Source organism: Flavobacterium sp. B183 (assembly GCF_023539155.1).
GTDB classification, from domain to species: Bacteria; Bacteroidota; Bacteroidia; order Flavobacteriales; family Flavobacteriaceae; genus Flavobacterium; species Flavobacterium tructae.
This window is the reverse complement of sequence record NZ_CP097434.1, coordinates 1,440,498-1,498,168: the sequence shown is the minus strand read 5'-3', so window position 1 is coordinate 1,498,168 and position 57,671 is coordinate 1,440,498. Positions and strand designations below refer to the sequence as shown.

The 57,671-nt window shown below is 35.7% G+C and carries 52 protein-coding genes, 1 tRNA gene and 9 pseudogenes (2 of these 62 cut by a window edge); 32 read left to right on the top strand and 30 right to left on the bottom strand.

What is annotated here, in order from left to right; genetic code table 11:
* Window positions 1-1,347, bottom strand: the beginning of a protein-coding gene (locus M4I44_RS06840; protein WP_017494773.1) for a TonB-dependent receptor. The gene continues 1,629 nt to the left of window position 1, outside the view; 1,347 of the gene's 2,976 nt are visible here — the first part of the coding sequence; the start codon lies at window positions 1,345-1,347; its stop codon lies beyond the left edge, outside the window.
* A 237-nt stretch (window positions 1,348-1,584) separates the two neighbouring features.
* On the opposite strand from M4I44_RS06840, the gene M4I44_RS06835 reads away from it, so the two are divergent.
* From M4I44_RS06835 to M4I44_RS06790, 10 genes are all read left to right on the top strand, one after another.
* A complete protein-coding gene (locus M4I44_RS06835; RefSeq protein ID WP_017494772.1) occupies window positions 1,585-2,616 on the top strand; it encodes a LacI family DNA-binding transcriptional regulator in 1,032 nt (343 codons plus the stop codon).
* A gap of 181 nt (window positions 2,617-2,797) precedes the next feature.
* Entirely contained in the window at window positions 2,798-4,318 is a 1,521-nt protein-coding gene (locus M4I44_RS06830; RefSeq protein ID WP_249966880.1) for an MFS transporter, read from the top strand.
* The gene (pgmB, locus tag M4I44_RS06825) at window positions 4,311-4,970 is read left to right on the top strand and encodes a beta-phosphoglucomutase (protein WP_249966879.1); all 660 of its coding nucleotides are present in this window, start codon (window positions 4,311-4,313) and stop codon (window positions 4,968-4,970) included. Before M4I44_RS06830 ends, pgmB begins: the two co-directional genes overlap by 8 nt.
* A gap of 17 nt (window positions 4,971-4,987) precedes the next feature.
* Complete coding sequence (locus M4I44_RS06820) at window positions 4,988-7,291, top strand: glycoside hydrolase family 65 protein (protein ID WP_249966878.1); 2,304 nt, start codon at window positions 4,988-4,990, stop codon at window positions 7,289-7,291.
* Between the two features lie 26 nt (window positions 7,292-7,317).
* A complete protein-coding gene (locus M4I44_RS06815) occupies window positions 7,318-9,432 on the top strand; it encodes a glycoside hydrolase family 97 protein (RefSeq protein ID WP_249966877.1) in 2,115 nt (704 codons plus the stop codon).
* Window positions 9,433-9,789: 357 nt separating this feature from the next.
* Window positions 9,790-11,649: a glycoside hydrolase family 13 protein gene (locus M4I44_RS06810; RefSeq protein ID WP_249966876.1), complete on the top strand. Its 1,860-nt coding sequence runs from the start codon at window positions 9,790-9,792 to the stop codon at window positions 11,647-11,649.
* Window positions 11,650-11,776: 127 nt separating this feature from the next.
* Window positions 11,777-13,441 (top strand): alpha-amylase family glycosyl hydrolase, encoded by a 1,665-nt coding sequence (locus M4I44_RS06805; protein WP_249966875.1) that lies wholly within the window; start codon window positions 11,777-11,779, stop codon window positions 13,439-13,441.
* Window positions 13,442-13,757: 316 nt separating this feature from the next.
* Window positions 13,758-14,444, top strand: coding sequence for a glycerophosphodiester phosphodiesterase family protein (locus tag M4I44_RS06800; RefSeq protein ID WP_249966874.1), 687 nt, complete (start codon window positions 13,758-13,760; stop codon window positions 14,442-14,444).
* 83 nt (window positions 14,445-14,527) lie between these two features.
* On the top strand, window positions 14,528-15,736 hold the full coding sequence (locus M4I44_RS06795) for an NAD(P)/FAD-dependent oxidoreductase (protein WP_249966873.1): 1,209 nt from the start codon (window positions 14,528-14,530) through the stop codon (window positions 15,734-15,736).
* 343 nt (window positions 15,737-16,079) lie between these two features.
* The gene (locus tag M4I44_RS06790) at window positions 16,080-16,625 is read left to right on the top strand and encodes a hypothetical protein (protein ID WP_249966872.1); all 546 of its coding nucleotides are present in this window, start codon (window positions 16,080-16,082) and stop codon (window positions 16,623-16,625) included.
* An 82-nt stretch (window positions 16,626-16,707) separates the two neighbouring features.
* Here M4I44_RS06790 and M4I44_RS06785 read toward each other — a convergent pair whose 3' ends face one another.
* The gene (locus M4I44_RS06785) at window positions 16,708-17,181 is read right to left on the bottom strand and encodes a TspO/MBR family protein (RefSeq protein WP_249966871.1); all 474 of its coding nucleotides are present in this window, start codon (window positions 17,179-17,181) and stop codon (window positions 16,708-16,710) included.
* A gap of 156 nt (window positions 17,182-17,337) precedes the next feature.
* Between M4I44_RS06785 and M4I44_RS06780 the strand changes: the two genes are divergently transcribed.
* The 6 genes from M4I44_RS06780 to M4I44_RS06755 all read left to right on the top strand — a co-directional run bounded on the left by M4I44_RS06780 (window position 17,338) and on the right by M4I44_RS06755 (window position 22,213).
* Window positions 17,338-18,432, top strand: coding sequence for a diphosphomevalonate/mevalonate 3,5-bisphosphate decarboxylase family protein (locus tag M4I44_RS06780; RefSeq protein WP_249966870.1), 1,095 nt, complete (start codon window positions 17,338-17,340; stop codon window positions 18,430-18,432).
* A gap of 28 nt (window positions 18,433-18,460) precedes the next feature.
* On the top strand, window positions 18,461-18,811 hold the full coding sequence (locus tag M4I44_RS06775; protein WP_017494761.1) for a four helix bundle protein: 351 nt from the start codon (window positions 18,461-18,463) through the stop codon (window positions 18,809-18,811).
* Between the two features lie 30 nt (window positions 18,812-18,841).
* A complete protein-coding gene (locus M4I44_RS06770) occupies window positions 18,842-19,780 on the top strand; it encodes a mevalonate kinase (RefSeq protein WP_249966869.1) in 939 nt (312 codons plus the stop codon).
* 53 nt (window positions 19,781-19,833) lie between these two features.
* A complete protein-coding gene (locus M4I44_RS06765) occupies window positions 19,834-20,061 on the top strand; it encodes a hypothetical protein (RefSeq protein ID WP_249966868.1) in 228 nt (75 codons plus the stop codon).
* Between the two features lie 91 nt (window positions 20,062-20,152).
* Window positions 20,153-21,109, top strand: coding sequence for a geranylgeranylglycerol-phosphate geranylgeranyltransferase (locus tag M4I44_RS06760; protein WP_249966867.1), 957 nt, complete (start codon window positions 20,153-20,155; stop codon window positions 21,107-21,109).
* Between the two features lie 195 nt (window positions 21,110-21,304).
* Window positions 21,305-22,213, top strand: a complete 909-nt coding sequence (locus M4I44_RS06755) for a pseudouridine synthase (RefSeq protein ID WP_017494756.1) — start codon at window positions 21,305-21,307, stop codon at window positions 22,211-22,213.
* Window positions 22,214-22,274: 61 nt separating this feature from the next.
* Here the strand turns inward: M4I44_RS06755 and M4I44_RS06750 are convergent, their stop codons facing one another.
* Window positions 22,275-22,877, bottom strand: a complete 603-nt coding sequence (locus tag M4I44_RS06750; protein WP_249966866.1) for a DUF937 domain-containing protein — start codon at window positions 22,875-22,877, stop codon at window positions 22,275-22,277.
* A gap of 279 nt (window positions 22,878-23,156) precedes the next feature.
* On the bottom strand, window positions 23,157-23,657 hold the full coding sequence (locus M4I44_RS06745) for a DUF456 domain-containing protein (RefSeq protein ID WP_026109795.1): 501 nt from the start codon (window positions 23,655-23,657) through the stop codon (window positions 23,157-23,159).
* 50 nt (window positions 23,658-23,707) lie between these two features.
* Between M4I44_RS06745 and M4I44_RS06740 the strand changes: the two genes are divergently transcribed.
* A complete protein-coding gene (locus M4I44_RS06740; RefSeq protein WP_017494753.1) occupies window positions 23,708-24,091 on the top strand; it encodes a hypothetical protein in 384 nt (127 codons plus the stop codon).
* 47 nt (window positions 24,092-24,138) lie between these two features.
* Window positions 24,139-24,624 carry a hypothetical protein gene (locus M4I44_RS06735; protein ID WP_017494752.1) on the top strand — a complete coding sequence of 162 codons (486 nt, stop codon included), beginning with the start codon at window positions 24,139-24,141 and terminating at the stop codon, window positions 24,622-24,624.
* 28 nt (window positions 24,625-24,652) lie between these two features.
* Here the strand turns inward: M4I44_RS06735 and M4I44_RS06730 are convergent, their stop codons facing one another.
* Together M4I44_RS06730 and M4I44_RS06725 are read right to left on the bottom strand one after the other, a co-directional pair.
* On the bottom strand, window positions 24,653-25,756 hold the full coding sequence (locus M4I44_RS06730) for a glycosyltransferase (protein WP_249966865.1): 1,104 nt from the start codon (window positions 25,754-25,756) through the stop codon (window positions 24,653-24,655).
* A complete protein-coding gene (locus M4I44_RS06725) occupies window positions 25,753-26,697 on the bottom strand; it encodes a hypothetical protein (RefSeq protein WP_249966864.1) in 945 nt (314 codons plus the stop codon). The genes M4I44_RS06730 and M4I44_RS06725 overlap by 4 nt, the downstream gene beginning before the upstream one ends.
* 144 nt (window positions 26,698-26,841) lie before the next feature.
* On the opposite strand from M4I44_RS06725, the pseudogene ruvC reads away from it, so the two are divergent.
* From ruvC to M4I44_RS06680, 10 genes and pseudogenes are all read left to right on the top strand, one after another.
* Window positions 26,842-27,395 (top strand): annotated as a pseudogene (gene ruvC, locus M4I44_RS06720) (crossover junction endodeoxyribonuclease RuvC).
* Window positions 27,396-27,471: 76 nt separating this feature from the next.
* Window positions 27,472-28,627, top strand: a pseudogene (gene hemW, locus M4I44_RS06715) (radical SAM family heme chaperone HemW).
* A gap of 90 nt (window positions 28,628-28,717) precedes the next feature.
* A pseudogene (locus tag M4I44_RS06710) lies at window positions 28,718-29,538 on the top strand (cyclase family protein).
* Between the two features lie 29 nt (window positions 29,539-29,567).
* On the top strand, window positions 29,568-29,825 hold the full coding sequence (locus tag M4I44_RS22605; RefSeq protein ID WP_371922995.1) for a hypothetical protein: 258 nt from the start codon (window positions 29,568-29,570) through the stop codon (window positions 29,823-29,825).
* The gene (locus tag M4I44_RS22600) at window positions 29,822-29,968 is read left to right on the top strand and encodes a hypothetical protein (protein WP_371922994.1); all 147 of its coding nucleotides are present in this window, start codon (window positions 29,822-29,824) and stop codon (window positions 29,966-29,968) included. Before M4I44_RS22605 ends, M4I44_RS22600 begins: the two co-directional genes overlap by 4 nt.
* Window positions 29,965-30,315, top strand: a complete 351-nt coding sequence (locus tag M4I44_RS06700; protein WP_249966863.1) for a DUF4260 domain-containing protein — start codon at window positions 29,965-29,967, stop codon at window positions 30,313-30,315. Before M4I44_RS22600 ends, M4I44_RS06700 begins: the two co-directional genes overlap by 4 nt.
* 8 nt (window positions 30,316-30,323) lie before the next feature.
* The gene (locus M4I44_RS06695) at window positions 30,324-30,695 is read left to right on the top strand and encodes an MmcQ/YjbR family DNA-binding protein (RefSeq protein ID WP_017494743.1); all 372 of its coding nucleotides are present in this window, start codon (window positions 30,324-30,326) and stop codon (window positions 30,693-30,695) included.
* 71 nt (window positions 30,696-30,766) lie between these two features.
* Window positions 30,767-31,474, top strand: coding sequence for a PH domain-containing protein (locus M4I44_RS06690; RefSeq protein WP_017494742.1), 708 nt, complete (start codon window positions 30,767-30,769; stop codon window positions 31,472-31,474).
* Between the two features lie 263 nt (window positions 31,475-31,737).
* The gene (locus tag M4I44_RS06685) at window positions 31,738-32,268 is read left to right on the top strand and encodes a hypothetical protein (RefSeq protein ID WP_249966862.1); all 531 of its coding nucleotides are present in this window, start codon (window positions 31,738-31,740) and stop codon (window positions 32,266-32,268) included.
* A gap of 134 nt (window positions 32,269-32,402) precedes the next feature.
* Window positions 32,403-32,840 (top strand): hypothetical protein, encoded by a 438-nt coding sequence (locus M4I44_RS06680; protein WP_249966861.1) that lies wholly within the window; start codon window positions 32,403-32,405, stop codon window positions 32,838-32,840.
* Window positions 32,841-32,957: 117 nt separating this feature from the next.
* Here M4I44_RS06680 and M4I44_RS06670 read toward each other — a convergent pair.
* Window positions 32,958-34,055 (bottom strand): annotated as a pseudogene (locus M4I44_RS06670) (DUF4407 domain-containing protein).
* Between the two features lie 267 nt (window positions 34,056-34,322).
* Here M4I44_RS06670 and M4I44_RS06665 point away from each other — a divergent pair.
* A complete protein-coding gene (locus M4I44_RS06665; protein ID WP_017494741.1) occupies window positions 34,323-37,133 on the top strand; it encodes a TonB-dependent receptor in 2,811 nt (936 codons plus the stop codon).
* Between the two features lie 76 nt (window positions 37,134-37,209).
* Window positions 37,210-38,268 (top strand): phytase, encoded by a 1,059-nt coding sequence (locus M4I44_RS06660; RefSeq protein ID WP_035745995.1) that lies wholly within the window; start codon window positions 37,210-37,212, stop codon window positions 38,266-38,268.
* A 146-nt stretch (window positions 38,269-38,414) separates the two neighbouring features.
* On the opposite strand, the pseudogene pckA reads toward M4I44_RS06660, so the two are convergent.
* A pseudogene (pckA, locus tag M4I44_RS06655) lies at window positions 38,415-40,016 on the bottom strand (phosphoenolpyruvate carboxykinase (ATP)).
* A gap of 301 nt (window positions 40,017-40,317) precedes the next feature.
* Window positions 40,318-40,702 (bottom strand): annotated as a pseudogene (locus M4I44_RS06650) (DUF423 domain-containing protein).
* A 191-nt stretch (window positions 40,703-40,893) separates the two neighbouring features.
* Between M4I44_RS06650 and M4I44_RS06645 the strand changes: the two are divergent.
* Entirely contained in the window at window positions 40,894-42,258 is a 1,365-nt protein-coding gene (locus M4I44_RS06645) for a saccharopine dehydrogenase family protein (RefSeq protein ID WP_017494737.1), read from the top strand.
* Between the two features lie 184 nt (window positions 42,259-42,442).
* Here M4I44_RS06645 and M4I44_RS06640 read toward each other — a convergent pair whose 3' ends face one another.
* The 4 genes and pseudogenes from M4I44_RS06640 to M4I44_RS06625 form a co-directional block, all read right to left on the bottom strand.
* A complete protein-coding gene (locus M4I44_RS06640; RefSeq protein ID WP_249966859.1) occupies window positions 42,443-43,666 on the bottom strand; it encodes a M56 family metallopeptidase in 1,224 nt (407 codons plus the stop codon).
* A pseudogene (locus tag M4I44_RS06635) lies at window positions 43,608-44,032 on the bottom strand (BlaI/MecI/CopY family transcriptional regulator). Before M4I44_RS06635 ends, M4I44_RS06640 begins: the two are co-directional and overlap by 59 nt.
* A gap of 148 nt (window positions 44,033-44,180) precedes the next feature.
* A complete protein-coding gene (locus M4I44_RS06630; protein ID WP_249966858.1) occupies window positions 44,181-44,603 on the bottom strand; it encodes a hypothetical protein in 423 nt (140 codons plus the stop codon).
* 458 nt (window positions 44,604-45,061) lie between these two features.
* Window positions 45,062-46,448: pseudogene (locus M4I44_RS06625) on the bottom strand (dipeptidase).
* A gap of 119 nt (window positions 46,449-46,567) precedes the next feature.
* Between M4I44_RS06625 and M4I44_RS06620 the strand changes: the two are divergent.
* Window positions 46,568-46,649: transfer RNA gene (locus M4I44_RS06620), tRNA-Leu, on the top strand.
* A 1,267-nt stretch (window positions 46,650-47,916) separates the two neighbouring features.
* On the opposite strand, the gene M4I44_RS06610 is transcribed toward M4I44_RS06620, so the two are convergent.
* The 17 genes and pseudogenes from M4I44_RS06610 to M4I44_RS06530 all read right to left on the bottom strand — a co-directional run.
* Window positions 47,917-48,084 carry a hypothetical protein gene (locus M4I44_RS06610; protein ID WP_249966857.1) on the bottom strand — a complete coding sequence of 56 codons (168 nt, stop codon included), beginning with the start codon at window positions 48,082-48,084 and terminating at the stop codon, window positions 47,917-47,919.
* A 38-nt stretch (window positions 48,085-48,122) separates the two neighbouring features.
* Window positions 48,123-48,788 (bottom strand): hypothetical protein, encoded by a 666-nt coding sequence (locus M4I44_RS06605; RefSeq protein WP_249966856.1) that lies wholly within the window; start codon window positions 48,786-48,788, stop codon window positions 48,123-48,125.
* Window positions 48,761-49,459 carry a hypothetical protein gene (locus tag M4I44_RS06600; RefSeq protein ID WP_249966855.1) on the bottom strand — a complete coding sequence of 233 codons (699 nt, stop codon included), beginning with the start codon at window positions 49,457-49,459 and terminating at the stop codon, window positions 48,761-48,763. Before M4I44_RS06600 ends, M4I44_RS06605 begins: the two co-directional genes overlap by 28 nt.
* Window positions 49,460-49,498: 39 nt before the next feature.
* On the bottom strand, window positions 49,499-50,548 hold the full coding sequence (locus M4I44_RS06595; protein ID WP_249966854.1) for an HlyD family secretion protein: 1,050 nt from the start codon (window positions 50,546-50,548) through the stop codon (window positions 49,499-49,501).
* Window positions 50,549-50,612: 64 nt separating this feature from the next.
* Window positions 50,613-51,011: pseudogene (locus M4I44_RS06590) on the bottom strand (TolC family protein); the annotation flags it as partial.
* Window positions 50,987-51,205 carry a TolC family protein gene (locus tag M4I44_RS06585; RefSeq protein WP_249966853.1) on the bottom strand — a complete coding sequence of 73 codons (219 nt, stop codon included), beginning with the start codon at window positions 51,203-51,205 and terminating at the stop codon, window positions 50,987-50,989. The gene M4I44_RS06585 and the pseudogene M4I44_RS06590, both read right to left, overlap by 25 nt.
* 253 nt (window positions 51,206-51,458) lie before the next feature.
* Window positions 51,459-51,959: a TolC family protein gene (locus M4I44_RS06580; RefSeq protein ID WP_249966852.1), complete on the bottom strand. Its 501-nt coding sequence runs from the start codon at window positions 51,957-51,959 to the stop codon at window positions 51,459-51,461.
* A gap of 413 nt (window positions 51,960-52,372) precedes the next feature.
* On the bottom strand, window positions 52,373-53,200 hold the full coding sequence (locus M4I44_RS06575; protein ID WP_249966779.1) for a DNA adenine methylase: 828 nt from the start codon (window positions 53,198-53,200) through the stop codon (window positions 52,373-52,375).
* A gap of 146 nt (window positions 53,201-53,346) precedes the next feature.
* Window positions 53,347-53,943 (bottom strand): hypothetical protein, encoded by a 597-nt coding sequence (locus tag M4I44_RS06570; RefSeq protein WP_249966780.1) that lies wholly within the window; start codon window positions 53,941-53,943, stop codon window positions 53,347-53,349.
* 1 nt (window position 53,944) lies between these two features.
* Entirely contained in the window at window positions 53,945-54,448 is a 504-nt protein-coding gene (locus M4I44_RS06565) for a glycoside hydrolase family 73 protein (protein ID WP_249966781.1), read from the bottom strand.
* Entirely contained in the window at window positions 54,438-54,638 is a 201-nt protein-coding gene (locus M4I44_RS06560) for a hypothetical protein (RefSeq protein WP_249966782.1), read from the bottom strand. The genes M4I44_RS06565 and M4I44_RS06560 overlap by 11 nt, the downstream gene beginning before the upstream one ends.
* 22 nt (window positions 54,639-54,660) lie before the next feature.
* The gene (locus tag M4I44_RS06555; RefSeq protein ID WP_249966851.1) at window positions 54,661-55,368 is read right to left on the bottom strand and encodes a hypothetical protein; all 708 of its coding nucleotides are present in this window, start codon (window positions 55,366-55,368) and stop codon (window positions 54,661-54,663) included.
* Between the two features lie 83 nt (window positions 55,369-55,451).
* Entirely contained in the window at window positions 55,452-55,772 is a 321-nt protein-coding gene (locus tag M4I44_RS06550; RefSeq protein ID WP_249966850.1) for a hypothetical protein, read from the bottom strand.
* A 30-nt stretch (window positions 55,773-55,802) separates the two neighbouring features.
* Window positions 55,803-56,210: a hypothetical protein gene (locus M4I44_RS06545; RefSeq protein WP_249966784.1), complete on the bottom strand. Its 408-nt coding sequence runs from the start codon at window positions 56,208-56,210 to the stop codon at window positions 55,803-55,805.
* A 2-nt stretch (window positions 56,211-56,212) separates the two neighbouring features.
* Window positions 56,213-57,025 carry a hypothetical protein gene (locus M4I44_RS06540; RefSeq protein ID WP_249966785.1) on the bottom strand — a complete coding sequence of 271 codons (813 nt, stop codon included), beginning with the start codon at window positions 57,023-57,025 and terminating at the stop codon, window positions 56,213-56,215.
* The gene (locus M4I44_RS06535; protein ID WP_249966786.1) at window positions 57,018-57,503 is read right to left on the bottom strand and encodes a hypothetical protein; all 486 of its coding nucleotides are present in this window, start codon (window positions 57,501-57,503) and stop codon (window positions 57,018-57,020) included. The genes M4I44_RS06540 and M4I44_RS06535 overlap by 8 nt, the downstream gene beginning before the upstream one ends.
* Window positions 57,493-57,671, bottom strand: partial view of a nucleotidyltransferase gene (locus M4I44_RS06530; protein WP_249966787.1) — the end only. Its footprint extends 667 nt past the window's final position; 179 of the gene's 846 nt are visible here — the last part of the coding sequence; its start codon lies off the right edge, out of view; its stop codon occupies window positions 57,493-57,495. The genes M4I44_RS06535 and M4I44_RS06530 overlap by 11 nt, the downstream gene beginning before the upstream one ends.

Below are 57,671 nucleotides of genomic sequence, written 5' to 3'. Positions count from 1 at the left end.
TCTTAAATCTTCAAAAAAGTGAAGTTTATAATCTACTCTAACATTCCCCCATTTTCTGGTTGAAGTTGCTCTTCTGTTATCCTGATTTAATCTTGCTACAGGATTTCTTGCTGGTAATAACGGTAAATTTCCGTTTGGCTCCAACCATTCAAAGTATCCTCCATAACGAGAACCTGTCTTATAAACTGGTTGCGTAGGATCAAATCCGATAGCGCTTCCGATAACTCCACCCTCATCCTGAAATTGATTTTTACCGAAAGCTAAATTTCCACTAATATCGATTTTTAAATGATTGTCAAACAATACCGGATTTAACGATATCGATGTCGTAGTTCTTTCAAAAGAAGTGTTTCTTAAGATTCCAGGATTATCAATATTACCAACAGATAAACGTACTGGCAATTTATCAAATAAAGAACCGCTTACAGAAATATTATTGTTGGTTGTCAAGGCTGTATGAAAAATTTCATCCTGCCAGTTTGTATTTGCATTCCCTAGTAAAGCCTGTTGTGCAGGAGTACCTTTGGTTTTTACTAATTCTCTGTATTGATCAGCACTCATTACATCCACTGTATTGGCTACTGTATTGATCCCAACCTGAGAACTGAAGTTCACTTTAACCCCACCTTTTGATCCTTTTTTAGTTGTAATTACGATTACACCATTTGCAGCTCTTGATCCGTAGATTGCAGCAGCAGATGCATCTTTAAGTACTGTAAAAGATTCAATATCATTAGGGTCAATGGTAGATAAAATACTGGTAGAACCGCTTGGTACCGCATTGCTTAACGGAAGTCCGTCTAAAACAATTAATGGCTCGTTTGAAGCATTTAAAGAAGATCCTCCACGAATTCTGATATCGGCTTTAGCTCCCGGAGCACCACCTCCTGTTACATTCACACCTGAGATACGACCGCTAATTAAACTCTCCGGAGTCACGTTAATTCCTTTGTTGAAGTCTTTTGCAGCGATTTGAGATACAGAACCTGTTGCATCCTTTTTCTTAACCGTACCGTAACCTACTTGCACGACAACTTCTTTAAGCTGATTGGTATCTTCTTCCAAAGAAACGTTTAGTGTTTTTTGACCATTATAAGCTACAGTTGACGTTTTATATCCAATAAATGAAACCAAAATTTTGTCCCCATTTTTTACATTAGATAACTGAAATTTACCGTCAAAATCTGTTGATGCTCCACCGGGAGCACCCTGTACATTTACATTTACTCCCGGGATCGGTTGTCCCGTTGCCAAATCGACAACTGTTCCGGTTAAAGTGCTTTGAGCTAACACAGTAAACGGCAACAAGAGGAATAAAAATAACAACTTTTTGTAAATTGTTTTCATACTTTTTGTTTAAATTTAGTTTGAGTTTTTGATTGTTAGTTAAGTTTTTAATTTTACTTCGAATTTCAAAATTAGGAATTAATTAACATGACCAACCGGTTGGCTTTTTTATTGGTTTACGAAAACGTGGTAGTGTTGAAAACTTTCTTTTTTTTGTAATCTTTTAAGTCAAAAATTGTCGATTTTAGAAATAAAAGATACCTTTATTAACAATTAGATTTTTTTCAAATAACAACTATGAAACGTAAAATAACCCTAAAGCAGATCGCAAAGGAACTTGACGTCTCTATTTCAACAGTCTCAAAATCACTAAGAGACAGTCAGGAAATAGGAGAAGAAACGCGCGCAAAAGTGCAGGCATTTGCAAAGTTTTACAACTACAAGCCCAACAATATTGCCCTTAGTTTAAAAAATCGAAAAACCAAAAGTATTGGTATTATCATTCCGGAAATTGTACATCATTTTTTCTCTACTGTGATCAACGGAATTGAACAGGTTGCCAATGAAAATGGCTACAGCGTTGTGATCTGTTTGTCTGACGATTCTTTCGATAAAGAAGTTCTGAATATGGAAATGTTAGCCAACGGAAGTATCGATGGTTTTATCATGTCACTCTCTAAAGAAACACAATACAAAGGTGATTTTCACCACATTACCGAGGTTATCAATCAGGGAATGCCGGTGGTCATGTTCGACCGCGTCACCAATGATATTTTATGCGACAAAGTCATTATTGATGACAAAGCAGCTGCTTATGAAGCCGTTCAGAGTCTGATTGACAACGGCCGTAAAAAAATCGCGCTTGTCACTACCGTAGATTATGTAAGTGTGGGAAAACTCAGAACCGACGGTTACGAAAAAGCACTTCTCGATAATGGATTGCCTTTTAATGAAGATTTAATCATAAAAATCGAAGATGTAGACACTTGCGAAATCACCATCAGTCAGTTATTGCATGACCGTGCGTTTGATGCTGTTTTCGCCGTAAATGAGCTTTTTGCCGTAACCATTATCAAAACTGCAAGCAAAATGGGCCTCAAAGTTCCCGAAGATATTGCTGTAATCGCCTTTACTGACGGGATTATTTCTAAATACTCTACTCCAAGCATCACCACCGTAAGCCAGAGTGGTGAAAAAATGGGGAATAAAGCCGCTAAAATGCTGATCGAAAGACTCGAAGCGGAACATGAAGACGATGAAGAAGAGAACGAAAATTACACCACAGAAGTTATTGAAACCCATCTGATAAAAAGAGAATCTACTGACTAAAAACCTAAAAATCAATATTTTCTAAAGTCACAAACAACATTTATGACTTTTTTGTTAGCGTATTTAAAAAAATAATTAATACTTTTACGCCTGCTCAAAGCTTTTACTTTTACTTCGAAAATAATAAGTAAGTTTTGATAAGCAAAGCGCTTATCGTCTAATTAATTCTTTAATTACGATAATGGAAAAGCGTAAATTAAGTTTCTGGGAAATTTGGAACATGAGTTTCGGTTTCTTGGGAATACAGTTTGGTTTTGCACTGCAAAATGCAAATACTTCAAGAATTTTTGAAACTCTGGGTGCCAAAATTGACGAAATTCCAATTTTATGGATTGCGGCTCCGGTTTCAGGATTAATTATCCAACCCGTAATTGGTTATTTTAGCGATAGAACCTGGACTCGTCTAGGCAGACGCCGCCCCTATTTTTTAATTGGAGCTATCTTGTCTTCTGTTGCCTTATTCATCATGCCCAACTCTCCAACTTTATGGATAGCTGCCGGTACTCTATGGATTATGGACGCGTCGATAAATGTTTCAATGGAGCCTTTTCGTGCTTTTGTTGGAGACAATTTACCTGAAAAGCAGCGTACTTTAGGTTTTGCCATGCAAAGCTTCTTTATCGGAACCGGTGCAGTAGTAGGTTCGGTTTTACCCTATCTTTTTACTAATGTTTTTGACGTAAGTAATACAGCTCCGGAAGGAATTATACCGGATTCTGTTAAATGGTCCTTCTATATTGGCGGAATTGTTTTCCTGCTTTCTGTTTTATGGACTGTTTTTAAAACAACAGAATACACTCCTGAAGAACTTCATGCTTTTGAACTTCAAAGCAAAAAAGACAAGGAAGATCTTATCCTCAATCCGGAAACAGAATCTCAAGGTAACATCAAAAGACAATTCTTTTTAGGATTACTATTGGCGGTAGTTGGAGCTCTGGTTTCCTTTTTAATTTTCGAGAACAGTCTGGCTAAAGAACTATACATTCTGTTTATCGGATTGGTTTTCATGGGTGTTCTATTCATGATTGCTTCACAATTAAGAACTTCAAAGGTTCACAATGGCTTTACGATCATCATGACCGATCTTTTGAACATGCCTGTCACGATGAAAAAACTGGCCTGGGTGCAGTTTTTCTCCTGGTTTGCCTTATTCTCGATGTGGATTTATACGACACAAGCCGTTACACAACATATTTTTAGTACTACAGACACTACTTCTAAAATTTACAATGATGCCGCCGACTGGGTTTCGGTTTTGTTCACAGTTTACAACGGAGTAGCTGCAGCAGTTGCTTTTTTATTGCCTGTTATTGCAAAAAAAGTAGGCGTTAGAGCAACACATTTATTGGCCTTATGTGCAGGAGGTGTTGGTTTAATCTCCATTTATTTTATTGGCGACAAACAAATGCTGATCCTACCAATGTTGGGAGTGGGTATCGCTTGGGCAAGTATACTGTCGATGCCTTATGCCATGTTATCCGGAGCTTTACCGGCAGCAAAAATGGGTTATTATATGGGAGTTTTCAACTTCTTTGTAGTAATACCGCAAATTGTAGCTGCCACAATCTTAGGATTTGTCATTAAACAATTCTTTCACAACGAACCTATCTACGCCTTAATTATCGGAGGTGTATCTATGATATTTGCCGGATTACTTACCCTTAGAGTAAATAGCAGAACTAAAATTGAAATTCATGAATAATAAAAAAGCATTCATCTTCGATCTTGATGGAGTGATCGTTGATACCGCTAAATACCACTTTTTAGCCTGGCAGAAAATTGCAAAGGCCTTAAATATAAATTTTACACACGAACACAACGAATTACTTAAAGGAGTAAGCCGTGTGCGTTCGTTAGACATAATTCTCGAGCTGGGAAATGTTCCCGCTTCACAGGAAGACAAAGACAAATGGCTCATTCAAAAAAACGAAGACTACTTGTCTTATTTGGTTGACATGGATGAAAGCGAAATTCTTCCCGGAGTTTTTAAAATTCTTCAATTTTTAAAAGAACAAAATCAGGGAATTGCATTGGGTTCTGCCAGTAAAAATGCACGCCCGATTCTGGAGAAAACCGGAATACTTTCGTACTTCGATGTTATTGTTGACGGAAACGACGTTACCAATGCCAAACCGGACCCTGAAGTTTTCCTAAAAGCGGCCCAATTGTTACAGATTAGCCCTGAAAACTCTTTTGTTTTTGAAGATTCAGTTGCCGGAGTTCAGGCCGCCAATATTGGAAAAATGACCAGTATCGGAATCGGTTCCAAAACAATTCTACACGAAGCACACTATGTCTTTGAGGATTTTACCTCAATGGATATTCAATTCATCAAATCATTAATCGCAAAATAAATCAATCAATCGCAAAAATGAATCAAGATTACATTAAACCAGACAATTGGTCCATCATCGAAGAAGGCTTTGACGCTGAGAGAGTAAAATCATCAGAAAGTCTTTTTAGCATCGGAAATGGTGCTATGGGACAACGTGCCAATTTTGAAGAAACCTATTCGGGTGAAACTTTTCAGGGAAGCTACATCGCGGGAATCTATTATCCGGACAAAACAAAAGTAGGCTGGTGGAAAAACGGATACCCTAAATACTTCGCCAAAGTATTAAACGCTCCAAACTGGATTGGAATTGACATTCAGATCAACGAAGAGAACCTGGATTTGCACCATTGTACTGCTGTGAAAAATTTTCGCAGAGAATTAAATATGAAAGAAGGCTGGTACAATCGTTCTTTTGAAGCTACTTTAAAAAACGGAACCGAAATTGCCGTAAACATTCGTCGTTTTCTTTCTTTAGATCTGGATGAAACCGGAATCATTAAGTACGAAATCACTCCTTTGAACAAGGATGCCAAAATTGTTTACAAACCTTATATTGATGCAGGAGTTACCAATGAAGATGCCAACTGGGACGAAAAATTCTGGGAGCCTCTTGAAGTTAAAAAAGCAGCAAATGAAGCTTTTGTAACGGCGCAGACTTTTAAAACGCATTTTAAAGTAACCACTTTTATGCACAATACGATTTTTGCAAACGGAGAAAATGTAAACATTTCGCCTTCAACAATCGATTCAACTGCAGATAAAATTCAGTTTACTTACGGTACCATTATCGCAAAAGGGCAAACCTCATCGATCCAAAAAATTGGAGGATATACAGTTTCTTTAAATCATGAGAATACTTTAACTGCAGCCGAAAAATGCATTAAAACAGCCGTTGCTCTTGGTTATGAAACTTTACTTCAGAATCAAATCAATGCCTGGAGTAAAATCTGGGAAATGTCAGACATTACCATTGACGGAGACGTAAAAGCACAACAGGGAATCCGTTTTAATATTTTTCAGTTAAATCAGACTTACCTAGGAAAAGACAGCCGTTTGAATATCGGACCTAAAGGTTTCACCGGAGAAAAATATGGCGGATCTACCTATTGGGATACTGAGGCTTATTGCATTCCGTTTTACATGGCCACTAAAGATCAGCAGGTTGCCCGCAATTTGTTGACCTACCGTTTCAATCAATTGGACAAGGCAATTGAAAACGCCAAAGACAATTTAGGCTTTAAAAACGGTGCTGCTTTGTATCCAATGGTAACCATGAATGGCGAAGAATGCCACAACGAATGGGAAATCACACACGAAGAAATCCACCGAAACGGAGCTATCGCTTTTGCGATTTACAACTACCACCGTTTTACCGGAGACTACTCTTATATACCTGAAAAAGGTTTAGAAGTACTTATCGGGATTGCACGTTTCTGGCACCAAAGGGCTTCTTTCTCTAAAGCCAAAAATCAATATGTGATTCTGGGCGTTACAGGTCCGAATGAATACGAAAACAATATCAACAATAATTTCTACACCAATTATACTGCAAAATGGTGTATTGATTATGCCGAAGAACAAATTAACAAAGTGGCTGCCGAATATCCTGCAGATCATCAGCGAATTATGGAAAAAGTAGCTCTTTCTCCTACTGAAATTCTGGAATGGAAAAAAGTCGCTGATAATATGTATTTCCCAACTTCAGAAGAATTAGGCATCTACCTGCAGCAAGACGGGTTCTTAGACAAAGAATTAATTCCTGTAAAAGACTTAGACCGTTCTCAGCGTCCTATCAATCAAAAGTGGTCCTGGGATCGTGTATTGCGTTCCCCTTACATCAAACAAGCCGATGTTTTACAGTGTTTTTATTTCTTTGAAGATCATTTTTCTAAAGAAGAATTAAAACGTAATTTTGAGTTTTACGAATCTTTTACGGTTCACGAAAGCTCGCTGTCGCCTTGTGTTCACTCTATTCAGGCTGCTGTTTTAGATAAAATGGACATGGCTTATACCTTCTATTTAAGAACCTCTCGTTTGGATCTCGATGATTACAACAAAGAAGTTGAAGAAGGCTGTCATATTACCTCAATGGCCGGAACTTGGATGAGTATCGTAGAAGGTTTTGGAGGAATGCGTGTGAAAAACGATCAGCTTCATTTTTCGCCAAAAATTCCAAAAGAATGGAACGGTTATTCTTTTAAAATTAATTTCAGAAATCAAATTTTAAAAGTAGCTGTAAATCATAACGAAACAACTTTTACAGTAGACGGTGATCAGGATTTAACCCTTGTGGTGAATGGAAATCCGGTAACCGCAGAAAAATTGTTTCAAACCAATTAATACAACACACTTAAAAACTTAACAACATGAAAAACTTATTTTTCGCAAGTTTAATCCTGTTTGCTTTCAGCTCCATAGCAAAAGCACAACAATTAAAATCACCCGAAGGAAAGTTCGTAATGGAGTTTTCGCTTCAAAACGACGGAACTCCGGTTTACAATCTGAAATACAAAAATAAAGACGTTGTAAAAACCAGTAAATTAGGTCTTGAACTTAAAGATGATAAAAAATCTTTACTGAATGACTTTACAGTTGTTGACAGCAAAACAAGCACTTTTGACGAAAACTGGAAACCGGTTTGGGGAGAAGTAGATCAGATCAGAAACCATTACAATGAACTGGCTGTAACTTTAAACCAAAAAGGAACGGATCGTCAAATTGTAATTCGTTTCCGTTTATTTGATGACGGATTAGGATTCCGATATGAATTCCCAACACAAAAAAATCTTACCTATTTTGTAATCAAAGAAGAGAGAACACAATTTGCAATGGCGGGTGACCACACTGCATTCTGGATTCCGGGAGATTATGACACTCAGGAATACGATTACACCAAATCGAAATTATCTGAAATCAGAGGTTTATCTCAAAAAGCATATACTGCCAACGTATCTCAGAAATCTTTTTCTCCAACAGGAGTTCAGACGTCTTTGATGCTAAAAACTGCTGATGGAATTTACATCAATTTACACGAAGCAGCTTTGATCAACTATTCTTGTATGCACCTGAATTTAGACGATAAAAACATGATTTTTGAGTCTTGGTTAACTCCAGATGCAAAAGGCGATAAAGGATACATGCAAGCCCCAAGTCATTCTCCTTGGAGAACCATTATGGTAAGCGATGATGCGAGAGAAATCTTGGCTTCAAAAATGACTTTAAACTTAAACGATCCATCAAAAATTGATGATACTTCCTGGATTAAACCTGTAAAATATATTGGGGTTTGGTGGGAAATGATCACAGGAAAAAGTTCTTGGTCGTACACCAACGACTTTCCAACTGTACAATTAGGTGTTTCTGATTTCTCCAAAGCAAAACCAAACGGAACACACGGAGCGAATAATGCCAATGTAAAAAAATACATTGATTTTGCTGCTGCAAATGGTTTTGACGCTGTTTTGGTTGAAGGATGGAACGAAGGCTGGGAAGACTGGTTTGGACACTCTAAAGATTATGTATTTGATTTTGTAACGCCTTACCCGGATTTTGACGTGAAAGGTTTACATGAATATGCAAAATCTAAAGGTGTAAAAATTATCATGCACCATGAAACGTCAGGATCAGTTCGTAACTACGAGCGCCATATCGACAAAGCGTATCAGTTCATGAAAGACAACGGATATGATGCCGTAAAAAGCGGTTATGTTGGAGACATTTTACCTCGTGGTGAAAATCATTACGATCAGTGGATTGTAAACCACTATCAATACGCTATCGAAAAAGCAGCCGATTATAAAATTATGGTGAACGCTCACGAAGCCGTTCGTCCAACCGGAATTTGCAGAACGTATCCGAACTTAATTGGAAACGAAGCAGCGAGAGGAACCGAATACCAGGCTTTTGGAGGTTCTAAACCAAACCACGTAACCGTTTTACCTTTCACCCGTTTGATTGGAGGCCCGATGGATTACACTCCGGGAATCTTCGAAATGGATATCAGCAAAATGAATCCGGACAACAAATCACACGTAAACAGCACATTGGCAAACCAACTGGCATTATACGTTACGATGTACAGCCCATTACAAATGGCGGCTGATACTCCTGAAAACTACAACCGTTTTCCGGATGCTTTTCAATTCATTAAAGATGTTGCTGTAGACTGGTCTGAAAGTAAATACATCGAGGCTGAGCCAGGCGATTTTATCACTGTTGCCCGTAAAGCAAAAGGAACCAACAACTGGTTCGTTGGAAACGTAAACGGAGAAACTGCCCGTACCTCAAACATTGATTTCAGTTTCCTTGAAAAAGGCAAAAAATACACGGCTACCATCTACGCTGATGCAAAAGATGCCCATTACAAAACCAATCCGCAAGCTTACATCATCAAAAAAATAGCGGTGACCAATAAATCAAAATTATCTCAGTTGTCTGCTCCTGGCGGCGGTTATGCGATCAGCATTATCGAAACGAAGTAATTTTTAAAGACAAGTGATTTCCCCCAGAATTACTTGTCTTTTTTTAATTAACATCTTTTTGTTACATCGAATGAATTGTCTCATCGAACGAATTGTCTCATCGAACCAATCGTCACATGAAGCGAATTGTCTCACCGAGCGAATTGTCTCATCGAACGAATTGTCTCATCGAACGAATCGTCACATCAAGCTAGTTGTCTCACCGAGCGAATTGTCACATCGAGCGGAGTCGAGATGTGACCGAAGTTCTCGACTCCGCTCGAACGGACACTGAAAATCACTTGAACTGACACCGAAAATCACCCGAACTGACATTGAAAATTGTTCGACTAACACTGAGAATAACTACCTATTACTATGAAAAACAAAAAAACATCACTTATCTATAAATTACTTCTAATAATTTTGCTGTTTTCCGCTTCCGCGAAAGCGCAAATCCAAAAAACAGAGCCGCCATTTTGGTATGCAGGAATGAAAAATCCGGAATTGCAGATTATGTTCTACGGAAAAAACATTTCACAATACGAGGCTTCTGTATCTAATAATGTGGTGATTAAAAGCGTCGAAAAAACCGAAAACCCAAACTACCTTTTTGTGACCATCGACACTAAAGATGTAAAAGCTGCTGAATTGGTTTTCTCCTTCAAAATCAAAAACAAAGTCGCTTTTACTCAAAAATACACACTTAAAGAAAGAAGAGCCAACTCGGCAGATCGAAAAAGCTATGACGCATCAGATGTAATGTACCTCATCATGCCGGATCGTTTTGCAAACGGAAACCCGAAAAACGACAGTAATGCTGCATTAACTGAAAAAGGGAATCGTCAGGATCCAAGTGGCCGCCATGGTGGAGACATCGAAGGAATCATTAAAAATCTGGATTATATTTCATCTCTTGGTGCAACCACTATTTGGAATACGCCCCTTTGTGAAGACAACGACAAACAGCACTCGTACCATACTTATGCACAATCAGACGTGTACAAAATAGATCCGCGTTACGGAACGAATGAAGATTATGTTCGTCTGTCTGCAGAAATGCATAAAAAAAACATGAAACTTGTTATGGATTATGTGACCAATCACTGGGGAATTACCCATTGGATGATGAAAGATATTCCGACCAAAACATGGTTCAATCAATTTGAAACTTTTACACAAACGCACCACCGTCGTGAAGTAATTACCGATATTCACGCTTCAAAAATAGATCAGGAAGTTTGTGTTGACGGCTGGTTTGTGCCTTCAATGCCGGACTTGAACTTAAGAAATCCTCTTGTTGCCAAATACCTGACTCAAAATGCGATCTGGTGGATTGAATATGCCAATCTTGACGGATTTAGAGTTGACACTTACAATTACTCTGATCAAACGGCTATGGCCAATTGGGCAAAAGCAGTTACGAACGAATATCCAAATTTCAATATCGTTGGAGAAATATGGATGCACAATCAGGCAAATTTAGCCTATTGGCAAAAAGACAGTAAAATTGGTGCGATCAAAAATTACAATTCCAATCTGCCTAGTGTGATGGATTTTACACTTCAAAGCCAGATTAGTTCAGCTTTCAACGAAAATGAGCCAAGCTGGGATAATGGATTGATTAAATTCTACAACAATTTTGCAATGGATTATTTGTATCCCAACACCAATAATATTTTAGTTTTTGCCGAAAATCATGACACTGACCGTATCAATCATAATTTTAAATATGATTTAGCAAAATACAAACTAACAATGACTTTATTGGCTACAATACGTGGAATTCCACAATTGTATTACGGTTCAGAAATTGGAATGGGCGGTGATAAAAGCAAAGGCGATGCCGACATTCGTCAGGATTTCCCGGGCGGATGGACCGGTGATAAAAACAATGCTTTCACTAAAGAAGGCAGAACAGCTGAGCAGGCTTCTTACTTTGATTTTACCTCTAAACTATTCAACTGGAGAAAATCAAACGAAGCTGTTCATTTCGGAAAGATGACACATTACATTCCGGAAAACAACACTTATGTTTATTTTAGATATACGGATGCTAAAACTGTAATGGTTGTTTTCAATAACAATGCAAAAGAGCAAGTTGTAAAAACAAATCGTTTTAAAGAAAACATCAAAAGCTTTAAAACAGGTAAAGATGTGATCACCGGAAAAACATTCGATTTAACTTCCGAAATTACTTTAGAACCTAAGTCAGCACTGGTTTTAGAATTGGAATAAAAGCTTAACCGCAAAGTTAATCCGCCACGAATTCACGAATTATTTTTTGACAATCTTTGAAAATAAAAATTCGTGAATTCGTGGCTATTTTTTTCAACATAATCGATGTCTAAAAAAATCCTAAATAATGAAAAAATACATTTTCCTTTTTTTACCTTTAGTATTCTTAATCATGAGTTGTTCTGGCTCTAAATCAGTTACAATGAATAACGATACTTCAAAAATACCCTTCATTTGGGAAGGAGCCAACGTTTATTTCTTACTTACCGATCGCTTTTATAACGGAGACACTTCTAATGACGTTAACTTCAACCGAACTAAGACTCCCGGAAAATTACGTGGTTTTGAAGGCGGTGATATCATCGGAATTACCAAAAAAATCGAAAGCGGTTATTTCACTCAATTAGGAATCAATGCGATCTGGTTAACTCCAATCGTCGAGCAAATACATGGTGGAGTTGACGAAGGAACGGGACTTAGTTATGGCTTTCATGGCTATTGGGCAAAAGACTGGACGGCACTGGATCCAAATTTTGGAACGAAAGAGGACTTAGCCAATTTAGTCAAAAAAGCACATGCAAAAGGCATCCGGATTATTCTGGACGGCGTTATCAACCACACAGGTCCTGTAACTCCGGAAGATCCCGTTTGGCCTTCGGACTGGGTGCGAACGGGAATGGTTTGTGATTACAAATCATTTGAAAATACAACCATGTGTACCTTAGTAGACAACCTTCCGGATATAAAAACAGAAAGTACGCAAAATGTCGAATTACCCCTTCTTTTAATCGAAAAGTGGAAAAAAGAAGGTCGTTATGAAAAAGAAATCGCCTCACTGGATGAATTCTTCAAAAGAACAGGATATCCAAGAAGTCCAAAATACTATATCATAAAATGGCTGACAGATTATATTTCAGAATTTGGCATTGACGGTTACAGAGGTGATACCGTAAAACATACCGAAGAAAGTGTCTGGGCCGATTTTAAAAAAGAATGTGATTATGCTTTCGAAAACTGGAAAAAAAACCACCCAAAGGAAGTCTTAGACCTAAACCCTTTTTACACGATTGCCGAAGTTTACGGATATGGAATTAGCGGAGGACAAGACTATGATTTCGGAGACCGAAAGGTAAATTATTTCCAAAACGGCTTCAATGGTATGATTAATTTCGAATTCAAATGGAATGCCGCTCAAAACAATTATGAAAGTTTATTTTCGAAGTATTCCAATCATCTTCAAAATGACTTAAAAGGATATTCCGTTTTGAATTATATGTCTTCCCATGACGATGGTCAGCCTTTTGATGCCTATCGTATAAAAGGTATTGAAGCGGGAACCAAACTGCTCCTTTCTCCTGGAATGTCTCAGGTTTATTATGGTGACGAGTCCAATCGCTCTCTGGTGATTGAAGGCACTCAGGGTGATGCCACTTTGCGTTCTAACATGAATTGGGACGATATTCAAAACAGTCCAGAAACACAAAAAACACTTTTACACTGGCAAAAATTAGGTCAGTTTAGAAGAAATCATCCCGCTGTTGGCGCAGGAATCCACCATCAGATTAATGCACAGCCTTATGTTTTTTCAAGAACTTTCACAAAAGATACCTATAATGATAAAGTTGTAATTGGGTTAGATTTACCAAAAGGAAAAAAAGAGCTAACTGTTGGCGAAATCTTCCTAAACGGAACAAAACTGAGAGACTTTTATTCAAATCAGGAAATTGAAGTACTAGATGGAAAGATCACTATTGAAAGTGATTTTAATATTGTTTTACTGGAAGAAGAATAACAATTTTACCGCAGAGAAACGCAAAGATTTTTCTTTAGCCACGAATTCACGAATTATTTTTTGATAATCTTTGAAAATATAAATTCGTGAATTCGTGGCTATTTAATTTTTAATAAATTCCTTGCTAACCTTGCGTAAAACTTTGCGACCTTTGCGGTTAGAAAAAATACTGCATTTACCGCAAAGATTCACAAAGTTATTTAGCCACAGATTAAAGGATTATCATAGATTTTTTAAAATCATTCTAATCCTTTAATCTGTGGCTATTATTTTTCCTTTGCACCTTTGTACCTTTGCACCTCTGAACCTTCACGAAATGAACAAAATGCTAAAAATAGCTCATAGAGGCGCAAAAGCTTACGAACCCGAAAATACACTGCAAGCATTTCAGAAAGCGTTAGATCTCAATGCTGACGGAATTGAACTTGATGTTCACTTAAGTGCTGATGGACATATAATTGTAATGCACGATGAAACCATTGACAAAATGACCAACGGGAAAGGCGAGATCACTCAATACACCTTAGCCGAACTAAAATCATTTTTGATTGCCGGGCAATATGAAATTCCAACTTTAAACGAAGTTTTTGATCTGGTTGACAAAAAATGTTTCATTAACGTCGAACTAAAAAATGCCGATACTTCCTCACAGGTAGTTGCTTTAATCGAAACTTATATCAAAGAGAAAGGCTGGACTTATGAACATTTTATTATCTCAAGCTTTGACTGGAATGCCTTAAAAGAAGTTCAGAATTTAAATCCTAATATTCCTGTTGGTGTTTTAACAGAAGAAGATCTTGATAGTGCTCTGGCTTTCGCCGAAACCATAAAAACAAAAGCCATTCATCCTGATTATCATCTTTTAAATGCAGAAAATGTTAGTAAAATAAAGCAAAAAGGATTTCTGGTTTTTCCCTGGACCGTTAATACGGAGGAAGACATTCAAAAAGTAAAAAGTTATAAAGTAGATGGAATAATCTCTGATTTTCCGGATAAAATATAGGTTAAAAAACAGCCACGAATTCATGAATTTTTATTCTTTGAGATTAAAAAAATAATTCACGAATTCGTGGCAAATAAAAAAATATGACTCAAAATTTCGACATAATCATCGTTGGCGGAGGTGCTGCAGGTTTTTTCACAGCGATTAATATTGCAGAGAAAAATCCTAAACTAAAAATTGCCATTTTAGAACGAGGAAAAGAAGTGCTTTCTAAAGTTCGTGTTTCAGGCGGCGGAAGATGTAACGTAACGCATGCCTGCTTTGAACCTAATGAATTGGTTAAATTTTATCCGCGTGGCGAAAAAGAACTTCGCGGTCCTTTTCATCAGTTTTGCTCAGGCGATACGATCGAATGGTTCGAAAAACATGGTGTTGAGTTAAAAATCGAAGAAGATGGCAGAATGTTTCCTGTTTCCAATTCTTCACAAACCATTATCGATTGTTTCTTAAAAGCAACTGAAAAACTAGGCATAAAGGTACTCACCGGGCAAAGCGTACAATCGATTTTTAAAAAAGAAGATTGTTGGAAAATTGATACTCAAAATGAAAATTTCGCTGCCGAAAAATTAGTAATGGCCACTGGAAGCAATCCTAAAATATGGGAAATGCTGCAAACACAAGGACATGCAATTGTAAGTCCGGTTCCCTCCTTATTTACTTTCAACATCAAAGATCCCCGAATAAAAGAATTACCTGGTGTTGCAGCACAAGTCACTGTAACCGTAAAAGATACCAAACTCGAGTCGACGGGACCTTTGTTAATCACACATTGGGGAATGAGCGGTCCCGCAGTTCTGAAACTGTCTGCCTGGGGCGCCAGAATCCTGCACGATAAAAATTATCAGTTTACTATTTTCGTTAATTGGCTGAATGATATTGATAGCGAAGATGCCGAAAAAATACTGAAAGAGCTAAAACAGGAACACGCCAAAAAAGCCGTCTCGAAAAAATCTCCTTTCGATTTTCCAAATCGTTTGTGGGAAAGTTTAGTTCTGGCTTCGAGCATTGACACCGAAACCAAATGGGCCGATTTGTCTAAAAATCAATTGCAACAGCTCGCTTCACAACTTACAAAAGCAAAATTTCAGGTCAACGGAAAAAGCACTTTTAAAGAAGAATTTGTAACTGCCGGAGGGATTGATTTAAAAGAAATCAACTTTAAAACCATGGAAAGCAAACTACATGAAAATCTCTATTTTGCTGGTGAAATTATAAATATTGACGCCATTACAGGAGGATTTAATTTTCAGAATGCCTGGACAAGCGGGTTTATTTTGGCGAATGCAATTTAATTAGGATACAGTCGCAGTTTTCAGTCTCGGATTAACTGTGACTGAAAACTGCGATTTATCAATTAACAAGACTTTACATCTTCACTAAGATTTCATTAAGACTATTCTAATAATTTTACTTTCAGCTAAGCACTCTAAATATGAAAGTAAAATTACTCACTACAATTTCTTTTTCACCTATCAGCTGTCTGTTTCACAATCAGAAAAATTACTTCACGGAAAAGTTACCTCCAATTATACCCCACTTAACAAAGTCGAAGTCATAAATAAAACGGCCAAAACAAGCACGACAACTAATAATTTGGGAGAATTTTCTATTCTTGTTAAAAGTAAGGACAGCTTATTGTTTTTTTCAAAAGACTACTTTTTTACCAGACTAAAAATAACGCAGGAAAACATCGATCAGAACAACATCGTAGTTAATATGGTTATAAAACCGGAAGAATTAAACGAAGTAGTAATTACCAATATCAAATTTGATCCGATAAAAATCTCTCAACAAGAAATAGATGATATAAAATTAGCAAAAGATGCTGGCTCTTTACAAAAATACACCGGTGTTTACAACGGAACTATTACCAATGGTATCGATTTTGCAAGACTTGGAAAAGGTTTAATTGGTTTATTTAAAACAGAAGATGATAAACCTGCCAAAAATAAAACTCCGAAAACTGATTTCAAAAAACTCGTAGCAGCATCAATTCCTGATGATTTTTTTGTCAAAAATTTAAACTTAAAACCAGAAGAGAAAGAGCTTTTTATTGAATTTTGTGATGCTGATCCCAGATCTAAAAGTCTTTTAGAAAACAGCAATATTCTAATTACAATGGATTTTATGTATGCCAAAAATGAAGAATTTAAAACCCTGAAAACGAATATCAAGAACTAGATCAGATTACTCAATTTTAGTTTTACTACAATCATTTAGTAGTGCAAACAAATCTTTTAATTAAACCGGAAACTATAACCTATCAATTCAACCACCAGATACTAGCATTTAAAACTGCAGCAAATGCTACCCAAATCATATACGGAATCAATAAATATCCGGAAATTTTATTGATTTTAACGAATTTCAAATAAGTTTCATAAATCATCAGCCATAAAAGTACAATTTCAATTAGGGCTAGCATTGGGTTCTTTAATTCGAAGAACAAATAAGACCAGATCGCGTTTAAAGTCAGCTGAATTATGAAGAATCCTAAAGCCATTTTCACCGTCTCTTTCTGCTCTTTTATTTTATCCCAAACCAGTCCCGCTGCAACCGCCATAAAAATATAAAGCAGTGTCCAAACCGGCATAAAAATCCAATTAGGTGGATTAAAAGGAGGTTTTATAAGAGTAGGATACCATGTTTCAACACTTGGTCTTGTCACTATACTTGCAGAATATCCTACCATTAAACAAATAACTAATGCAATTGCAATTTTGGCTGCCTTGTTCATTTTACTCTGATTTTTTTCCAAAAATAATCAAAAAGAAGGCGTAAATCCTATAACTACCCTTTAGTTTGTTATTAGTTGGCACTTGACTTACATTTTCCAACAGAACTTATATGACGCAATATTTTAAAAACTATCTTTGCCAAAATTTTATAGTTCATGTTTACAGCAGCTGATTTTATTCCTAATACCTATACTTCATCCATCGAAAACGGAAATTTTGAATGGAGCGCACCCAGCAACATCGCGTTAGTAAAATACTGGGGGAAAAAAGACAATCAGATTCCGGCAAATCCTTCAGTAAGTTTTACCCTTAAAAATTGTAAAACGATTACTAAGCTTGCTTTTACAAAAAGAGAAACTTCTCCCGCAAGTAATTTCTCCTTTGATTTACTTTTTGAAGGAAAACCAAAGGAAGACTTCAAACCAAAAATTCAAAAGTTTCTGGAACGAATTGAAATCTATCTACCTTTTCTGAAAGAGTATCATTTTACTATCGATACTCAAAATACCTTCCCACACAGTTCAGGAATTGCTTCGTCGGCTTCCGGAATGGCAGCTTTAGCAATGAACTTTATGAGTTTAGAGAAAGTATTAAATCCTGAAATGACAGAAGACTATTTTTACCAGAAAGCATCTTTTTTAGCCCGTTTGGGATCCGGAAGTGCCTGCAGAAGTGTAAAAGGAAATCTGGTAGCTTGGGGAAATCAGGCAAATATTAAAGGAAGTTCGGATTTGTATGGCGTTGAATTCCCTTATACCGTTCACGAAAATTTCAACAACTATCAGGATACCATTTTACTGGTTGACAAAGGAGAAAAACAAGTTTCCAGTACTGTTGGACATGATTTAATGCACAATCATCCCTATGCCGAAAGACGTTTTGCTCAGGCACATGAAAATCTGGATCAGTTAATTACCATTTTTGAAAGCGGTAATCTAAACGAATTTATAAAAGTAGTTGAAAGTGAAGCATTGACATTACATGCCATGATGATGACTTCTATGCCCTACTATATTTTAATGAAACCGAACACCTTGCAAATCATTAATGCCATCTGGAAATTCCGAAATGAGACTCAGATTCCGGTTTGCTTTACACTTGATGCCGGAGCAAATGTTCATGTTCTCTATCCCGAAAACGTTAGCGATAAAGTGCTACAATTTATTCAGGACGAATTAGTTGTATTTTGTCAGAATGGTCAGTACATTTGCGACGAAATTGGAGATGGTGCTTTATTAATTGATAATTAACAATTGTCAATTAATAATTAGTAACTTTATGGAAAAGAAAAACGTTATAAAAGATAAGTCCTTTGCTTTTGCAATTGATATTGTAAATCTTTACAAAACTCTAAGCGAGAAAAAAGAATTTGTATTATCTAAGCAAATGTTGCGTGCGGGAACATCGATTGGTGCAAATGTAAGAGAATCTGAACATGCCCAAAGTAAAGCAGATTTTATTCATAAGTTGTCTATTTCATTAAAAGAAGCAAACGAAACAGAATATTGGTTAGATTTGCTGTATGAAACAAAATATCTTTCTGATATCGAATTTCAAAATATTAAACCTAAAATCAGTGAGTTATTAAGATTACTTACAAGTATCATAAAAACTTCTAAAAACATATAATTATCAATTGTTAATTATTCATTTTCAATTATGAAAGGACCCTTATTTTACTCAAAAATATTACTCTTTGGAGAATACGGAATCATCCGTGACTCTAAAGGACTTTCTATTCCTTATAATTTTTACAACGGTGCTTTGAAAAAAAACGAAGATCCTTCGGCAGAAGCAATGGCATCCAACGCAAGCTTAAAACGTTTTGCAGCTTATCTTGAAACTTTACAAACAGAACAGCCGGATTTGGTTGCTTTCGATTTGACGGCTTTAAAGAATGATGTAGAAACCGGAATGTATTTCGATTCCAGTATTCCACAAGGATACGGAGTGGGAAGCAGTGGTGCACTTGTTGCCGCAATTTATGATAAATATGCTACTCATAAGATCACCGTTTTAGAAAATCTGACCCGCGAAAAGCTATTACAATTAAAGAATATTTTCGCTCAAATGGAAAGTTTCTTCCACGGAAAGAGCTCTGGTTTAGATCCTTTAAACAGTTATTTAAGCATTCCTATTTTAATCAATTCGAAAGATAACATTGAAGCAACCGGAATTCCAACTCAGAGTTTTGACGGAAAAGGGGCTGTATTTTTGTTAGATTCAGGAATTGTAGGCGAAACCGCTCCGATGGTTAACATTTTCATGGAAAGTCTGAAAGACAAAGGCTTCCGTACTATGCTTAAAAATCAGTTTGTAAAATATACCGATGCTTGTGTAGAAAACTTTTTACATGGTGACATGAAATCGTTGTTTACTAATACTAAAAAGCTATCAAAAGTCGTTTTAAACAACTTCAAACCAATGATTCCGGAACAATTTCATGGGATCTGGCAAAACGGAATTGACACGAATGACTACTATCTGAAACTTTGCGGTTCAGGAGGTGGCGGTTATATTCTGGGCTTTACCGAGGATTTGGAACGTGCCAAAGCATCTTTAAAAGATTATAAATTAGAAGTCGTTTATCAATTCTAAATCCCGTCTTTTAAAACTCGCTTTCTTTAAATAGACCTTAAAAGTTTAAACTTATGAATAGTATTTTAAAGATTATCAAAGCGACTTTTTCAGGAGGAATTCTATTTTTAACACCTTTAATTTTATTAGCGACACTTTTAGAAAAAGGATTTAGTATTGTTCAAAAAATCACTGTTCACTACACGAAAGTAAAGTTTTTAGCATTGGTTATTGAAGAGGTTTCTGTCATTGTCTTTACCCGCTCTGCAACCGGATCACAACTTTTCCTTTTCGACTCCTGATGCTTCAAATTCACTGGGAGTCTGTCTATGTTTTGTAGAAGGAGATCCTAAAAACAAGTCTAGAATTAAAACCTGAAACCAAACTCAAAAAATGTTAAGCAGACAGCACAAACTTTTAGTAATGAAAATTGTTAGTTTGTTCTCCGTAGTGAGAGGCTATAACATCCCGATTATTGTTTTGGCTCAATACTTATCCTCTATTTTTATACTGGCCCCGGAAAAAAGAGCACTGGATATTTTGTTGGATTTCAATTTGTTTTTAATCGTTTTTGCTTCCGCAATCACTATTGCTTCAGGTTACATTATCAATAATTTCTACGACAGCCAAAAAGATTTAATCAACAGGCCTAACAAATCAATGTTAGACAGATTAGTCAGTCAAAAAACAAAACTATCCGTTTATTTTACCCTCAACTTCATTGCGGCCTTAATGGCACTGATTGTTTCCTGGCGTGCTTTTTTATTCTTTTCCGCATACATTTTCCTCATTTGGTTCTACTCTCATAAAATAAAAAAATTCCCTATTGTTGGTAATCTCTGTGCGGCCTTCCTGGCAGTAGTTCCATTCTTTGCTATTCTGTTATATTTCTACAACAAAATTTCATTTGAAGAAATCGAGAATCATATGAGTCATTTCATGGTTATTTCATCTCACGCGATTTTCTTGTTTTTATTGTTGCTCATTCGGGAAATGATAAAAGATCTGGAAAATCTCAAAGGTGATCTAGCTAACAATTACAGAACAATCCCAATACTTTACAACGAAACGGTTTCCAAACAAATCATTACAGTTTTAACGATCCTGACAGTGGTTCCGGTTTATATTTTAATCAACATTTACGATGTGGGTTATATGGACATTTACTTTTATGTCTGTTTTGGTGTATTGCTATTTTTCCTGATTTATTTGTGGAAATCAAACTCTAAGGAACAGTTTTTACTATTACACAATGTCTTAAAATTCCTGATTGTTTCGGGAGTATTTTGCATCGTATTAATTAATCCAGCTGTCTTATGGCATGGAAAAAATTTATTACTAAAATCTTAACGGTTTAATAGCTCATTTTTGCCCTTTGTTTTGCTTTCACAGTGCAAAATCTCCATAGTGCAACTTTCAAAATGCTAAAAAAAAGAGAATTGTAACACTCTTATAACTCTAAAAAACAACAGCTATCAATCTAAGAACAATGAACTTAGGATTATTTAGCAAGAATAAACTATCTTTGCACAAATTACAGAATTTATGAACAATAAGGAAGGCAATAATAAAAGAGGCGGTTCGAGACCAAATAGCTCAAGACCAAACTCTAACAAGCCAAAACCTCCTATGGCAAAACGTGCTCAAGGGCCGAAAAAGGTGAAACCTGCTGTTAAGGCTGCCGAAGAAGAAAAGGCGCAGAAAATTAAAAAACAGAATCAGGCTCCAAAAAGACAAAAAGCTTCAGACGAAATTCGTTTAAACAAATACATTTCAAATTCAGGTGTTTGTTCTCGTCGTGATGCCGATATATACATTCAGTCCGGAAATGTTAAAGTAAATGGAGTTCCAGTAACTGAAATGGGTTATTTAGTAAAATTAAATGATGTTGTAAATTTCGACGGCGTTACTTTGACTCCTGAAAAGAAAGAATACATCTTATTAAACAAACCTAAAAACTTTACCACTGCTCTTGACGAAGGTCAGGAATATCGTAATGTTTTAGAGTTAGTTCGCGGTTCTACAACGGCAAAAATTGCTCCGATTGGAAGAATGGACAAAAACACAACCGGTTTATTGCTGTTTACTAACGACACGGACATGATTCGTAAATTTACTTTACCAAATCAAAAATCATCTAAAATCTACCAGGTTTCTTTAGATAAAAACTTGAAATTTGAAGATTTAGAAAAAATAAGTAAAGGCTTAGTTCTTGACGGACACCGTGTTTTCGTGGAAGAAATCAGTTATATTGAAAAAGAAGCAAAAAGTGAAGTAGGTCTTAAATTACGTTCTTCGAATGTAAAAGTAGTACGTGCTATTTTCGAAAACTTTGACTATGATGTGTTGCGTATTGACCGTGTATCATTTGCAGGTTTAACTAAAAAGAATTTACCGAGAGGTAACTGGCGTTTTTTAACTGACCAGGAAGTTATCAACTTGAAAAACGTATAAGAAACTACTCAAATTGATTTAAATATAAATCCTGTTTTACACTGTAAGACGGGATTTTTTTTTAGAAGCTGAAAAAGTTATGACCGAATAAGGTAAAAATAGACCTTCCTATAGATTGGTTTTTTTCTTCTACTGTTTCGTAACAGGAAAAACCGAGGATAATTTTGATTCCGGGAGGAATACTGTTTAAAATATCTCTTTTTTGATCTTCTAAAAGCAATTTTAAACTCTCTACTATTTGGATGTTATTCTTAAGATAAGAGACGACTAATAAAGTAGAAAAGTTAAGAATCTCTCGGGCTGTTTCACTTTTGATTCCAACTTCATTAGAAATCATTTCAGAAATCCTGCCTTTTTTATTGGTAAATATTTCTTTCAGCAAACTATTCCCTTCTAATCGATAACAATCATCAACTGATAAAATACGTCCTGATGTAAAATCGACTTCCTGATAGAAAGTGGAATCATCCTGCATCATTGAAGTAATTCCTTTGTAAAAATCCGACTCCTCCGCCCTATTGTACAACCCCATTAAAACCGTACCTATCGAAACATCAATTCCTTTAATTAAAAGTGCATCATTTTCAAAATAAAACTTGTTCAACTTTGAAACAACATTAGAAGAAATAAAACGTCTAAGTTCAATTTGTAGGTTAGGAGTCATATTTAACTTGTTTGAAATTATTTAAATCCGTTAAAAATAATCGACGAAGTGAGGCTTTTTATCGTTTATCAGGATAAAAATATAAAATATTCTAACATTTCCAAAAAATAAGTTAAATGGTGAATTGTAGCTTAAACAGTTGTTAAACATAAAAATCCCGAACCTCCAGTAAACATAACCCATTCGTTATCAAAACAAAGAAAAATCCTCTCAAAAAAAATCACATTTTTTTGATAAAAAATTAAAAAATAAGAAAAAGCTTAAGGATAAATACGCGATTTAAAACAGTAATACGCGATTTTGCCAGACAATGCTAATAAAAATACCCAGGAAAATAATGCAGCATAAAAAATTTACAAAACTCGACGCCAAAAACCCTAAAACGGATCCTGTTGCCGCTTTCAGTGCTCTTTGATGATTGGTCGAATCGTAAATCAACTCTCCAACAAGAGCCCCAACAAAAGGCCCGATAATTACTCCAAAAGGAATAGGAGCAATAATACCAACAATTAGACCAATGTTCGTTCCCCAGACCCCATATGAACTACCCCCAAATTTTTTAGTCCCTTTTGCCGGAATGATATAATCAAGAATCGTAATTACAATCGTTAACAAAAGTGTAATGCCTAAAACCCAATAATTGTTTTCAACCGCCTTGGTCAGGTACAGCAGTAACAACCCCACCCAGCAAGATGACAATCCGGGTAATACAGGCAGAAAACTGCCAAAAATCCCAACAATCATGCATATAAATCCAAGCAACAACAATAGTAAATCCATGTCTATTTTTTTGTAAATTTGATCTACAAACTTTCTAAAGGAACAAATTAATGCGTCAATTTTTGCAATTTATCTCCTGTAGTTTTCTGATCCTTGTCATCAATAGCAATTTGCATGCCCAAACTAAAAAACTCTCAATAGACGACAGACTTCTGCAAGACAGCATTTATAAAAGTAATAAGAAAAAAGTGCTCAACTTTTCGATGAAAGATTTTAATACTTTATTCTTCGAATATTTTAATCGAAAAAATGATCCAAATATTGTATTAAGCAAAACGGAGTACTACAATTACACCGTTCGAATTGCTGCTTTTTCTGACCGACTAGCTTCTTTATATCCTGAAGAAAAAGAAGTTGCGGCAAAAAACAAAGAAAAATGGCTGTCGGAAAATTATGAAGATTATTTGCAATTCAAAGCTTCTCAAAAAAAATAATTGTATTTTTATATTCTAATTTATTTATTCAATCCAACATCAAAGTCTTGAAGAAGTTTTTCCTTTTATTCGTAATTCTATTTTTCCATTCTTGTCAATATTTTGAGAAGAAGGTTCCGTCTGAAAAAGAATTACTCCAAAAAGAACTAAAATCGATTAACTGGAAAGAAGTTGATGAATTTCCATCTGTTGCCAATTGCGAAAAAATTACCGATAAAAAGCAACGTCAACAATGCTTTTTTGAGGTAATGGCACAACTTATTCAGGAAAAACTGGATATTGACACCCTTTCCATACTCTATCCTGAACTAGACACCATTGAAGTAAAAGTGACCGTTTTTCCAAACTCAACAATGAAATTCGAACCTCAATTTCCTAAAGATTCTGTTGCCTACGACACTATTAAAATCGATAGTATTCTACATGCCCGCCTGGTCGATTTCCCTAAAGTAAATCCGGCACTTAAACGTGGAATTCCGGTAAAAACACAATTTATCTTACCTGTTATTCTCAAGGCAAAAGAAAAAAAATAGTTGTTTTCTCGTTTATATAGGAGAGATTCTATTTCGTAAACTTTCTTCCCTTCCATTCATAAGAGCCAAACAAGCTGTATAAAGCCACAGCCGAACTAAAAAAAGGATACAACAAACTACTTAAGAACAAACTTTTTATTTTGTCTTTCACTAAAAAACGATTCGTAGCATAGAGTAAGATATAATCGATTGCGAATTTTGAAAAAGCCAACAAAACAAAAAAGTAATAAGGCAAAATCGAAAAAACAACACTATAAAACCCTACTACAAAACTCAAATTTCCTAAAAAAACAATAAGCCCTAATAGCTTTCCAAAACTGCTTTGATACGAACTTGTTTTGGCTGCCCAACGAACCCTTTGATAAAATAAGGTCTTCCAGTCCTCCGTTGGTTTTGTGTTTACAATTGCGTCTGTCCCTTTTAAATAGTGAACTTCATCAGGAAATAAACCAACCGCTTTTTGCAGTAAAAACACATCATCTCCACTGGCAATTTTGCTATTCCCTTCAAATCCATTTAAATCTTCAAACAGCGATTTAGTGTACGCAAAATTGGCTCCGTTGCACATAAAAGCACTTTGAAGTCCAAAACTTCCAATAGTAGCACCTTGCAGACTCGTTAAATCCAATTGCTGAAAATGATGCAAAAAAAAGTTCTCACATTCGTACGTTACAGCTCCTGCCAGCATCGAAACCTTATTTTGCTGAATGTAATTATCAAATGTCAACAACCAATTCTCAGGCACCAGGCAATCGGCATCTGTAGTAACAACCCAACCCGTTTTCACCAACTGCATGGCAGTCGAAATAGCATCTTTTTTGGGAGAATTCGAAATCCGGACATTGTCAATTTGTGAAACTTGAAACTTGAAACTTGAAACTTGAAATTTCTCCTTAGAATTATCATCTACCAAAATAACTTCAAACAAATCATTAGGGTAATTCAGTTTTGAAAAACTTTCTAAAAGGTTAGGTAAGTTCTCTTCTTCATCCCGAAACGGAACTATAATTGTAAAGCTTGTTTGAGGTTTCAAATCTGTATTTTGGTACTTTTTTACTTTAAAAAAACCATAAACAAGCAAACCAATGGTAATCAAATAAATACCTAATATGACAGACAAAACCCAAATCATTCTGCTGTTTTGGTCTTAAAATTTAGTACATAATAAGCTCCTATAACAACCGGTAAAACCACATTAAGAAACCACATCAACGTGCTGATAAAAACTACAATCCACTCGTTTACCCCTAAAATTCCAAAGAAATAAATCGCAACACTTCCTTTTACCGCAAAATCCAGAAACTGAAAAGTAGGCAGTGACGAAGCCAAAAAGTAAACTACAGCAATAGTAGCAATTAGTGTAAAATAAGGCAAATCAACATCAAAAGCCAAGAACAAAAAGTAATACTGATGTGAAAAGACCAAATACCGTAAAATTCCTAAAACAATATTCTTACGGTGAACTGATTTTGGGATTTCATCAATCTTATGTATCAATTTCTCGATTGAATATCCCTTAATTTTTATTTTCTTCAGAGAGAACAGAACAACCAAGAGCAATACAAAGCCTCCAAACAAAACGGCAACCGTTTGAGTTGTAATAATCTCATATTTGGCATTGAAATACAATAACCCAAAAATCCCGAAAATCACCGTTAAGATCATCTGGATTCCGTTGCAGATCAGGTTTAAGAAAATTACTTTCTTTGCCTCTGATTTCAGATAATACAAGGCTTTTCCGGCGTACTCTCCTACTCCGTTTGGCGTAAAAATTCCGGCTGTTAAAGCTGCCAATACCTGTTTTGTGGCTTCTCCTAAAGAAATCTCATGAATTACTTTAGCTAGATTTTGCCATTTCAGGATCTCGAAATAACGATTCAAAACGCTCAAAAGTAATATAAACCCAATTCCTAATACAGACTGATTTTTACGAAACAGTATGATGAATTTTTGCCAGTCCAATTGATCATTATGCGCCAACTGATCATAAATAAAGTAAAATGCACCTCCTACAATCAAAAGTTTGATTAGAAGAACAAGGAATTGCTTAGCTTTGTGAGGAATTGAAATCATGCTGCAAAGTAAAGCAAACTATTACGAAAAAGCTATTTCACAAAGATTCTCTGAGCATTCACAAAGACACACGAAGAGAATCAAAAAAACTTTGTGAATCTCTGTGTTAACTTAGTACAACTTTGTGTAACCAAAATAAAAAAATTGACAAAAGAACGCATCATATTAGGTATTGACCCGGAACAACAATTATGGGTTTCGGATTAATTAAAGTCACCAATAAAAAAATGGAATTTCTGCAGCTTAACGAACTGCAATTATCCAAATACGACAATCATTACCAAAAATTAAAAATCATATTTGAGCGTACCATCGAACTAATAGAAACACACCATCCGGACGAAATTGCGATTGAAGCTCCTTTCTTTGGCAAAAACGTTCAATCGATGCTGAAATTAGGGCGTGCACAGGGTGTTGCAATGGCAGCGGGACTCTCGAGAGGGATTCCGATCACAGAGTACGAACCTAAAAAGATCAAAATGGCGATTACCGGAAACGGAAATGCCAGTAAAGAACAGGTCGCAAAAATGCTCCAGCAGCTTCTTGGACTAAAAGAATTACCCAAAAACCTCGACTCAACAGATGGTCTTGCGGCTGCCGTTTGTCATCATTTTAATTCCGGTAAAGTTATTGCCGGTAAAAGTTATTCGGGTTGGGATGCTTTTGTGAAACAAAATGAAGAACGAATTAAAAAATAGTTTTCAGTCGCAGTCACAGTTTACAACTAAAAAATACTGAGACTGAAAACCGGGACTGAAAACTGAGACTAAAATCATGAGCGGCATCTACATCCATATCCCTTTTTGCAAGCAGGCTTGTCACTATTGCGACTTTCATTTTTCGACTTCAATGAAAAAGAAAGACGAAATGGTTTTGGCTTTAGCCAAAGAAATTATCTTGCGAAAAATGAATTGAACCTTACTGACTCCGCTCGAAGCGACAATCAAATAGAGACCATTTATTTTGGTGGTGGAACCCCATCCGTTTTGAGTAATGACGAGATCAACTTTTTAATCGAGAACGTTTACAACAATTACAATGTTGCAGAAAATCCGGAGATCACACTCGAAGCCAATCCCGACGATTTATCTCCCGAGCGTATTCTGGAATTATCTAAAAGCCCTATAAACCGTTTAAGCATTGGAATTCAGTCTTTTTATGAAGACGATTTAAAGATGATGAACCGCGCTCATAATTCGGTGGAAGCCAAAAAATGTTTAGAAGAAGCAACAAAATATTTCGATAATATTTCACTGGATCTGATTTACGGAATTCCCGGTCTTACTGACGAAATGTGGAAACAAAATATTGAAACCGCTTTAAGCTTCGGGATTCCTCATATTTCGAGTTATGCTTTGACGGTGGAGCCCAAAACGGCTTTAAAAAAACTGATTGACACCGGTAAAATTGCAGAACCACAAGACGAAGCAGCTTCCAATCATTTTATGATTCTGGTTGACACACTTGAAAAAAATGGTTTTATTCACTACGAATTATCCAACTTTGCAAAGGAAGGTTACTTCTCCAAAAACAATTCCGCTTATTGGCTTGGCAAAAATACATTGGAATTGGACCTTCGGCTCATAGTTTTGACGGCCACAAAAGAGGCTGGAATGTGGCGAATAACGCTTTGTATCTAAAAGCAATTCAGCATGATGAGCTTCCTATTGAAACAGAAATCCTGACTGTTTCAGATCGTTATAATGAATATATTATGACGGGGCTACGAACCATTTGGGGCGTTTCTCTGGAAAGAATTGAAAACGAATTCGGATCGGAATATTTGAATTATTTACTAAAACAATCTCAAAAATTCTTAACCGATGATTTGCTTTCAATTGAAAACAATATTCTTAGGCCAACTTTAAAAGGAAAATTTTTAACGGATGGAATTGCAAGTGATTTGTTTTATTTAAATTTGGAAGAATAAAAATTGAACGCTGATAAAACGGATGCAAGCAACGCTGATAAAAATCCGCAAAAATCCGCGTTAGAATATCTGTAAAATCCGTGTTCCATTATGCTAGCACTTATTGAAGGCAAATATCAAATCGACTTATCAAAACCCATTGATATTTCAATTCCGTTAACCAATACAGACGAAAACCCGATTGCCTGGTACATCGAAAAACCAGTCATTGAACCGGTCGTTTTTGGTGACTGGATTGGAAAGGTATCTGAAGGGAAATCATCTACTAATTTCAATAATATTTTCTTCAACCCTCACGGCCATGGAACGCATACAGAGTGTTTGGGGCATATTACGAATGACTTTTTCAGTATCAATCAGTGCTTAAAGCAATTTTTCTTTACTGCCCAACTGATTACAGTTGAACCCGAAAAAATGGGTGATGATTTAGTAATTACAAAAGAACACATTTCGACTTCGCTCAATGGGACAAATGGCTCTACTTCGCTCAAGGGGACACATGATTTGGCTTCGCCCACCAAAACAATTGAGGCTTTAATTATTAGAACGCTTCCAAATCAAAAGGATAAAAAATCAACGAAATATTCCAATACCAATCCGCCCTATTTATCAGAAGAGGCCGCAATTTTCATCCGTGAAAGCGAAATTCAGCATTTATTAATTGACTTACCAAGTGTTGACAGAGAACATGATGAGGGCAAATTACTGGCACACAAAGCGTTTTGGAATGTAAAAGACACCCACAATCTAAATTCCGACGCACGATTAAACGCAACCATTACCGAAATGATTTTGTTTCGGATGAAATCGAAGATGGAGCCTATATACTAAATCTCCAGATTGCTTCGTTTGAAAATGATGCAAGTCCAAGCAAACCAATATTATTTCAGATTTCAAATCTTACAAGGTAAAATCTTAAATATAAAATCGAACCTCTAAAATGATAACAGTTTCAACAGATAAGAGCAAACTTGATGTTCCGTTTATTCAAAATTTCCTGAAAGACATTTACTGGGCCGCCGGAAGAACTATCGAAGAGGTGCAAACAACGATAGATGCTTCGGTTTGTTTTGGTATTTACCTTAATGACAAACAAATTGGTTTTGCAAGAGTCATTACAGATTATGTTGTTTTTGGCTATGTAATGGATGTTTTATTACTGAAGAACAACGTGGCAAAGGATATTCTTCTGTTTTGATAGAACACATGATGAACGATCCACAGCTCAAAAACATTCAGATTTGGAGATTAGCCACCACTGACGCTCACTTTTTATACGAGAAATTTGGTTTTAGTGCTTTACAACATCCCGAAAAAATGATGGAAAAGAAAATATCATGAAAACAATACTCAAACTTGAAGAACTGGGAATGTTTATTCTCGGAATCTATTTATTTAGCCTTTTAAGCTATCAGTGGTGGTGGTTTTTAGTCTTCATTCTGACTCCTGATTTTTCTATGATTGGTTATGCATTTAATTCCAAAATTGGTGCTTTATCCTACAACCTGTTCCACCATAAAGGAGTTGCAATAATAATTTATATATTAGGCTGTTATTTAAAAATAGAATACATCCAACTTATCGGAATCATTCTGTTCTCTCATGCTGCAATGGATCGTTTTTTCGGTTATGGTTTGAAATATCAAAAAGGTTTTAAGTATACACATTTAGGTGAAATTGGTAAATAAAAAATAATATGAATCTGGAAACGTACTACGAATATTGTCTTTCAAAAAAAGGAGTTAGCGAGCACTTCCCTTTTGACGAGGACACTTTGGTTTTTAAAGTTGGCGGAAAAATGTTTGCATTATCCTCCTTATCACAATGGGAAAAAAACGAACCCTCGGTTAACTTAAAATGTGATCCCGAACGTGCTCAGGAACTAAGAGCCGAATATGAAGAAATCAAACCCGGATTTCATATGAGCAAAGTGCACTGGAATACTATCGCTCTCAACGGAAGTTTACCAACCGCTTTCCTTAAAGAATTGATCGATCATTCGTATGAATTGGTTTTCAAAAGTTTGACAAAGAAAATTCAGAATGAAATTATCGAATTAGAAAATTAGGCATTACATTTGCAGCATAAGACCAAAAAACTAGCAACTCAGTTACCATGTAACTTAGCAACTTATCAATCATGAAAGAACAATTTAAAAAATTTCTGAACGAAGAACAAGACCCTAAAGCGATTGAAAAAATCACTTCGAAACTCAATGATTTATTGATGAAAAACGAAGAAATCGGGTACATTGCGGTTCAAAAAAAACCTGCAATAACTGTTTTTCCGGATAGCATAATCTTAACCAACAAACGTATTATTATCTGCAAACCTAAAAACTTAGGTTTATCAATGGATTTTACAGATTATACCTGGGATGATATTGCGAGCACTTTTGTAAAAGAAAATATTTTAGGTTCTGAATTTTCATTTGGCACCAAAACTGATCTGACCATCTCAATCGATTATATTCCGAAAACTCAGGCCAGAAAAATTTATACTTATGCTAAAGAGCAATTGGATTTGTTAAAAAATCCTGCAGCTTCTGAGACTCCAATAACTGAAGCAACACCAATCGTTGAAGATGATTTTGAAGACGACGTAGAAGAAGTTGAAACAGAAGAAGTGACCAGTTTCGCCGAGATTTTGCCAGCTGCCGCTACTCCTTATGAAACTTTTGAACCTATTCAACCCGCTCCAACTTCTACAGGAGAACGTAAATTAAGCGACTTATCCAAAGAAGAACTTTTTGATAAACTGCAGAATTATAAAAAACTACTTGACAATGGTTTAATCATGCAAGGAGAATATGACACTTATAAGAAAGAAATTTTAAGCTATATGTAAGATGTAGTTTATAAAATATGAAAAGTAAACTGTAAGAAGTGAATTAACTTCTTAATCAAAATAAAAAAGTCTTAAGTTCAGATCGAACTTAAGGCTTTTTTGAATGAACATTTTTTAAACTGAGATTTATTGATCAATTTTCCTTCATTAGAGAAAGTTTTGTCAGAATTTATATTGAGAACTTTTCTATCCTACTTTTAAATCCTTTTACAATTTTAGTATTTTTAATTCTACCGATTATAATAAATCCATTAAAATAAATTATGAAAAAAATCACTTTATTATTTACCGTATTTGCTTCTCAAATAAATTTTGCGCAACAAATTTCTGATGTTGGCTCATTAAAAATTATAAATGATGATGTACATCACACTTTATTTAATAGCGGAGGAGTCGCAAGAATGGACATGGGGTTCGATGGGACTAAAGGATTTATAAAATTTGGGGCCCATACGGGAAACGGTCAACGTGAAAACATTCTTTATATGAGAGGAAGTGATGGAAATGTTGGCATTGGAACTGAAGATCCATTTTATAAATTAGACGTTAAAGGAACAATATATTCAGACAAATTGTATGTTGGTAAATTCGATGTCACAAATGATGGAATTTATAATACTACCTTTAGCAGTGGAGGAATCGCAAGAATGGACATGGGGTACGATGGGACTAAAGGATTTATAAAATTTGGGGCCCATACGGGAAACGGTCAACGTGAAAATATCCTTTATATGAGAGGAAACGACGGAATATTGGTATTGGTACCGATAGTCCTGATTCAAAACTTGTTGTAAATGGTGACGCAAAATTTAAACACAATTTATTTATTTCTGGATTATCTGGTGGATATACAACTGGAGATAATCCATCTTTATTTTTTGGGGTAAATAGTGATTTTGCAAAAATTAATATTCCGTTTGGAGATAAAATGATATTATCCTCATACCATGGATATACCTTTAATACTAGTTTTAATGGAACCACAGCACTTCCGGCTCTAACTATTGGCATAACAGGTAATGTAGGCATTGGTATAACAAATCCAAATAACAAACTAGATGTAAAAGGAATCATTCATTCTCAAGAAGTAAAAGTAGATATGTCTGGCTGGTCAGATTTTGTGTTTAAAAAAGAATACAATTTACCAACGCTTGAAGAAGTTGAAAAACATATCGCAGAAAAAGGCCATTTAGAAAATATTCCTAGTGAAAAAGAAGTTTTGAAAAACGGAATTAATCTTGGCGAAATGAACTCTAAACTTCTACAAAAAATAGAAGAAATGACGCTCTATATGATTGAGCAAAATAAACGTATGAATAAATTAGAAAAAGAAAATCAGGACTTAAAAAGGAGGTCAATTCTATAAGAAATCATCAAAAAAATCTTTAGTTTAATCTCTATGACTCTCTAGTACAAAAAAGCCAGAATAGAAATTCTATTCCGGCTTTTTTACTTTATGACTTTAGACCTTCGACTTTACGGCTTACAAAGTAGCTTTCTGCTTCTCCACAAAACTATTCGATTGCAGTTCCAGTAACTCTTTAGCATTTTTACGCTGTAAATCAAAAAGACCTCTGTCTCCGGCAATATCAGCATATACTTTATCGTGCATTTGGGCACTGGTTTTCACTAATAGTTCACGCTGGTATTTATTCTGTTCCAAAGTCGCTTTCATAGCTGTTTCGGCCTCTTCCTGTTTGAAGTCAAACTCCCCTTTTGGAGCTAATAATTTTGCTATAATTGGAGAAGTTTCAATTGCCAAAACAACAGCATGATAAAAAATGAAGGAAGCCAAGGCAACTTATTCAAGGCATTAATGCGCGCCATTAATCCGTCAAAACCTTCAATGATCGGTTGTGTCTGTGTGACTTTTTTATCTAAGTCAGCCTGTAATTGTTTTCCTGTTTTTTCTTTCTCGGCAATTTTTGCTTCGTTAATAGTCTTTAAAGCAGCAAGCTCTTTTAAAGCTGCATCGTGTTTATCACGTTTTTCCTTATAAACCGGTCCTTTCCCCAGTTTCTTTGTTCCCGAAGTCCCTTCAGCTTCTGTGATATAAGTAGAGTACAAAGCATTTACTTCTTTTTCTTTTGTCAGAATATCATTTTTCAAAGCAGCAATCTCAGCTTTATTCTTATCTAAATCTGATTTGAAATAATTGCCTACCTGTTTTTTGTTTGCCAATTCCATCTCATTTTTTTCCTTCAATAAAACGGTATTGATTTCTTTTTCGAAAATTTTAATTTCCAAAGGTTTCGAAATTACAATTGCAATAATAATAGCCAATATAATTCTGGGAGTCGCCTGAATAAATTCATCCATAAAACGATCTCTTTTTTAATCGTCGAAACAATAAATCGGTCCAGATTAAAGATGAGCAAGCCCAGACAAATCCAAAGGCTAAAGCCGGATAAAGAGAGTCAAAAACGGTAAAAAGCGCATAAGCACTGGCCAGAAAAGCCATAACGGCAGTAAAAAAAACGGTGGCGCCAATACCAACATATTTGGTTTGTTCGCCATTTGAACAGCCTTCGAGCAGATCCCGATCGGCTCCGGAGCAAAGGATAAAAAATTGTTTTAACATGATTGATGATTTTTGATTGATGATTATTTCGTCAGTTCGCCCTTTGGGCTCCTGTGACAGCGCAAATTTAGCGCCAAAAAATTAAATTCTAAGTTAAATAGTTCATTTCTTTTAAGTTGGGTTCTTAAAAACATTTCTCATTTAAATGTTATTTCAACATTAATCTATTTTTAATGTAAACGACGAATCATAACACTATGTTAATTTTTTCAAGTCCTTTAATAACATTCAGGTTCTAGTTTCGCAGCAAATCAAACTAAAACACAAATGAAAAAAATTTATTTAGTAATTACACTTCTGTTTTTTGCCTTGTCAGGTTATGCTCAAAAGGCTATAATCTCCGGAAAAGTGCTGGATACAGATGACAAACTTCCTTTACCGGGAGCAATGATTCAAATTGTAGGTGAGAACAAATACACTGTTACAGATTACAATGGTCATTTTGAATTGCTTAGCATAAATGCAGGAACCTACCAGTTACAAGTAAAATATATTGGATACACGGCTCTCACAAAAGAAATTACAGTGGAACAGGGTAAAAACAACGTAATTGATTTTGCACTTAAAACTTCGGGAACTGAATTGAACGAAGTTGTGGTGGGAGATATCTTAAAAGGTCAGGCAAAAGCCCTGAACCAACAAAAAAACAACAAAAACATTGGAAACGTAATCTCTTCTGACCAAATGGGGCGTTTTCCGGATGCCAACGTTGGGGATGCCTTAAAACGTGTTCCGGGAATCACCATGCAAAACGATCAGGGTGAAGCCCGTAACATCATTATCCGTGGACTTGCTCCTTCATTGAACTCTGTTACCTTAAATGGAGATCGTATTCCATCGGCAGAAGGAGACAACAGAAATGTACAAATGGATTTGATCCCATCTGATATGATTTCGACAATTGAAGTCAACAAAACCTTAACTTCCGATATGGATGCAGATGCTATTGGAGGTTCTGTAAACCTGATCACAAGAGCTACACCAAATGGAGAGAGAATTTCTGCAACACTGGCGGGAGGTTATCTGCCAATTCGCGAACACGCCTCTTATACAGCCGGACTGGTTTATGGAAATCGTTTTCTCGACAATAAACTGGGAGCCGTTTTCAGCGGATCTTATAACAATGTGAATTACGGATCTGATAATATTGAGAACGAATGGGTAAAAGATAAATTCGGAAATGAATACTTGCAGGCATCCGAGATTAGAAAATACGATGTACAGCGTATTCGTCGCAGCGGATCTGTGGCATTAGATTACAAATTTGATGAAAATAACACCATTTTTGCCAATGCCATTTACAACTGGAGAGACGATAGAGAAAATCGTTTCAGAACTACTTACGATGATATTCAGCCCATTTATAATGGTGGACAAATTACAGCTTTTAAAGGCCGTGTAAAACGTCAAACCAAAGGCGGATCTGACAATAATCGTAATAAAAACAGCCGTTTAGAAGACCAGCGTGTTCAGAATTATTCGATTCGTGGAGAACATTTAATCCACTCTAAACTGGATTTAGACTGGTCTGCCAACTATGCAAAAGCCAGAGAATACCGTCCGGAAGAACGTTATATCGAATACCGTCAAAAAGGTTTGGACTTAACTCAGAATCTATCTGATATCGAATTTCCGTTAATCGCAACCACCGGAGAATCTCTGGACAAATTCAAGTTCCAAACGGCTACCGAAAATACAAACGAAACCAGCGAAAGTGAATTTGGAGCAAAAATTAATATCCGTTTCCCTTTTACTATTATACCATCTCAAAAAGGTAGATTAAGAACCGGACTCCGACTTCGATTGAAAGAAAAAGAAAGAAACAACAATTTCTTCGCCTACACACCAATCAATACTGATATGGCTTTGCTGTCGCAGATTCCAAACAGTTTCTATGACGGTCAAAACTTTAATCCGGGAAGTAAATATGTTCCGGGTAGTTTTGCTTCGGCTAACTTTTTAGGAAGTTTAGATTTAAACAACGCTGCGTTATTCAACAAAAAAGCAGATCCATCAGAATTCTTAGCAGTAAATTTTAATGCTAAAGAAAACATTTATGCCGCTTATGTAAGATGGGATCAGGATTTTAACGATAAACTGTCTATGGTTTTAGGTTTTCGAGTAGAAAACACTCATATTGATTATACCGGAAACCGTGTTCTGGATGAAGAAAAATTAGAAAGTCAAATTAACACGACCAATTCTTACACTAATTTATTGCCAAGTATTTCATTCCAATACAACGCGACCAAAGATTTAGTTTTAAGAGCTGCCGCTACAACCGCTTTGGCCAGACCGGACTATTATGCTCTGGCCCCATATGTAAACAATATTGCTGCCGAAAAAGAAATTACAGCCGGAAATCCGGATCTTGACGCCACCTACTCGTACAATTATGATTTCATGGCCGAAAACTATTTCAAGTCTGTCGGATTAATTTCTGGAGGTGTTTTCTATAAAAAACTGGAAAATTTCATTTACAATTATAGCGACAACCAGTACACTGCTGCAAAATTTGCTGCTGATTTCCCAAACCAGGCAAATCCAATTCCGGCAGGTGAAAACTGGTCGTTTTTACAATCCAGAAACGGAGACACTGTTGATGTTTATGGCTTTGAAATCGCTTTTCAGCGTCAGTTGGATTTCCTTCCGGGGAAATTCCTTAAAGGATTTGGTATTTATCTGAACTATACCTATACCAAATCTAAAGCAAAAGGAATCGCGGATGAAGAAGGTAATGAAAGAAACAATATCAGTCTTCCAGGAACCACACCGCATATGTTTAACGGTTCTTTATCGTGGGAAAACAAACGTTTCTCTGCCAGAGTTTCAACCAATTTCACTTCAGATTATTTAGATGAATTGGGTTCAGAATCTTATAAAGACAGTTATTACGACAAACAGTTTTTCTTAGACGCAAACGCTTCATTCAAAATTACATCAAAGCTTCGTCTTTTTGCTGAAGCCAACAACTTGACCAATCAGCCTTTGCGTTACTATCAGGGAGTTAAAACACATACCAAACAAGCAGAGTACTATCAGGCCCGATACAATTTCGGTTTGAAACTTGACTTATAATAATTTACACCTAAAATCCTTACATTAGACAGAGCCTAACGGTTTCTGTCTAATGGTATTAAAAATCGAATCCATAATGAAAAATAAAACGATACTCGCCTTTATACTTTTAAGCACTTTATTCGTCGCTTGTAAAGAAGACAAACTGGCACCCGTAGCTGCAAATGCTGTAAAACCAACCGTTGTTACCGAAGCCTTGCCTCACGATACAGATGATCCTGCGATCTGGATTCACCCAACAGATTCTTCGAAAAGCATTATTATTGGAACGGATAAAGATACAGATGGTGCTTTGTACGCTTTTGATTTAAAAGGAAAAATCATTGCAAAATCTGAAGTGCTAAAACGCCCGAACAATGTTGATATCGCTTACGGCTTAATCGTAGATGGAAAAAAAGTTGATGTTGCTGTTACTACAGAACGTGAATCAAACAAAATAAGAATTTTTACTTTACCTGATTTAAAAGCAATTGACAACGGTGGAATCGCTGTTTTCGAGGGTGAAGAATTACGCGATCCAATGGGAATCGCTTTGTATACCCGAAAAACCGACGGAAAAATCTTTGCTATTGTAGGCAGAAAATCAGGACCATCAGGAAGTTACTTGTGGCAATACGAACTTTCAGGAAATGGAAAATTTGCTACAGCAAAAGTCGTTCGGAAGTTTGGTGCCTACAGCGGGAAGAAAGAAATCGAGGCTATTGCAGTAGATAATGAACTAGGTACTATTTTGTATTGCGATGAACAATTCGGAATCAGAAAATACAAAGCCGATCCTGCCTTAAACGACAACAAAGAACTCGCCATTTTTGGAAAAACTGGTTTTAAAGGAGACAATGAAGGAATCGCAATTTACAAGAAAACAGATTCTACCGGATACATTCTGGTCTCCAACCAGCAAGCAAACACTTTTATGGTGTACCCGAGAGAAGGAGCAAATGGCAATCCGAATAGCTACCCGCTTTTGGCAGAAATTCCAACATCGACTATTGAATGTGATGGTGCCGATGTTACCAGCATCAATCTAGGCGGAAGCTTTAAAAATGGCCTTTTCGTAGCGATGAGCAACGGAATGACTTTTCATTACTATACCTGGGATTTGATCCAGAAACGTATTGATGAAGGCAGGAAATAGTTTTTTTGTTTCAAGTTTCATGTTTCATGTTTTTGCTAAACCATAAAAACCGGAATTTTATAAGTCTTGTCACATTTCACAAACTTAAAAAAACAAAAAGCTGTTCATAACGAACAGCTTTTTTTAGTTTGAATTAGTAATCTTCCTTATTCTATGATCGGTGCGCCAGCCAAAATTTCGGCATTGGCAAATTCTTCAAATTTCGCGAAATTAGCTTTGAATTTCTGAGCCAATTCAACTGCTTTTTTATCGTACAACTCAGGATCTTCCCAAGTATTTCTAGGATCTAAAATTTCATTTGGAACATTTGGACAAGTTTCAGGCTGTGCAATTCCAAATACTTTATGATTTTTAAAGTTTACGTTATCCAATTCTCCGTTTAAGGCAGCGGTAATCATGGCACGAGTGTATTTCAACTTCATACGGCTTCCTGTTCCGTAAGGACCACCTGTCCAACCTGTATTGATCAACCAAACGGTTACGTTAGCTTCTTCCATTTTTTAGTTAGCATTTCTGCGTAACGTGTTGGGTGTAACGGCATGAATGGTGCTCCAAAACAAGCTGAGAAATTAGGCTGAGGCTCTGTAACCCCGCTTCTGTTCCGGCAACTTTAGCTGTATATCCTGAGATAAAATAGTAAGCAGCCTGTCCAGGAGTCAGTTTTGAGATTGGAGGCAAAATTCCGAAAGAATCTGCCGTTAAGAAAAATATATTCTTAGGATTATGTCCAATAGAACCTGGCTGAATATTGTCGATATGAGTAATTGGGTAACTTACACGTGTATTTTGAGTAATGGAAACATCATCATAATCCACCTCGTTTGTTCCCGGTTTGAAAACCACATTTTCTAAAAGCGCTCCTTTTTGATCGCTCTAAAAATGTCCGGTTCGTTTTCTTCTGTAAGGTTAATTACTTTTGCATAACATCCACCTTCAAAGTTGAAAACTGTATTTTCTGCAGTCCAACCGTGTTCATCGTCTCCGATTAACTTACGTTGCGGATCTGCTGATAAAGTAGTTTTTCCTGTTCCTGATAATCCGAAGAAAATTGCAGTATCTCCTTTTTCACCAACATTCGCACTACAGTGCATTGGTAAAGTATTTTTGAAAACCGGTAAGATGAAGTTTAATGCAGAGAAAATCCCTTTTTTCATTTCTCCTGTATACCCTGTTCCTCCAATAAGTGCGATCTTTTTAGTAAAATCTAAAATAGCAAAATTAGACTGACGCGTTCCGTCTACAGCAGGATCTGCCATAAAACCCGGAGCACAAACTACAGTCCATTCCGGAGTAAAATTAGTCAATTCTGACTCTTCCGGTCTTAAAAACATATTGTAACAAAACAAATTAGACCATGCTGTTTCAGTAACAACACGAACATTTAATCTGTAATTAGCATCAGAACAAACATAAGAATCGCGAACAAAAACTTCTTTATTTGATAAATACTGTGTTACCTTATTGTATAATCTTTCAAAAGCATCCGGTTCAAAAGAAATGTTAACATTTCCCCACCAAACCTGATCTCCGGTAATACTATCTTTTACAATATAACGATCCTGAGGAGAACGTCCTGTAAATTCGCCTGTATTAATTGCCAATGCTCCCGTGGAGTTCTCAACACCTTGACCTGATTGCAAAGTGATCGCATGTAATTCATCTGCAGATAGTTGATATCGAACCTTTGCATTTTCAATTCCTAATTCTTTCAGCGAAATCGATTGCGTGAAAACTGTGTGACTGTCCATAAATTTTTAGTTGTGTGTGATGTTTAAGAGAATGCAAAATTATATAATTTATTATTAAACCTTTAAAAAAATTTAAATTTCACTTTTATTTATGCTAATTAGTTAAAATTTAAACTCCTAAAATGAATAAAACAAAAAATAAATGCCTCTAATTCATTTTTCTATAACCCTCTAAATGAATTTGTTATATTATTTATGCATTAAAGCAAAAAACAATAGAAACTCACATAAACGAGATCATATGTTATTTATGAGACAAAATTAAAGATTAATTTTTAGATAGAATTTTTTATTCGGTATTTTATGATTTTCTCCTCAAAATCGTAACAAATAAGAGCGCCCAGGCAATAATTAATAAAAACCACCTATTGGAGTTGCGAATACGATAATTTTAAAATCAAAACCGTGAGGCTTTTAGTGGCTAACATATAGATAGATCCGCTAAAAAGCAATACCCCGGCAACAACCAAATTGTAGATTGTTTTCACCATTTTCTCGGCGATATCTTTTCGGGTCGAAAGAAAAAGTAAAAATAAGGCATGATACATTTGGTAACGAACACCAACTTCAAAAGTGTTTAATTCTTCTATAGACAAGTATTTCTTCAGTAAATGCGCACCAAAAGCGCCTAAAATGATAGCTAACATTCCCATAAAAGCACCTGCCAAAACAATTCTTCTTTTCATATTTTCTATAACTTTCGATTCTCATACAAAAATACTTCAATAGTCCTTAAAAAGCATTTTAGTTTTGAAAAATATTTATCATTAAAATAATTTCCATTTTTTTGGCATTAAAAAAAGTATCCAATATTTTTCTGAAATTAAAATTGTTATATATTTAACATTTTAATATATTTGTGTTATAAATATAAAATATGAGAAGCATTTTAATCATTGGAGCCGGCAGATCTGCATCGTCCTTAATTCGTTATTTATTGGCAAAATCAGAAAGCGAAAACCTACACCTCGTTGTAGCAGATCTTTCTTTGGCCTTAGCCGAAAAGAAAACACAGAAACACCCTAATGCCACTCCAATTGCTTTAAATATTTTTGATACTGAAGAAAGAAAAGCGGCCATCGAAAAAGCTTCTATAGTAATCTCGATGCTGCCAGCTCATTTACATATAGAAATCGCAAAAGATTGTCTTGAATTTAAAAAACACCTGGTGACCGCTTCTTATATCAGTGATGCCATGCAGGCACTTGACGAGGAGGCAAAGAAAAACAATCTGGTTTTCATGAACGAAATCGGGCTTGATCCCGGAATTGATCACATGAGTGCCATGAAAGTTATTGATGAAATCAGATCCAAAGGTGGAAAAATGCTGCTTTTTGAATCGTTCTGTGGCGGCTTAGTTGCTCCCGAATCTGACAATAATTTATGGAATTATAAATTTACCTGGGCTCCACGAAATGTTGTTCTGGCCGGACAGGGTGGTGCCGCAAAATTCATTCAGGAAGGCACTTATAAATACATCCCCTACAGCGCTTTATTTCGTCGCACCGAATTTCTGGAAGTAGAAGGCTACGGAAAATTTGAAGCTTATTCCAATCGCGATTCTCTTAAATATAAATCGGTTTACGGCCTAGACAATGTCCTGACTTTGTACCGCGGAACCATTAGAAGAGTTGGTTTTTCGAAAGCATGGAATATGTTTGTCCAATTGGGCATGACAGACGACAGTTATATCATGGAAGATTCTGAGAACATGAGTTACCGTCAATTCGTAAATTCTTTTTTACCGTATCACCCAACCGATTCGGCAGAAATCAAAACCCGTCTGATTTTAAAAATTGATCAGGACGATATTATGTGGGACAAACTTTTAGAGCTTGATCTTTTTAATCCAAACAAAAAAGTAAACCTGCCTAATGCCACTCCGGCACAGATATTAGAGAAAATATTATCCGACAGCTGGTCTTTAGAACCAGATGATAAAGATATGATTGTTATGTACCATAAATTTGGTTATGAGCTCAATGGGGAGAAAAAACAAATTGACTCGAAAATGGTTTGTATTGGAGACGACCAAACTTATACCGCCATGGCAAAAACTGTGGGGTTACCGGTTGCAATGGCAACGCTGTTAATTTTAAATGGAAAAATCACAACTCCCGGCGTACAGCTTCCGATAAAAAAAGAAGTATACCTGCCAATTTTAAACGAGTTAGAAGAATACGGGGTTATTTTTAACGAACAAAAAATGCCCTATTTTGGATATAATCCGGATTTGTTCTAAGATCTGGATTGTTTGTTTTTTAGAATTTTTTTTTAGTTTTTTATTTTATCCGCTTCTGGAATCCAGAAGCGGATTTTTTTCTTAACTGGTTCAAAGAAGCAAAGTGACAAAGAAACAAAGCTATTCATCTTCAAAAGAAACCTTTGTCCCTTTGCACCTCAGAACCTCAGAACCTTTAAAAAACCTATTTCTCGGACTGTATCGTGATTGGCAGTCGATATTGCACCCTAACTGCTTTACCTTGTTGAGTTGCCGCTGTCCATTTTGGTGAAAGCTTCAAGACTCTAGTCACCTCATTCCCTATTCCGTAGCCAACATCTTTAATTGTTTTAATATCCGAAAGACTACCATCTTTTTCAATAGTGAATTCCATATACGTTTTTCCTTCAATTTTATTTTTCCCAACTGCCGCCGGCATTTTGAAATTCTTCCCTATAAACTTATAAAATGCTGTCATGCCCCCTGGATATTCAGGTAATTTCTCGACATCTTCCAGAACATAAAGGTCTTTCTCTTTGATATCGCCTTTGATTGGCGGTTTTTGAGCCATTGTTTTAGTACTAAAAACAAACAATAACAAGGCATAAATTGCACCTACAGTAAATACTTTAAACACAATTTTAATCGGAGATTCTTTTTTAGTCATCATAAGTAAACGTTTTTTAGTTATTAAATAGTTGATGTTGCTCGCCAAAGCAACCGTATTTTTATTAGAAGCAAAATCAAGCAATAAATATTGATAGCTTTTAACCTCACCAAATCGAACATTTACAGCCTCATCAGCCAGAAATTCATGATTCAGTTTAATCGCTTTTTTATACAGAAAAAGCAATGGATTAAACCAAAAAACAATCTGCAGCAGCTCAATAAAAAGAACATCCAAAGTATGTCTTTGCCTTAAATGCGCATTCTCATGAGCTATTAATTCTGATGGAATCTTACCATTTTCAAATTCTGTTTTATTGACAAAAATTGATTTCCAAAAAGAGTATGGCAAGCCCGATTCCTGAACCAGTACTATCTTTTGCCCATTTACAAACTGTACCTCATTGCTCTGTGTTTTCTTAAAAAATGAAATAAGATTCCATATAAAGCGAGCCATCAACATACAAAATACAGCACCATAAAGCACTACAATCAAAACCAACAGAAAATCATTGGCCGAAATTGTGTTAAGCCGTTCAGTACTTCTCTCGAGCACCAGTTCATTCAATTGAACCAGCCCAATTCTATCTGTAACAAAAGATCCAATTGAGATAATTTGCAGCGGAATTACAAAGCTAAAAACCAAACTCACCAGCAAATACACACGATTAAAACGAAACATTTTTTCGTTTTCCAATACCATTTTATACACTGCATAAAAAATCAAAAGCAGCATTCCCGATTTTAAAAGATAGCTTATCATTTTTTCTTTTTTGAATCTGTGAATCAATTATTTTTCTGAGTTCTTCTAATTCCGATGTTGACAAATCGGTTTCTGTTGTAAAAACGAAGCAAATTGAGAAGCCGAATTATTAAAAAAATTACTAATTAACCCGTTGACATGTTTAGAAAAATAAGCTGTTTTTTTCACTAACGGATAGTATTCTCTTGAATTTCCGAATTCATTATAGGCTACGAATTTTTTGTCGATCATTCGTTTCAAAAGCGTCGCAACAGTTGTTGTTGCCGGTTTTGGCTCCGGATACGCTTCGAGCAAATCTTTCATAAAAGCCTTTTCAAGCTTCCAGAGATGCTCCATTAATTGTTCTTCTGAGTTTGATAATTGCATTTTTTCCTTTTTAAGGTTCTAAGTTACTAAGACTCTAAGTTGCTAAGCTTTTTTTGCCACAGATTAAAATGATTTCCCCTGCACACTACACCAATTCTATACTCTATAATCTTTCCTCTTTATTCTTTCCTCTATTCTCTCCTACAGTCTACTCCACCATCCGTTCCGAAACCAATTCACCGTTATCGTATTTTTTAACTTCGACTAATTTCCTTTTATCCGAATAAAACTTCCAATCACCGAAATAAAACCAGTGCGTTTCTACCGAATTGACTTCGATTTTTGTTTTTCCCTTCGATTGTACTTTTCCGTTTTCGTAATAATACTTTACAAGGCAGCTTCCGTTTTTGTATTTTTCTGTTTTATAGATTTTCCCGTCTATATACGACTTCCATTTTTTTACCGGTTCGCCGTGTTTGTAATATTCAAACGATTTATAAACCGTACTGTCCTGCTTGTAATTGTCAATCCAGACACCTTCCCTTTTCTTATCCACAATCTGATTGATCGGTTTACTTTTGCATCCTAAAAGCATTACTCCACAAAATAACAAGAATACCAGTTGCTTCATTTGACTATTTTATTCTACAATTATAGATGTTGTTCTACAAATGTAGAGTTATTTTTTTAATATGCAAGGTTTTTTTTGAAAGGTGCTGAGATTCTAAGATACTAAGGTTCTGAGGGTTTCTTTTTTGAGGTTCAAAGTGGCAAAGGTGCAGAGGTGCAGAGATAAAATCTGAATTGCCTCCAGCTTCAGCTGGAGATTGGAGAAATACAGGCATTTATTGGCTTTAGCCTAATTTTACACAACGATTTTAAAATACAAATCTGAAATTTATTTGGCTAAAGCCAATTATCTCATCCCACTAAACCTAAACTACAGCTGAAGCTGTAGGCTATTTATTACATCTATAATTTATGACGATCTGGGCTTTAAAACAAAAAAAAAATCCGCTCATTTCTGAACGGATTTATATAAAAACTTTGTGCCTCTGAACCTTTGTCCCTTTGCACCTTTTTAGACAACTATTTAGAAAGCTCTACAAAATATTTGTAAAACAACGGAATAGTTTCAATTCCTTTTAAGTAATTGAAGATTCCGAAATGCTCGTTTGGCGAGTGAATGGCATCACTGTCTAGTCCGAAGCCCATTAAAATGGTTTTACTTTTTAGTTCTTTTTCAAACAAAGCCACAATCGGAATACTACCTCCTGAACGAACCGGAATTGCAGGCACCCCAAAAGTTTCTGTATAGGCTTTGTTGGCCGCCTGATATCCAATACTGTCAATTGGCGTTACATAACCCTGACCTCCGTGGTGTGGCGTTACTTTTACCGTAACTCCGGTCGGAGCGATGTTTGTAAAATGCTTGGTGAAAAGTTCTGTGATTTCTTCCCAGTCCTGACCCGGAACCAAACGCATCGAGATTTTAGCAAAAGCCTTACTCGCGATAACCGTTTTAGCACCTTCACCGGTATATCCGCCCCAGATTCCGTTTACGTCTAAAGTTGGACGAATAGAATTGCGCTCGTTCGTTACATATCCTTTTTCACCGTAAACATCGTTTAGATTTAAGGCTTTTTTATATTTTTCTAAGCTGAAAGGCGCTTTTGCCATTTCGGCTCTTTCTTCAAGAGATAATTCCTGTACTTTATCGTAGAACCCAGGAATCGTAATATGATTGTCTTCGTCGTGAAGCGCAGCAATCATTTTAGCCAAAATATTAATTGGATTCGCTACAGCTCCACCATATAGACCGGAATGTAAATCACGGTTTGGTCCTGTAACTTCAACCTCAACATAACTCAAACCTCTTAAACCTGTCGTGATCGATGGCTGTTGGTTCGAAATCATTCCCGTATCAGAAATTAAGATCACATCGTTTTTCAGTTTTTCCTGATTGCGTTCTACAAACCACGCTAAACTTGCTGAACCTACTTCTTCTTCCCTTCGATCATGAATTTTACGTTACAAGGCAATACATTGTTCTGAACCATGTATTCCAACGCTTTTACGTGCATGTACATCTGACCTTTGTCGTCACAGGCACCACGAGCGAAGATCGCACCCTCAGGATGAATCTCTGTCGTTTTGATCACAGGCTCAAAAGGTGGCGAAGTCCATAATTCTAATGGATCTGGTGGTTGAACATCATAATGTCCGTAAACCAAAACCGTTGGTAAATTTGGGTCGATTATTTTCTCTCCATAAATAATTGGGTACCCGGAGTGTCGCAAGTTTCGACAAAATCGCAGCCTGCTTTCGATAAACTTTCTTTTACTGCTTCGGCAGTATCAATAACATCTTGGGAGTATGCAGTGTCGGCACTTACCGACGGAATCTTTAATAATTCGATCAATTCATTGATAAACCGATCTTTATGTTGTTGAACGTAGGACTTAATATTTTCCATTTAAATTATTTTTATAGAAATCCAAAAGTACAAAAAGAGAATTAATATTTTTTTCGAAATTTTTCATTTTTTTTCTTTGAATATTCGAAAGTATGTCTATCTTTGCACCCACAATAGCCGCGGATATGGTGAAATTGGTAGACATGCCAGACTTAGGATCTGGTGCCGCAAGGCGTGTAGGTTCGAGTCCTATTATCCGCACCGAAAAAAAGCTTCTGAGAAATCAGAAGTTTTTTTGTTTTAGTAAATATCTTCCTTCTAAAAGCGATCAGGTGCAAAAATACCTATCAATAACAAAGTAATTTCTATCCGAAAACTTTACGACTTTACTTTATCAAAATAAATATCAAGCTTCCTATTTTAATATACAAACCGATATAAAACACACAAACACATCATTATCTTTGTTTTAACATTTTTTAATTAGAAAAAACTTACTTTTACATGTTTTATCAACCTTGACTTTAAGCCTTTTTTTATGAATAAAAATCCAAACCGAATAAGATTATTCCTGAGAATAATCGGCACATTATCAATAATGATCTTTTTTGTTTCAAAAGCACTTGAAATAGACAACAAATTCACTAACTACCTATTGATTTTAAGCGCACTATGCTTTTCAATAATTATAGTATACCCCTTAATAAAGTATTTAAAAAATAATTATTTCGCTAAATAAATCAGATCATAATACTTCCTATGTCATTCTAAATTTACATCTCAAATTAATTCTCAATGACGGAGAATCTAGAGACAGGAAAGAATTCTTAAATACTCTCAAAAATGCGAAAGTCTCTACATTATGAGATTTCCGCATTTTTTTTAGTTTATCTCTTCACAAAAATAAAGACACTTAAAGCATCACTTTCTTTTCACTCCGCATCCAAATAAGGATCTAAAACCTCCGCCAATTTATTCAACCAATAAAAATTATCATCAATATAAGGTAATTCAGATTCCATGGTTTCGCACCCTCGCATGGAAGATAGCGAGAGAGCATAATTTACCCGGCGTATAGACCTTGCCATATCTTTTGGATCAATGGAATTGACAAAAAACTCTATTAGTCTGGTTTCAATTTCTTTTGAAAATGATTTGCACTCATAATTTTAGCATTTAGAATATTGCAAAAATCATTAGAACTTTATTTCATTTGAACTCATATATGCCTGCAACTCTAATTATTTTTTCCGTATGAAAAATCAATTGGAGTTCCGCAGAGATTCACAAAGATTTACACAGAGATTCGCAGAAACCAATTTTAAGCAACAATAATCCGTACAGTTTGTCATTTCGAGGAACGAGAAACCGCACTTGTAATTCGACAAAGATTGACGACATTTAGAACGGAGTTTCTTGTGTGATTCCTCCTTCGTCGGAATGACAAGATTGCGTAAAAACTTTGCGCAAAAAAAACTCACTTCTTACATCTCACAATTTACATCTCACAACTCAGAACTCAAAACCCTTAGCCTATCCAGATTTTACTTTTCACCAAAGTCATGGTTTGTCTCAAATGCTGATTGCAGGCAATGAGGAAGATCAAAACCAAAAGACTATAGCCCATAATGGTATAAATCTCCATATCGGCCAGTAAAGTGGCTTGTTTAGTAACCGTTCCGAAGATCTTTTTCATAGCTAAAACATTGGCATTGTCTGCCGAATATCCTTTGGCTATAAAATTTTGTGTTGTTGCAGCAATCGTTTGCTGTGCTTCGGGTTATCGCCTGTTACAAACTGACTGAGTTTTAAAAAGTGTTTTTTGTTTAAAAATACGGTCGCATTCTGCATCACGCAAAATCCAATGGTACTTCCCCAAAAACGCCCTGAAACTCCCACAATTCCAGAAGAAGCTGCCATTTTTGAAGGAACCGAAGAAGTCGTAAACAAGATTAACGGAACAAATAAAAATCCCACTCCAATGCCTTGTAAAACATACGGAATGATAATATCCGACAACGCCACATCGGGCACAAAAAGAAACGTAAACCAAAAATGAAACAACGCAATAAGCGAAAAGCCAATGATAAAAATGATTTTGGTCGAAACGGATCTCATCAGAAAAAAAGCCGCCAGAACAAGTCCGATTACATTTCCTAGTCCGTTAATGTATTGCACGCCCGCCACACGCGACGGATCCCAATTCCAAATCGAATACATCGCCGAATGGCACAGACTCAGCGTTGCCCTGCTGATATAAAAAAGAAAAAACAGCAAAAATCCAATGCGCAGATTGACATATTTAAAGACTTCAAAATTAAAAGTAGGTCTTTTTACCAAAAGCTCTTTAAAGATAAACAACCCTCCCGAAATCAGTGCAACGATAAGCGTAAGCACCATTTGAGAAGAATCGAACCAATATTTTTCTCGGCATAGACAAAAAAGTAAGCACCGCAAAGAATTGCAGTTAAAACCAAAAAATAACTCATCCAGTCGATTTGATACAACGGGATTTTCTTTGTGATTCGGTGCCCACGAAAAGTAACCAAGATTAAAAAAACGTTCAAAACCTGCAATCCGCCGGAGACATACAGCATGTATTTCCAGTCGTAATGGTCCAAAAACCAAACGGCAATATTCATTATAAAAGGCGTCGACAACAACAACGCTCCATAATAAAACGAAAAACCTATGATGATGGCACTTTTAGAATTGAACTGTTCGATCAACAATTGTCGGATCGTAATTACCGGAAGTGCCATCAGAATTCCTTCGGCAATTCTCATAATTAAAAAGAGCGAAAAATTGGTGATATAGGCCGAAGAAACAATCGTAATTCCAATTAAGGAATACACCGCCATGAGGTAATTTTTGGCAGGGAAAAAGCTCGAAAATCGGGCTTCGATTAAAATGGTCGCAAGCAGCGTTCCGTAAGTAACACACATAGCAAACTGCAGGTCTTCGGGTTCGATATCCAGAAAACTTGCCGCATAGGTCACATTTGACGTATAAACCCCAATAAAATCATAGAGTGCAGAAGGCAGACAAACAAAATAATAATGATTGCCCACTTTGGAACCCAGGATTTAAAAATACTTTTATCTTCCATTTTAATGTGCTGCAATCACAGTAATATTCATTCCCGCTCTTAAAAAATCGGTTTGTTTGTCGTTATCCTTTAACTGAATTCGAACCGGAATTCTTTGTTCGATTTTCACGAAGTTTCCGGTTGCATTATCCGGAGGAAGCAATGAAAATCTTGCCCCGCTCGCAGGCGATAATGATGCAATTGTTCCTATAAATGTTTTATCACTTACCGCATCGGCTTTGATTTCAACATTCTGCCCAACGGTTAAATATTGCAATTGCGTTTCTTTAAAATTGGCCGTAATCCATTTTTCCTTACTTACTATCGAAAGCAGGGACTGACCTTCTTTTACCAATTGTCCGGGCTGCAAAGTTCGTTTCCCGATCCAACCATCGTAAGGAGCTGTAATTATAGTATACGAAAGAAATAAAGCCGCATTATCTGCCGTGGCTTGTCTCGAAGCGATATTGGTTTGTGTGGTTGGTACATTTGCTTCAGCCACCGAAGTACTTAAAGCCGAAGTATGGATTCTGTTTTTCATCTCCTGAAAATGCGCTTGTGCCGACTCGTAATCTGCCTTCACTTTTTCTAATTGCTGAGAAGTCGCTGCTTCTTCACTTACCAAAGCTTTGTACCTTTCGTACTCTAATTTTGTTTTCCAAAGATTCGATTTTGCAGCATCTAATTGCGCTTCATTAATAGCCGTCGCACTTGCCGTGTTTACCGCATTTTTCTCGGCAACTAGGCTGTTTTGCCTTGCGCTCTGAACATCGGCAAGAGCCACATTCAATTTCGATTGATATTCTCTGTTATCAATAATAACCAAAGTATCTCCCTTGTGCACAAACTGATTTTCATTAAAACGAACTTCCTGCACATAACCCGTAATTCTCGACATAATTGGCGTTACATATTGCTCGACCTGAGCATCATTAGTTTCCTCGTGATTCCTGTTGAAAACATAAAACCAAATTCCCAAAATAATACCGCTTACCACCAATACACTTGCGATAATTGTTATTAACACATGAAACGTTCTGTTTCTTCTAGTCTCATTTTTAATCTTAACCATATTTTTCGTCTATTCTCTATATTCTATTTTCTATTTTCCAACATCTAACATTTAACTTCCAACCCTACGGAAGCATTCCCGCCGTACGCAAGAGTTCGTAATGTTTTAAAATCGCATCCAATCGTGTGGCAACTTTATTGTATTTTGCCTGAAGCAAAGCATTATCAGCATCAACCATTTCGGTTATTAAAACCAGTTGGTTCATATATTTCAATTTTACAATACGGTAATTTTCATCAGCCAAATCCAAAGCTTTATCTACTACAACAAACTTTTCAAGGATCTCCTGATACTGTGTATGCTCTTTAAAAAGCTTATCCTGAATTTCGTCTTTCAGAATCTCAGATTGCATTTCCTGCCATTTGATTTTGGTGTTTGCCTGATCCATTTTGGTCTTGTTTTTATACAAAGAAGAAAGATCGAAAGCAGCTTCAACCCCTACTTGCCCCAGTGTGTACAAATATGGATTAGGCGGAAAGAATTTGTAGTTCGGATAATAAAAACCATAGTTCCCAAAAAATGAACCGTTGGCAGATAATTCCCTTTAACCAGTTTCAGCTCTGTTTTGCTAATATTCAGCTCCTGACTGGCAATTCGCATCTCCTCATTATTCAAAGCCTTGTTCAGATAAAAATCATAGGGATCTAAACCGTCCATTTCATCCAAATTGGCCGCCGTATCGATGGCTATTTCTTCGTTTTCCGGAAGTTGAATTAGAGTTTTCAGATCGTGAAGCGCAATTTTTATGTTTTTGGAATTTGTAAGCGCATTTAATTCACGATCCGAAAGCTGTAATTCGGCTCTGATAACTTCATTTTAGTCACCGCCCCGTGTTTTCGGAGTGATTGCACTTCTCTCAATCGGCTTTTCTCTTCTTTGATGTTTTCTTCAAAAATCTTTTGCAGCTCCATCATCTTATAAATCGCCAGATAGTTTGCCACCACTTCGAGTTCGACATCATTTTCGACCTTTTCTGTTTTATCTTGGCAATTTCACTCTCCTGATTGGCAATTTTGATGGCGTTATTTATTTTATTTCCGGCGTAGATTGGCATTTTAAAACTCGAATTCACTTCATAGAGTTCCGGAATCGCCTTTGTAACTTCTTTTCCGTTTAAAAACCCGTTTCCTTTGAATTCGGTAATATTAGTGATTCTGGAGTACATACCGCTTAGTTGTACATCAGGCAATCGGAGTTCTTTTCTTTCTTTGATATTTTGCTCTGAAAGCGTAACCTCAAGTTGAGATCTGAGGATTTTTTTGTTGTTTTCTTTGGCCAGCTTCAAAGCTTCTTTTAGCGAAACCGAGTGAACTTCCTGCGCTTTTATACCATTAAATGCTAATACAAGTAAAAATAAGAGCAGGATTTTAGGAAAACAATCGTTCGTAGAATTTGTTGTTTTAAGGAACATGAATACATAAATAATTTAAGCTGCAAAGTTCCTTCATTTTTCTCATTGACTGATAATTCTAAAAAGTCAAAAACATATTCATTTCGGACAAATGTTAAAATCGGATTTTTCGAAAACGTTATGTTAAAATACTGAAAAACAATTTATTACAAAACAGATTTGGATTGTGATTTTTCACGCAGCTTTTAAAGGATTTAAGCCGATTTTTATTTTTCCCTCTCGCAAATTGAGCAGATTATTATAATCGGCAAAACCAAAAGTGCAAAAATACAAAACAAGTTTTAGTTCAAAAATACAAAAAGACTGACTAAGAAAAAGCTTTTCATTTAAACGTTCTTTAAACCACATTTAAATTAAAAAGGCCACTACAATGAAAGCGGCCTTTTTAATTTAATCTATTGTATCAAATTTTACTATTTTTTATAGATCATTATATCGGTATAACTCGACGAATAGTTTATGGTTGTTTGCATTTTTTCTGTATAAGCTCCATTAAAAGGGTTACTCAATGGTGTTTTTGTTTCAATCCATTCACAGAGCTCAATAATTGATGATTTGTTTGAGGTAAAATAAAAGTACTTGGTGTCATCCAAAACGTTTAAGACATCTAAATAATCACGCAATTTCCAAAAGTTTTTGTATGTTCCGCTTTCGGTTGACAAATATGGTGGGTCAACTAAAAAAATGACATTATGAAAGTCTTTGTATTTAGAAAACAATTCTTTATAACATTTGCTAGTTACTTCAATACCTTTTAAGTAACCATCAGCAAAATAATCTGATTTCCTTAAACAATTATAAAGGGTTTCTTTTTCCAGTTGTTCATAACTTTGAACATATTTCATACTGAATAACAGATTACTGGATAAAGTTATGAAATCTACATATCCATCATATTGTGCCTTCTTTATGCAGTTCAGAACATTTGTTCTTTCTAAACCTGATATCTTCTTTTCAGGTGCACAAGCCCGCAGAATGTGCCTTAAACGACTGAGCAATAAATTTGTTCTATCTATATTCTCTAAACGTTCTTTATAATTATCAAAATCATTATAAATTACTGTGGCATGAGGGTAAATAGATTTAACGTTGTGACTTAGTAAGCCACTACCTCCAAATAAATCTACATAAGTTGCTGTTGGTGAGTATTCTTTTAAAGCTATCTCAAACTGCTTTAAAAATTTGCGTTTTTGCCCCATAAATGGCAGAGGTGCTGATTTAAAAATTTTCTTTTTTTCCATTCGTTTTTTGATTGATGATTGATTATATTTGCACTTCCTACAGTAATAAAACATGACGCAAGAAGCCACAGCTCGGAAGACTTATTGTCCTCCAAACGCTGTGGCTTTATGCTGTCTGAAAATAATTACTGTAGGAAGGTATATTATTAGTTTGGAGGACTCTTTTTATTCCTCCTTTGTACCCAACATTTTTTTATACTGTTAGGTAAATTGAATCTTTTAGAGACCCAACTTATTATTATAAGTAGTAGTATTAATAGAAATACCCAAACATAAAACCCAAATTGAAAACCATTAGTCTTAGCGTTTTTGTTTCTGTGTACTTTATCTTTTTCTGTCGCCTTTTGTTCTCCAACATCAGATTCTACCAGTGTTTTTTCGGTTCTGACAGCTTCTTTTTTTTCTAACTCGTTTAAATTACTAGAATTTGTGTTCTTGTTGATTTCGCCACCTTCTAAATAGATTTCTTCCTTCAACTTTCCATTTACATAATGCTTATAATGAAACGGTTTCCTAATGCCTGAACTATCCAGTTCTGCAATACTTGAAAGTTTCAAATTATCATTTAATGTTAATTGATGTTTCTGGTAATTTAAATTTATATTAAGAGATTGCTGAAATAAAGAATCTAAGTACTTGGACACCGATTCTTTTTCTTTTTCAATTGTTTTCTCAACTGTAACAGTTTTAGTTTTACAGCCTAGTATGGACAATATCATAATAATGAAAACTAATTTTTTCATCTTAAATATGTTTTGTAATTGACTTTGATACAGCTTTTAATGTTGCTGCATAATTAGGGTCTGTAGCATATCCAGCTTTTGCAATCGCATCAAAAAATTTGATGTAATTATTTTTTACTTTTAAGGCCTCAGAGTAGCGTTTGTTTTTAATAAAAAACTGCGCATGATCATTAAAACAATCTTCAGGAGTAGAGTACTTTCTGAAATAGTCCTTTCCTTTATGCTTAAACATTTTAACTCCATTACGAACGACAGGAGTTGAAGAAATATGAACTGGCATTGGGTTTTTGACATTTTTTGTGTATTCAGTAGTTGTCAATAATTGCTCATTTCCATTTAAACCGTCTGTATCTTTAACTCCAAAAAACATGTTTCCGGGAGCGACTTCTCCCCACGCAGATTCAAGGGCAGCCTGAGTTAAAATTGCAATAGCAGAAATTCCTGTTTTTAATTCTACTCTTTGAGCATGTGGTAGAAATGTTTCTACAAATAATCTAGGCGTCATAATCTCCTTTCTTTGAAAATAATGGTGTGATACTTGGAAGAACTGCTGATAGAATCAATCCAATTAATTTAATTCGATTGATTACTACAAGAGACAATCCTGCATCTTGCAAAAGATCAAACTTTGTGTCGATGAAGCCTGTTAAAACGATAAGTAAGCTTACTATTACTGCGATTTTTGATTTATTCATATAATTAAATTTAAAGTTATTTTTATTCCGGATCGAAAACTATTGAAGCGACAATTTTCAACCAGCCAGACGAAGTTTTCTCGTAAATTAAGGGGCCAATTTCTTCAATGAGATTGCAGTGCACTCGAAAACCATTTACTGCATTTGGATATGTGGTGTTCAAATATGTGAGTGTCAAAGTTGTCAAAGTTGGATTGTTAACCGCAATCTGCAAATCAATATTGCCAGTACTACTATTCGCAAAACTTCCATTAACTGATACTGGTATCACCTGTTTAACTGCGCCCCAGCCTACCGGATTTGTTGCATTTGTATATGTTGTTCCAGTCCCACCATACGTTGGTGAAAATATAAACCCTCCACCTTCAACAGGATTCACAAGTTTGATTTTATCACTGTTTACTTCGGCTCTTGTGTTATCGTCATGATTCTCTATAACATTACCTGAGATATCCATCTGATTGTTTAACGTACTTGAACTCATACTTATGTTCCCGCTAAAAATAGAGGTGCTAGGAAACGCAATCACAGAGTTTGAGCTTAGAAAGTTACCGTTATTCACTACTTGCTGTAACGTTTGAGGTATATCATCAAGGGTAGCAAGTACATGTTCTCCTACTTTATTTGGAAACGTAAGTACAGAGTTTCCTGTATAACTATTTGGATCCGGAAATCTCACAGCTGTGCTCCAAAATTCACTATAAGATCTTATGTTAAACTGACTACTCATATTACCAATTTCCCATCCAGTACTGCTATAATCATTTCTAACAAATAGACCTAAATTCCCCAATGTTGAATAAATTGCCGAAACTATACCAGGATTGGTATTTCTAACGGAGAACCCCCATTTGAAATCCCCATACCAATTTCTATATTAGCCCCTGGTGTGCTAAAATTGTAGTCTCCACCATTGTCCAAAACTTGTTGTAGGGTCTGAGAACCTAAAGAACTTTGTGGAACAAATTTCACAATATTATCAAGCCCTCGAACAAGTAGGGAATCCGTTTTTTTGCCGGGATTAACTGTGCTTAAACGTAAAGGCTTTTGGATAGTGTATTCTTGCGGAATCTGAACCTGAGAAAATGCTGTAAATGACACAGCAAAGAGTAAAATTAAATGTATTCGTTTCATTTTTTAATTATTGATTAGTTGTGTTTGTATTTATGCGTTTGTAATTATACTGTAATTTATGAGTGCACTTTTTTCGCCACCATTGTAATATGCAGTAATCCAAGTTCCGTCAACAAATCCCTGAACAAGGTCATTTTTTTCAAGTGTGTACTTTTTTGCAGGATCATTGTTAGTTGGATGCTTGAAAATTAAGAGTTCTCCAACCGTAATAAACTTTGCTCGACCAACCAATTCTGAATGCGCATCAGGATCAGTTTTATGCGCATCAAACTGAGATTTTTCAGCTTTGGCGTTTAAAGTTTGGATGAGATTCTGAACGGAGCTTTGCGGTATTGTTTCATCCTTATGCCAAAATGAATCCCATGTAGCCCAGTACTGAGCCTCTGTTGGTTTTTTTCCAGTTAAAAACCAGTTTCTAATTGCACTTTTATCTGCCATTTTTACAAGCGTATTAATACATAATGTAATGAGATCTTTTGGTACTTGTTCCCCACTAACTCTGTTAAAATCACTTTGAAAGATGTTGATGTACGATCTCTCGTTTGCAACCATGTGTTTGCATCCTGTGACCAATCTGAAGCTTCTGAGTAAATATTTACCAATGGAATGTATCTATTTGTACCAACATCACCGAAAGTTATTGTTACTAAATCTTCATCAAAGACATCACCAATATAAAGTTCTCCTGCATGCAAAATTTTATCTACATAAGTAACCTTATTCTTTACGAAATCCGGTTTTGTAGAATCTGTTTGATTCATGTCAGCTTGTACCTGAACTTTCGCGCCTTCCTGTATTGTATCAAGTTTAGTCCTAATTGTTGTTAGAGAAGTGTTGATTGTTGTTAAGGAAGCATTTATTGTTTGAAAAATTCCTGCTAATTCTTTCGTTTGTGGTGGTCTTATAAAACTACTCCAAGGCCATGAAACATCAGCCGTTCCAAATGTTGCATATCGGATCGAATGAACTTCTTTTACTGTACCATTTTCAAAGGCGCGATTAACTGGCTCTTCGATAATGATAACTTTCGAATCCATAGTTACCGAGGCCTCACGAAAGTCTATAGGCTCACCATTAATGAAAATAACGCCATTTGTTACTGTCGTTCCAACTAACTCACAACCCGAAATAATTGTTAGATCGCCTGCAAGTTGACCAAAAGACTCAAAAATTTTAAAAGCAGTTTGTAACTCTTGGAGCCTCTCTGTTTTTAATGGGAAACCTCCTGTCTGATTAAAATTTGATCTATTCATTGATAAAAATATTGTAGCGTTTTCCGCCTGTTTTGTAAAATTTAACATGTGCATGAAGCACATGAATTTGGGTTTTGAAAATTTCTTCAGGAACGAAGACAATAAAGTCTAATCCTGTATCTGAGGTCTCAGATTCAGTCCTTAGCCAAATTGTATGATCTTCAGCATCCATTTCTAAAAATAAATCCTGATCTTCAGCATCTGTGTAGACATAAGTAGTCTCATAAATTTGACCGTCAGTTATGTAAATTCTTCTTTCAATCGGGTCAAACTTGTCATTCAATGAACCTCTCAAATAACATATTTGCCCTGAATGCTCTAATTTGTAAATATTGTCTATTCTCCAATTGAACCACTTGTAATAAATCATGTCGATTGGTTTTAAAATAATTTTTACAAATAATATTGTTAAAGAATCACGCCATTTGATCGGTAACATTTGAATTCCAAAAATTTTCCAATCAATATCAAACCACATATTTTATATTTTCAAATGTTACTATCTCGAAATAACCACTTTCGGCAATTTTTGATACGTTAATAGGTTGAGGCGTTCCATAATCATTTAGTTCTGGATTAATCCAAGAGCTTTCTGCTTTATTTAATGTTGCATCTAAAACGCCAGAAATAAGTTGCAGTTTGTCAA

Excerpts from the sequence above, each read along its gene's own strand:
- M4I44_RS06835 (WP_017494772.1), top strand. The coding sequence starts at position 1,585 with ATGAAACGTAAAATAACCCTAAAGCAGATCGCAAAGGAACTTGACGTC.
- M4I44_RS06830 (WP_249966880.1), top strand. The coding sequence starts at position 2,798 with ATGGAAAAGCGTAAATTAAGTTTCTGGGAAATTTGGAACATGAGTTTC.
- pgmB (WP_249966879.1), top strand. The coding sequence starts at position 4,311 with ATGAATAATAAAAAAGCATTCATCTTCGATCTTGATGGAGTGATCGTT.
- M4I44_RS06820 (WP_249966878.1), top strand. The coding sequence starts at position 4,988 with ATGAATCAAGATTACATTAAACCAGACAATTGGTCCATCATCGAAGAA.
- M4I44_RS06815 (WP_249966877.1), top strand. The coding sequence starts at position 7,318 with ATGAAAAACTTATTTTTCGCAAGTTTAATCCTGTTTGCTTTCAGCTCC.
- M4I44_RS06810 (WP_249966876.1), top strand. The coding sequence starts at position 9,790 with ATGAAAAACAAAAAAACATCACTTATCTATAAATTACTTCTAATAATT.
- M4I44_RS06805 (WP_249966875.1), top strand. The coding sequence starts at position 11,777 with ATGAAAAAATACATTTTCCTTTTTTTACCTTTAGTATTCTTAATCATG.
- M4I44_RS06800 (WP_249966874.1), top strand. The coding sequence starts at position 13,758 with ATGAACAAAATGCTAAAAATAGCTCATAGAGGCGCAAAAGCTTACGAA.
- M4I44_RS06795 (WP_249966873.1), top strand. The coding sequence starts at position 14,528 with ATGACTCAAAATTTCGACATAATCATCGTTGGCGGAGGTGCTGCAGGT.
- M4I44_RS06785 (WP_249966871.1), bottom strand. The coding sequence starts at position 17,181 with ATGAACAAGGCAGCCAAAATTGCAATTGCATTAGTTATTTGTTTAATG.
- M4I44_RS06780 (WP_249966870.1), top strand. The coding sequence starts at position 17,338 with ATGTTTACAGCAGCTGATTTTATTCCTAATACCTATACTTCATCCATC.
- M4I44_RS06775 (WP_017494761.1), top strand. The coding sequence starts at position 18,461 with ATGGAAAAGAAAAACGTTATAAAAGATAAGTCCTTTGCTTTTGCAATT.
- M4I44_RS06770 (WP_249966869.1), top strand. The coding sequence starts at position 18,842 with ATGAAAGGACCCTTATTTTACTCAAAAATATTACTCTTTGGAGAATAC.
- M4I44_RS06765 (WP_249966868.1), top strand. The coding sequence starts at position 19,834 with ATGAATAGTATTTTAAAGATTATCAAAGCGACTTTTTCAGGAGGAATT.
- M4I44_RS06760 (WP_249966867.1), top strand. The coding sequence starts at position 20,153 with ATGTTAAGCAGACAGCACAAACTTTTAGTAATGAAAATTGTTAGTTTG.
- M4I44_RS06755 (WP_017494756.1), top strand. The coding sequence starts at position 21,305 with ATGAACAATAAGGAAGGCAATAATAAAAGAGGCGGTTCGAGACCAAAT.
- M4I44_RS06750 (WP_249966866.1), bottom strand. The coding sequence starts at position 22,877 with ATGACTCCTAACCTACAAATTGAACTTAGACGTTTTATTTCTTCTAAT.
- M4I44_RS06745 (WP_026109795.1), bottom strand. The coding sequence starts at position 23,657 with ATGGATTTACTATTGTTGTTGCTTGGATTTATATGCATGATTGTTGGG.
- M4I44_RS06740 (WP_017494753.1), top strand. The coding sequence starts at position 23,708 with ATGCGTCAATTTTTGCAATTTATCTCCTGTAGTTTTCTGATCCTTGTC.
- M4I44_RS06730 (WP_249966865.1), bottom strand. The coding sequence starts at position 25,756 with ATGATTTGGGTTTTGTCTGTCATATTAGGTATTTATTTGATTACCATT.
- M4I44_RS06725 (WP_249966864.1), bottom strand. The coding sequence starts at position 26,697 with ATGATTTCAATTCCTCACAAAGCTAAGCAATTCCTTGTTCTTCTAATC.
- M4I44_RS22605 (WP_371922995.1), top strand. The coding sequence starts at position 29,568 with ATGATAACAGTTTCAACAGATAAGAGCAAACTTGATGTTCCGTTTATT.
- M4I44_RS06700 (WP_249966863.1), top strand. The coding sequence starts at position 29,965 with ATGAAAACAATACTCAAACTTGAAGAACTGGGAATGTTTATTCTCGGA.
- M4I44_RS06695 (WP_017494743.1), top strand. The coding sequence starts at position 30,324 with ATGAATCTGGAAACGTACTACGAATATTGTCTTTCAAAAAAAGGAGTT.
- M4I44_RS06690 (WP_017494742.1), top strand. The coding sequence starts at position 30,767 with ATGAAAGAACAATTTAAAAAATTTCTGAACGAAGAACAAGACCCTAAA.
- M4I44_RS06685 (WP_249966862.1), top strand. The coding sequence starts at position 31,738 with ATGAAAAAAATCACTTTATTATTTACCGTATTTGCTTCTCAAATAAAT.
- M4I44_RS06680 (WP_249966861.1), top strand. The coding sequence starts at position 32,403 with ATGATATTATCCTCATACCATGGATATACCTTTAATACTAGTTTTAAT.
- M4I44_RS06665 (WP_017494741.1), top strand. The coding sequence starts at position 34,323 with ATGAAAAAAATTTATTTAGTAATTACACTTCTGTTTTTTGCCTTGTCA.
- M4I44_RS06660 (WP_035745995.1), top strand. The coding sequence starts at position 37,210 with ATGAAAAATAAAACGATACTCGCCTTTATACTTTTAAGCACTTTATTC.
- M4I44_RS06645 (WP_017494737.1), top strand. The coding sequence starts at position 40,894 with ATGAGAAGCATTTTAATCATTGGAGCCGGCAGATCTGCATCGTCCTTA.
- M4I44_RS06640 (WP_249966859.1), bottom strand. The coding sequence starts at position 43,666 with ATGATAAGCTATCTTTTAAAATCGGGAATGCTGCTTTTGATTTTTTAT.
- M4I44_RS06630 (WP_249966858.1), bottom strand. The coding sequence starts at position 44,603 with ATGAAGCAACTGGTATTCTTGTTATTTTGTGGAGTAATGCTTTTAGGA.
- M4I44_RS06610 (WP_249966857.1), bottom strand. The coding sequence starts at position 48,084 with ATGAAAAAGATCTTCGGAACGGTTACTAAACAAGCCACTTTACTGGCC.
- M4I44_RS06605 (WP_249966856.1), bottom strand. The coding sequence starts at position 48,788 with ATGGTGCTTACGCTTATCGTTGCACTGATTTCGGGAGGGTTGTTTATC.
- M4I44_RS06595 (WP_249966854.1), bottom strand. The coding sequence starts at position 50,548 with ATGGTTAAGATTAAAAATGAGACTAGAAGAAACAGAACGTTTCATGTG.
- M4I44_RS06585 (WP_249966853.1), bottom strand. The coding sequence starts at position 51,205 with ATGGACGGTTTAGATCCCTATGATTTTTATCTGAACAAGGCTTTGAAT.
- M4I44_RS06580 (WP_249966852.1), bottom strand. The coding sequence starts at position 51,959 with ATGTTCCTTAAAACAACAAATTCTACGAACGATTGTTTTCCTAAAATC.
- M4I44_RS06575 (WP_249966779.1), bottom strand. The coding sequence starts at position 53,200 with ATGGAAAAAAAGAAAATTTTTAAATCAGCACCTCTGCCATTTATGGGG.
- M4I44_RS06570 (WP_249966780.1), bottom strand. The coding sequence starts at position 53,943 with ATGAAAAAATTAGTTTTCATTATTATGATATTGTCCATACTAGGCTGT.
- M4I44_RS06565 (WP_249966781.1), bottom strand. The coding sequence starts at position 54,448 with ATGACGCCTAGATTATTTGTAGAAACATTTCTACCACATGCTCAAAGA.
- M4I44_RS06560 (WP_249966782.1), bottom strand. The coding sequence starts at position 54,638 with ATGAATAAATCAAAAATCGCAGTAATAGTAAGCTTACTTATCGTTTTA.
- M4I44_RS06555 (WP_249966851.1), bottom strand. The coding sequence starts at position 55,368 with ATGAGTAGTCAGTTTAACATAAGATCTTATAGTGAATTTTGGAGCACA.
- M4I44_RS06550 (WP_249966850.1), bottom strand. The coding sequence starts at position 55,772 with ATGAAACGAATACATTTAATTTTACTCTTTGCTGTGTCATTTACAGCA.
- M4I44_RS06545 (WP_249966784.1), bottom strand. The coding sequence starts at position 56,210 with ATGGCAGATAAAAGTGCAATTAGAAACTGGTTTTTAACTGGAAAAAAA.
- M4I44_RS06540 (WP_249966785.1), bottom strand. The coding sequence starts at position 57,025 with ATGAATAGATCAAATTTTAATCAGACAGGAGGTTTCCCATTAAAAACA.
- M4I44_RS06535 (WP_249966786.1), bottom strand. The coding sequence starts at position 57,503 with ATGTGGTTTGATATTGATTGGAAAATTTTTGGAATTCAAATGTTACCG.